The 57,040-nt window shown below is 70.6% G+C and carries 50 protein-coding genes, 1 other RNA gene and 1 pseudogene (1 of these 52 cut by a window edge); 23 read left to right on the top strand and 29 right to left on the bottom strand.

Annotated features, from left to right (window positions below):
* From KGQ19_RS05365 to KGQ19_RS05355, 3 genes are all read left to right on the top strand, one after another.
* A protein-coding gene (locus tag KGQ19_RS05365; protein WP_212007939.1) for an NAD-dependent epimerase/dehydratase family protein crosses the window boundary here: on the top strand, window positions 1-337 show its 3' portion. 470 nt of this gene lie to the left of the window's left edge; the window shows 337 of its 807 coding nt (coding positions 471-807); its start codon lies off the left edge, out of view; it ends in the stop codon at window positions 335-337.
* A gap of 69 nt (window positions 338-406) precedes the next feature.
* Window positions 407-1,216 (top strand): SDR family NAD(P)-dependent oxidoreductase, encoded by an 810-nt coding sequence (locus tag KGQ19_RS05360; RefSeq protein ID WP_212007938.1) that lies wholly within the window; start codon window positions 407-409, stop codon window positions 1,214-1,216.
* A gap of 4 nt (window positions 1,217-1,220) precedes the next feature.
* A complete protein-coding gene (locus tag KGQ19_RS05355) occupies window positions 1,221-2,252 on the top strand; it encodes a mannonate dehydratase (RefSeq protein WP_212007937.1) in 1,032 nt (343 codons plus the stop codon).
* Window positions 2,253-2,380: 128 nt separating this feature from the next.
* Here the strand turns inward: KGQ19_RS05355 and KGQ19_RS05350 are convergent, their stop codons facing one another.
* Complete coding sequence (locus KGQ19_RS05350; protein ID WP_212007936.1) at window positions 2,381-2,929, bottom strand: NUDIX hydrolase; 549 nt, start codon at window positions 2,927-2,929, stop codon at window positions 2,381-2,383.
* A gap of 87 nt (window positions 2,930-3,016) precedes the next feature.
* Here KGQ19_RS05350 and KGQ19_RS05345 point away from each other — a divergent pair, with 87 nt between their 5' ends.
* Entirely contained in the window at window positions 3,017-3,832 is an 816-nt protein-coding gene (locus KGQ19_RS05345) for a rhomboid-like protein (RefSeq protein WP_212007935.1), read from the top strand.
* A gap of 22 nt (window positions 3,833-3,854) precedes the next feature.
* On the opposite strand, the gene KGQ19_RS05340 is transcribed toward KGQ19_RS05345, so the two are convergent.
* On the bottom strand, window positions 3,855-5,108 hold the full coding sequence (locus KGQ19_RS05340; protein ID WP_212007934.1) for a hypothetical protein: 1,254 nt from the start codon (window positions 5,106-5,108) through the stop codon (window positions 3,855-3,857).
* On the bottom strand, window positions 5,102-5,620 hold the full coding sequence (locus tag KGQ19_RS05335; RefSeq protein ID WP_212007933.1) for a SigE family RNA polymerase sigma factor: 519 nt from the start codon (window positions 5,618-5,620) through the stop codon (window positions 5,102-5,104). Before KGQ19_RS05335 ends, KGQ19_RS05340 begins: the two co-directional genes overlap by 7 nt.
* 146 nt (window positions 5,621-5,766) lie before the next feature.
* On the opposite strand from KGQ19_RS05335, the gene KGQ19_RS05330 reads away from it, so the two are divergent.
* Both KGQ19_RS05330 and KGQ19_RS05325 read left to right on the top strand, forming a co-directional pair.
* Window positions 5,767-7,293: an ATP-dependent DNA ligase gene (locus KGQ19_RS05330; RefSeq protein ID WP_212007932.1), complete on the top strand. Its 1,527-nt coding sequence runs from the start codon at window positions 5,767-5,769 to the stop codon at window positions 7,291-7,293.
* Window positions 7,294-7,455: 162 nt separating this feature from the next.
* Window positions 7,456-7,950, top strand: coding sequence for a nuclear transport factor 2 family protein (locus KGQ19_RS05325; RefSeq protein ID WP_212007931.1), 495 nt, complete (start codon window positions 7,456-7,458; stop codon window positions 7,948-7,950).
* A gap of 43 nt (window positions 7,951-7,993) precedes the next feature.
* On the opposite strand, the gene KGQ19_RS05320 is transcribed toward KGQ19_RS05325, so the two are convergent.
* The 4 genes from KGQ19_RS05320 to KGQ19_RS53365 form a co-directional block, all read right to left on the bottom strand.
* A complete protein-coding gene (locus KGQ19_RS05320; RefSeq protein WP_212007930.1) occupies window positions 7,994-9,340 on the bottom strand; it encodes a peptidase inhibitor family I36 protein in 1,347 nt (448 codons plus the stop codon).
* A 363-nt stretch (window positions 9,341-9,703) separates the two neighbouring features.
* A complete protein-coding gene (locus KGQ19_RS05315; protein ID WP_212007929.1) occupies window positions 9,704-10,327 on the bottom strand; it encodes a hypothetical protein in 624 nt (207 codons plus the stop codon).
* Window positions 10,328-10,350: 23 nt separating this feature from the next.
* Window positions 10,351-10,971 (bottom strand): hypothetical protein, encoded by a 621-nt coding sequence (locus KGQ19_RS05310; protein WP_212007928.1) that lies wholly within the window; start codon window positions 10,969-10,971, stop codon window positions 10,351-10,353.
* Window positions 10,972-10,987: 16 nt separating this feature from the next.
* Window positions 10,988-11,137 carry a DUF3024 domain-containing protein gene (locus tag KGQ19_RS53365; RefSeq protein WP_438801859.1) on the bottom strand — a complete coding sequence of 50 codons (150 nt, stop codon included), beginning with the start codon at window positions 11,135-11,137 and terminating at the stop codon, window positions 10,988-10,990.
* On the opposite strand from KGQ19_RS53365, the gene KGQ19_RS05305 reads away from it, so the two are divergent.
* The gene (locus KGQ19_RS05305) at window positions 11,063-11,263 is read left to right on the top strand and encodes a hypothetical protein (RefSeq protein WP_212007927.1); all 201 of its coding nucleotides are present in this window, start codon (window positions 11,063-11,065) and stop codon (window positions 11,261-11,263) included. The two genes, KGQ19_RS53365 and KGQ19_RS05305, sit on opposite strands and share 75 nt — an antisense overlap.
* 46 nt (window positions 11,264-11,309) lie before the next feature.
* Here KGQ19_RS05305 and KGQ19_RS51725 read toward each other — a convergent pair whose 3' ends face one another.
* Window positions 11,310-13,241 carry a helicase-associated domain-containing protein gene (locus KGQ19_RS51725; protein ID WP_212007926.1) on the bottom strand — a complete coding sequence of 644 codons (1,932 nt, stop codon included), beginning with the start codon at window positions 13,239-13,241 and terminating at the stop codon, window positions 11,310-11,312.
* 313 nt (window positions 13,242-13,554) lie between these two features.
* Between KGQ19_RS51725 and KGQ19_RS05295 the strand changes: the two genes are divergently transcribed.
* The 7 genes from KGQ19_RS05295 (at window position 13,555) to KGQ19_RS05270 (ending at window position 23,487) form a co-directional block, all read left to right on the top strand.
* Entirely contained in the window at window positions 13,555-15,171 is a 1,617-nt protein-coding gene (locus tag KGQ19_RS05295; RefSeq protein WP_212007925.1) for a TIGR02677 family protein, read from the top strand.
* The gene (locus tag KGQ19_RS05290; RefSeq protein ID WP_212007924.1) at window positions 15,168-16,433 is read left to right on the top strand and encodes a TIGR02678 family protein; all 1,266 of its coding nucleotides are present in this window, start codon (window positions 15,168-15,170) and stop codon (window positions 16,431-16,433) included. Before KGQ19_RS05295 ends, KGQ19_RS05290 begins: the two co-directional genes overlap by 4 nt.
* Window positions 16,430-20,581 carry a TIGR02680 family protein gene (locus KGQ19_RS05285; protein WP_212007923.1) on the top strand — a complete coding sequence of 1,384 codons (4,152 nt, stop codon included), beginning with the start codon at window positions 16,430-16,432 and terminating at the stop codon, window positions 20,579-20,581. The genes KGQ19_RS05290 and KGQ19_RS05285 overlap by 4 nt, the downstream gene beginning before the upstream one ends.
* A 5-nt stretch (window positions 20,582-20,586) precedes the next feature.
* Entirely contained in the window at window positions 20,587-21,993 is a 1,407-nt protein-coding gene (locus KGQ19_RS05280) for a TIGR02679 family protein (protein ID WP_212007922.1), read from the top strand.
* A 353-nt stretch (window positions 21,994-22,346) separates the two neighbouring features.
* Window positions 22,347-22,829 (top strand): hypothetical protein, encoded by a 483-nt coding sequence (locus tag KGQ19_RS53620; RefSeq protein ID WP_498038946.1) that lies wholly within the window; start codon window positions 22,347-22,349, stop codon window positions 22,827-22,829.
* Window positions 22,830-22,853: 24 nt separating this feature from the next.
* Window positions 22,854-23,087 (top strand): hypothetical protein, encoded by a 234-nt coding sequence (locus tag KGQ19_RS05275; RefSeq protein ID WP_212007921.1) that lies wholly within the window; start codon window positions 22,854-22,856, stop codon window positions 23,085-23,087.
* A 1-nt stretch (window position 23,088) separates the two neighbouring features.
* The gene (locus tag KGQ19_RS05270) at window positions 23,089-23,487 is read left to right on the top strand and encodes a type II toxin-antitoxin system VapC family toxin (RefSeq protein ID WP_212007920.1); all 399 of its coding nucleotides are present in this window, start codon (window positions 23,089-23,091) and stop codon (window positions 23,485-23,487) included.
* Window positions 23,488-23,631: 144 nt separating this feature from the next.
* On the opposite strand, the gene KGQ19_RS05265 is transcribed toward KGQ19_RS05270, so the two are convergent.
* The 8 genes from KGQ19_RS05265 to KGQ19_RS05230 form a co-directional block, all read right to left on the bottom strand.
* Window positions 23,632-23,895: a hypothetical protein gene (locus tag KGQ19_RS05265; RefSeq protein ID WP_212007919.1), complete on the bottom strand. Its 264-nt coding sequence runs from the start codon at window positions 23,893-23,895 to the stop codon at window positions 23,632-23,634.
* Between the two features lie 710 nt (window positions 23,896-24,605).
* Window positions 24,606-24,990: a transfer-messenger RNA gene (gene ssrA, locus KGQ19_RS05260) on the bottom strand.
* Between the two features lie 199 nt (window positions 24,991-25,189).
* Window positions 25,190-25,675, bottom strand: a complete 486-nt coding sequence (gene smpB, locus KGQ19_RS05255; protein ID WP_212007918.1) for an SsrA-binding protein SmpB — start codon at window positions 25,673-25,675, stop codon at window positions 25,190-25,192.
* A 27-nt stretch (window positions 25,676-25,702) separates the two neighbouring features.
* Window positions 25,703-26,635 (bottom strand): permease-like cell division protein FtsX, encoded by a 933-nt coding sequence (gene ftsX / locus KGQ19_RS05250; RefSeq protein WP_212007917.1) that lies wholly within the window; start codon window positions 26,633-26,635, stop codon window positions 25,703-25,705.
* 57 nt (window positions 26,636-26,692) lie between these two features.
* Window positions 26,693-27,382, bottom strand: coding sequence for a cell division ATP-binding protein FtsE (gene ftsE / locus KGQ19_RS05245; RefSeq protein WP_212007916.1), 690 nt, complete (start codon window positions 27,380-27,382; stop codon window positions 26,693-26,695).
* Between the two features lie 468 nt (window positions 27,383-27,850).
* Complete coding sequence (gene prfB, locus KGQ19_RS05240; RefSeq protein ID WP_212007915.1) at window positions 27,851-28,957, bottom strand: peptide chain release factor 2; 1,107 nt, start codon at window positions 28,955-28,957, stop codon at window positions 27,851-27,853.
* A 9-nt stretch (window positions 28,958-28,966) separates the two neighbouring features.
* Window positions 28,967-31,126: a protein kinase domain-containing protein gene (locus tag KGQ19_RS05235; protein ID WP_212007914.1), complete on the bottom strand. Its 2,160-nt coding sequence runs from the start codon at window positions 31,124-31,126 to the stop codon at window positions 28,967-28,969.
* Window positions 31,127-31,320: 194 nt separating this feature from the next.
* Window positions 31,321-33,228: a serine/threonine-protein kinase gene (locus KGQ19_RS05230; RefSeq protein WP_212007913.1), complete on the bottom strand. Its 1,908-nt coding sequence runs from the start codon at window positions 33,226-33,228 to the stop codon at window positions 31,321-31,323.
* Between the two features lie 191 nt (window positions 33,229-33,419).
* Here KGQ19_RS05230 and KGQ19_RS05225 point away from each other — a divergent pair, with 191 nt between their 5' ends.
* The 3 genes from KGQ19_RS05225 to KGQ19_RS05215 all read left to right on the top strand — a co-directional run bounded on the left by KGQ19_RS05225 (window position 33,420) and on the right by KGQ19_RS05215 (window position 38,212).
* Window positions 33,420-36,245, top strand: coding sequence for an FHA domain-containing protein (locus KGQ19_RS05225; protein WP_212007912.1), 2,826 nt, complete (start codon window positions 33,420-33,422; stop codon window positions 36,243-36,245).
* A 13-nt stretch (window positions 36,246-36,258) separates the two neighbouring features.
* Entirely contained in the window at window positions 36,259-37,650 is a 1,392-nt protein-coding gene (locus KGQ19_RS05220; protein WP_212007911.1) for a DUF4241 domain-containing protein, read from the top strand.
* Window positions 37,651-37,753: 103 nt separating this feature from the next.
* Window positions 37,754-38,212, top strand: coding sequence for a DUF2231 domain-containing protein (locus KGQ19_RS05215; RefSeq protein WP_212007910.1), 459 nt, complete (start codon window positions 37,754-37,756; stop codon window positions 38,210-38,212).
* 10 nt (window positions 38,213-38,222) lie between these two features.
* Here KGQ19_RS05215 and KGQ19_RS05210 read toward each other — a convergent pair whose 3' ends face one another.
* The 3 genes from KGQ19_RS05210 to KGQ19_RS05200 are packed head-to-tail and all read right to left on the bottom strand — an operon-like array spanning window position 38,223 to window position 40,300.
* Window positions 38,223-39,332, bottom strand: coding sequence for a ferritin-like domain-containing protein (locus tag KGQ19_RS05210; protein WP_212007909.1), 1,110 nt, complete (start codon window positions 39,330-39,332; stop codon window positions 38,223-38,225).
* Window positions 39,333-39,355: 23 nt separating this feature from the next.
* Window positions 39,356-39,940: a TetR/AcrR family transcriptional regulator gene (locus KGQ19_RS05205; protein ID WP_212007908.1), complete on the bottom strand. Its 585-nt coding sequence runs from the start codon at window positions 39,938-39,940 to the stop codon at window positions 39,356-39,358.
* A 30-nt stretch (window positions 39,941-39,970) separates the two neighbouring features.
* On the bottom strand, window positions 39,971-40,300 hold the full coding sequence (locus KGQ19_RS05200) for a hypothetical protein (protein ID WP_212007907.1): 330 nt from the start codon (window positions 40,298-40,300) through the stop codon (window positions 39,971-39,973).
* Window positions 40,301-40,737: 437 nt separating this feature from the next.
* On the opposite strand from KGQ19_RS05200, the gene hisN reads away from it, so the two are divergent.
* The 3 genes from hisN (at window position 40,738) to KGQ19_RS05185 (ending at window position 42,929) form a co-directional block, all read left to right on the top strand.
* Window positions 40,738-41,541 carry a histidinol-phosphatase gene (gene hisN, locus KGQ19_RS05195; RefSeq protein WP_212007906.1) on the top strand — a complete coding sequence of 268 codons (804 nt, stop codon included), beginning with the start codon at window positions 40,738-40,740 and terminating at the stop codon, window positions 41,539-41,541.
* 129 nt (window positions 41,542-41,670) lie between these two features.
* A complete protein-coding gene (locus KGQ19_RS05190) occupies window positions 41,671-42,081 on the top strand; it encodes a CBS domain-containing protein (RefSeq protein ID WP_212007905.1) in 411 nt (136 codons plus the stop codon).
* A gap of 80 nt (window positions 42,082-42,161) precedes the next feature.
* The gene (locus KGQ19_RS05185) at window positions 42,162-42,929 is read left to right on the top strand and encodes a DedA family protein (protein WP_230418220.1); all 768 of its coding nucleotides are present in this window, start codon (window positions 42,162-42,164) and stop codon (window positions 42,927-42,929) included.
* Here the strand turns inward: KGQ19_RS05185 and KGQ19_RS05180 are convergent.
* The gene (locus KGQ19_RS05180) at window positions 42,887-43,783 is read right to left on the bottom strand and encodes a DMT family transporter (RefSeq protein ID WP_212007904.1); all 897 of its coding nucleotides are present in this window, start codon (window positions 43,781-43,783) and stop codon (window positions 42,887-42,889) included. The two genes, KGQ19_RS05185 and KGQ19_RS05180, sit on opposite strands and share 43 nt — an antisense overlap.
* 392 nt (window positions 43,784-44,175) lie before the next feature.
* Between KGQ19_RS05180 and KGQ19_RS05175 the strand changes: the two genes are divergently transcribed.
* Together KGQ19_RS05175 and KGQ19_RS05170 are read left to right on the top strand one after the other, a co-directional pair.
* Window positions 44,176-44,979, top strand: a complete 804-nt coding sequence (locus KGQ19_RS05175; RefSeq protein ID WP_212007903.1) for a maleylpyruvate isomerase family mycothiol-dependent enzyme — start codon at window positions 44,176-44,178, stop codon at window positions 44,977-44,979.
* A gap of 165 nt (window positions 44,980-45,144) precedes the next feature.
* Window positions 45,145-46,824, top strand: a complete 1,680-nt coding sequence (locus KGQ19_RS05170; protein ID WP_212007902.1) for a DUF885 domain-containing protein — start codon at window positions 45,145-45,147, stop codon at window positions 46,822-46,824.
* A 181-nt stretch (window positions 46,825-47,005) separates the two neighbouring features.
* Here the strand turns inward: KGQ19_RS05170 and KGQ19_RS05165 are convergent.
* From KGQ19_RS05165 to KGQ19_RS05125, 9 genes and pseudogenes are all read right to left on the bottom strand, one after another.
* A pseudogene (locus tag KGQ19_RS05165) lies at window positions 47,006-48,224 on the bottom strand (transposase); the annotation flags it as partial.
* Window positions 48,225-48,320: 96 nt separating this feature from the next.
* Window positions 48,321-49,244, bottom strand: coding sequence for an NADP-dependent oxidoreductase (locus KGQ19_RS05160; protein WP_212007901.1), 924 nt, complete (start codon window positions 49,242-49,244; stop codon window positions 48,321-48,323).
* Window positions 49,245-49,350: 106 nt separating this feature from the next.
* Window positions 49,351-49,746, bottom strand: a complete 396-nt coding sequence (locus KGQ19_RS05155) for a MerR family transcriptional regulator (protein WP_212007900.1) — start codon at window positions 49,744-49,746, stop codon at window positions 49,351-49,353.
* Between the two features lie 446 nt (window positions 49,747-50,192).
* The gene (locus KGQ19_RS05150) at window positions 50,193-51,578 is read right to left on the bottom strand and encodes a penicillin-binding transpeptidase domain-containing protein (protein ID WP_212007899.1); all 1,386 of its coding nucleotides are present in this window, start codon (window positions 51,576-51,578) and stop codon (window positions 50,193-50,195) included.
* Complete coding sequence (locus KGQ19_RS05145; protein WP_230418219.1) at window positions 51,575-52,135, bottom strand: SigE family RNA polymerase sigma factor; 561 nt, start codon at window positions 52,133-52,135, stop codon at window positions 51,575-51,577. The genes KGQ19_RS05150 and KGQ19_RS05145 overlap by 4 nt, the downstream gene beginning before the upstream one ends.
* A 102-nt stretch (window positions 52,136-52,237) precedes the next feature.
* A complete protein-coding gene (locus KGQ19_RS05140; protein ID WP_212007898.1) occupies window positions 52,238-52,948 on the bottom strand; it encodes a peptidylprolyl isomerase in 711 nt (236 codons plus the stop codon).
* Between the two features lie 92 nt (window positions 52,949-53,040).
* A complete protein-coding gene (locus KGQ19_RS05135) occupies window positions 53,041-53,772 on the bottom strand; it encodes a glucose 1-dehydrogenase (RefSeq protein WP_212007897.1) in 732 nt (243 codons plus the stop codon).
* A gap of 72 nt (window positions 53,773-53,844) precedes the next feature.
* Window positions 53,845-54,750, bottom strand: a complete 906-nt coding sequence (locus tag KGQ19_RS05130; protein WP_212007896.1) for an SDR family oxidoreductase — start codon at window positions 54,748-54,750, stop codon at window positions 53,845-53,847.
* A gap of 9 nt (window positions 54,751-54,759) precedes the next feature.
* Window positions 54,760-55,530, bottom strand: a complete 771-nt coding sequence (locus KGQ19_RS05125) for an SDR family oxidoreductase (RefSeq protein ID WP_212007895.1) — start codon at window positions 55,528-55,530, stop codon at window positions 54,760-54,762.
* A gap of 73 nt (window positions 55,531-55,603) precedes the next feature.
* Here KGQ19_RS05125 and KGQ19_RS05120 point away from each other — a divergent pair.
* The coding region (locus tag KGQ19_RS05120) for an AfsR/SARP family transcriptional regulator (RefSeq protein WP_307856346.1) at window positions 55,604-57,040 on the top strand (1,437 nt) is incomplete at its 3' end.

The raw sequence follows: 57,040 nt of genomic DNA, 5'->3' as shown, positions 1-57,040 counted from the left end.
GTTCGGCATCGATGTCAGTTGCCTGCGATACGGCGCGTACCGGGCCGCACCGCACTCGGTCGTCGACCTCGCCGTGTGGATCTCGCACGAGGACGGCGCGCGTCTGGTCCAGGCGTGCCTGAGCACGCCACCGCCGGCCGGGTTCCGGGTGCTGTGGGGCGTCTCGGCCAACACCCGGCGCTGGTTCTCGCTGGCCGAGGGCGAGGCGATCGGCTACCGGCCCCGGGACGACGCCGAGCGCTTCGCAGCCGGCATCCCCGGGATCGGGGACTTCGACTGGTCCGCTCCGGCTCTGCACCGGGTCGGCGGCGGTTTCTGCGCAATGCCGCTTGGTTGATCGGGACATCCGGCGGCCTCTGATGCCCCTCGGCGGTCGCCGCAGGGGTCCTGGAAAGGACGAAAGACTGTGAAAGAGCACGCGGGGCGGGTCGCCCTGGTCACCGGCGGGGCGAGCGGGATCGGCCGGGCCACGGCCGAACTGCTCGCCGCCGCCGGGGCCGCGGTGGCCGTCAACGGGCTGCACGAGGGGGACGCGGCGCAGGCCGTCGAGGCGATCGCCGCGGCCGGCGGGCAGGCGATCCCGGTGATCGCAGACGTCTGTGACGCCTCGGCCGTCGGCGCGGCCGTGGAGGCCACCGTCGCCGCCTTCGGGAAGCTGGACGTGCTCGTCACCTCAGCGGGCATCCAACGGTACGGGACCGTGGCCGACACCGAGGAGAAGACCTGGGACGAGGTGTTCGCGGTCAACGTCAAGGGCGTGTTCCTGGCCGCCCGCGCGGCGCTGCCGCACCTGCGCCGCTCCGGCTCGGGGGCGATCGTGGTGGTCTCCTCGGTGCAGGCGGTGGCGACCCAGGCGAACGTCGCGGCGTACACGGCGGGCAAGGGCGCGCTGGGGGCGCTGGTGCGGGCGATGGCGATCGACGAGGCGCCGTTCGGGGTCCGGGTGAACGCGGTGTGCCCGGGCTCCGTCGACACCCCGATGCTGCGGCACTCGGCGCGGCTGTTCAGCGACGGCACCCCCGAGGGTGTCAATGCCCTGCTGGACCAGTGGGGCCGCGCGCACCCGCTGGGCCGGATAGCGCAACCGTCGGAGGTCGCCGAGGTGGTCACGTTCCTGGCCAGCCCGCGCGCCGGCTTCGTGACCGGCGCGGACCTGCGGGTGGACGGCGGCCTGCTGGCCTCGCTCGCGGTCGCGCTGCCGGACGACGGGGTCTGAGCCGATGCGCGTGGCACTGGGGCACGTCGACGAGTACGACGAGCGGACGGCGGCGTTCGCCCGGCAGTCGGGCCTGGCCGGCGTGCAGCTGCACACCCCGGGCAACCTGGCCGGCACCGACGGGTACTGGTCGGAGGCCGAACTCAAGGCCCTGCGAGAGCGGATCGAGGGCGACGGCCTGCGGCTGGAAGGGCTGGAGAACGTCCCGGCCGCCCACTTCGCGCTGATCCAGCGCGGGGCACCGGGCCGGGACGAACAGATCGAGAACTACCAGCGCACCATCGCCAACATGGCCGCCGCCGGCATCCCGATCCTGGGGCACCACTGGATGCCGACCTACGTGTGGCGGACGTCGATGGACGCGCCGGGACGCGGCGGTGCGCACGTGTCGTCGTTCCACCTGCCCGACACGGCCGCCGGCAACGCGTTGGCGGCGTACAAACTGACGCCGGACGATCCGATCGACCCGCCGCTGACCGCCGAGGACATGTGGAGCAACTACCAGTACTTCCTCGACGCGGTGTTGCCGGTCGCCGAGGAGGTCGGGGTACGACTGAGTCTGCACCCTGACGATCCGCCGGTCACCGAACCGCTGGGCGGCGCCGCGCGGATCTTCACCTCGCCGGCGGCGCTGGTGGAGGCACGGGACCGGGCCCACGGCAGCCGGGCATGGGGACTGACGCTATGCACCGGGAGCGTGTCGGCGATGGCCGGGGCGGCGAACGTCACGGAGGTCATCGACCTGCTCGGACCCGGCGGCCACATCGCTTACGTGCACTTGCGCGACGTCCGGGGCACGGTGCCGACGTTCAGCGAGTGCTTCCTCGGCGAGGGCAACTTCCACCCGCCGAGCATCCTGCGCCGGCTGCACCGGGCCGGGTTCGACGGGTTCGTGATCGACGACCACGTCCCGGCGATGGAGGGGGACGTGGCTACGTGGGGCGACACGTCGTCCGAGGCGTATTGCAGTCGGGGACGTGCACACGAGCTGGGATACATCTCAGGGATCGTGGACGCGCTCGGCATCGGGAGCTGAAGGGTTTCGCAGGAGCTGACGGTTCCGCAGGAGCTGACGGCTTCTCGGGGGTTGAAGGTTCCTCGGGGCTGAGGGTTCCGGACGCCGCTCTCGGGCTGGGCGGCGTCCGGCCGGCAAGGATCAATCGTCTAGGCGTCGCGGTAACCGTCCGGCGCGGGGCTCTCGACAGGGAAGCCGAGCTTTTGTCCGGCGCGGAAGGCCGCCTCGGCCTGCGCCACGCCGTGCTCGCCCCAGCCGAGGAGTTCGGGGGCGCGTTCCAGGCTCACCAGGTAGCGGCGGTTGACGCGGCCGTCGGCGGTGTCGGGGTCGGGGCCGATGGGGTCGTAGCCGATGATCGGGGCGGCGTAGCGGAGCTGGGCGTATGGCCCGGGGCGATACGGATCCTCGGTGATCTCCTGGTAGCCCAGGTAGACAGCGCGGGTCGTGTCCAGATGGATCTGCGACTCCTCCAGTGCCTCGCGCGCGGCGGTCTTCAGCGGATCGCCGTCGTCCTCCGGCTCGGGACGGCCGCCGGGGAGGTTGTAGCGGCGGCAGCCGGGCTCCAGGTCCATGCCGCGGTCTTGGAGGAGAACCCTGCCATCGTCGGGATCGAGGGCCCAGGTGTAGGCCTGCGTCACCGGCATGTCGGGCGGGGGCGGCGTCTCGCGCCAGACGATGTGCGGCTTCTCGCGGTTCATGGGTGGCCGGCTCCGTTCCTCGACTTGATTGTCCGATTCTGGCCGGTGGTCCGCCATCGGCTGAGTGATTTCTGCCAAGCTCGGCTCATGGCGATCGACTCCGGCCGGCACACCGCGCCCCCTACGCGGGCGTCGCGGGCATGGCGGGCGTCGGTGGCGTCGGTGGCGCGCGCCGTGCGCGACTACCCGCGCCGGAACCCGCTGACGTTCGCCTACCTGCTGGTCATCCTGGCCGGGCTGCTGATCATGACGAAGGTCCTGTCCGGGCCCACCGCCGACCACTTCAAGATCGCGATCAGCACCAACCCGCACGACATGGCGCACACCCCGCTCACCGTGTTGCTGGCCAGTCCGGTATTCGCGGCCACCGATAGCGGCGTGTTCTCGCACCTGCTGATCATCGGCGGCGGCGTGGGCGTCTGCATGGCCGCACTTGAGCGCCGGATCGGGGCCCTGCGCACGGCGGCCGTCTTCCTGCTCGCCAACAGCATCGCCACCGCGGTCGCGACCAGCGTCGCCGCCGCCGCGATCCACTCCGGTCGCTATCCCGCGAAGTGGTGGGACGGGTACGACTACGGGATCAGCTACGGCGTGTTGGCGATCGCGGCCAGCGTGACGCCGTTGGTGGCGCGCGCGGTGCCGTCGTCGCCGTTGTCGCGGTCGTTGCCGTGGTCGCGGTCGTTGTCGCGGTCGCCGTGGTCGCTGCCGCCGCGCATCGTCCGGCTGTTCTGGATCGCGGGCGTGTTCGCGTACCCGTTCGTCAGCGCGCAGTGGTTCGGGCTGCTGCCGAACTTCGCGACGATCGGCCACGAGACCGCCGCCGCGTTCGGGCTGGCTGCGGGGTACTACTTGCTGCGGGGTGACGCGGCTGACCGCGCGACCGAGCCCGATCCAGAGCGGTGACCAGGCTCGACCGCATCGTCCATCAGGGCACGAACGCCCCCGGGAACTGTGCCTTCGGCGCCCACGTCGTGGGCCACGTCGAGCAATTCCCGTTCGGGTCGGACGGCAGAACGAACCTCGTCTCCTGCATCACCTTCAGCTCCGGGGACAGCACCCGGTACAGCGGGCTGTGGCCGGGGGCTTTCTGCGACCCGGTGGACCGCGACTCGTCGGTCGCGGTGACGATCTGGTTGTCGCCGGTCCAGCCGTTGTAGGAGCTCATCCAGCCGCCCATGATGCCGATGCGCTTACCGCCGGCGTTGAGGTCGAAGGTCGCGACTTGTCCGTTGTCGAACTCGGCGAGGTAGCGGCCGTCGGGGGAGATCGCGGCCACCTCGGCCGCTTCCGACTGATTCAGCATCGTCGCGGGCAGACCGTCTTCGAATGTCAGGGTTCGGACAGTGGCACCCTGCGCGTTCAGGAAGACCAGCTGTTTGCCGTCGCTGCGCAACAGGGGGAACAGGACACTGTCATGGTCGCCCTGCCACTGCTGCACCGACCACTGCCTGCTCGCCGCCATCGCGAGCACCTGTGGCGGGATGGGGACCGAGGCCAGGCGGCGGCCCGACGCCGGGTCGTAGAAGTCGGCCGTCTTGTTCTTGACCACAATGGCCTGGGACTTACCCGCCGAGTCCCAGGCGAGCTGGGTCACCACTTCCTTGCCGTCGGTGGTCCACAGCATGCCGAAGGCGTCCGCGATCGGGTGCGGCGTCAGCTGCCCGGCCACCGCTGCCGACCAGTCCCCGGCCGCCCATGACTGCGACATCTGCGATAGACCCTTTTGCACCAGCGCCTGTTTCCCGTCCGGCGATGCCTGGAAGGAAGTCGACACGTCACCGGGAACGGCCCGATACTGCCGCGTCGCCGGGTCCCAGACATAGGACAGGGCCAGCTTCGGCCCGTGCCCGTTGAAACACTCCGCCCCGAACTCCGTCAGCGCCGACTGGCCCACCGGATCCGCGGAGGTGTTGGGCACCACGACCGTCGATATCGTCGAACCGCCGCCGGAACCGCCGCCGAGTGCCGCCACGCCGACCGCCGCGGCCACCACGAAGGCCGAGCCGATGGCGATCCCGGGCACCAGCTTCCCGCGCTTGCCCGTCATCGCCCGCCGCCAGTACGTGCCGGTGCCGGCTTCGGCCAGGGCCCGGTCCGACAGCCCCAGCGTGAGCGCGTCCGCTGCCGGGTCCTCGACGACGTCGGCCAACGCCTCCCGCAGGTCCTGCTCCGTCACCATGCCGTCTCCTCCTTCAAGTCGCTGCCCACGGTCACGCGCAACGCCTTCAGCGCCTTGAAGCGCTGGCTGCGCACCGTGCCGGTGGAGATCCCCAGCACCTCGGCGATGTCCTCGTCCGTCCGATCCTCGAAATACCGCAGCACGACCACGGCCCGCTGCCCCGGCGGCAGCTTGCGCAGGGCCGCGATCACGTCCTGGCGCGAGGCGACCAGATCGGCCGGGTCCGACAGATCCGCGGGCGTGTCCGGCACCGTCGCCGTGGTTCGTTCGCGCCGCCACGACAGCCGCCTCGTGCGGTCCACGTGCGCGTGGTAGATCGCCTTGCGCGCGTAGGCCTCGGCGCGCCCCGGCTCGGCCAGCTGGCCCCACCTGCGCGCCAGTCCCGCCAGCGCGCTCTGCACCAGGTCGCGGCTGTGTTCCCAATCGCCGGTCAGCAAGTAGGCGGTCTGTAGCAACGCTTTCGACCGGGCGCCGACGAGCTCCCGGAACCGCCGCTCATCTTCGATGTCCATTGCCCTCCTCGCCCTACTACACGAGGCGGGGCCCCGAAATCACTGCCGCCGACGCAAACACCGGCGGAGCCGAACCCCCGTTCACCGCCGCCACCATGTGGGTGACTCCGCTCGCACCTGTCAGTGCGGTGACGGACCATTTCCTCATGCGCTTGTTCGATCTGGCCACCACCTCCACGGCGGTCGCCCAGACCCCGGCCCGCTCGGCCAAGATCGCCCTGCTGGCCGAGCGGCTGCGGACGGCCGCGCCCGCGGAGATCTCGGTCGCCGTCCACTACCTGTCCGGGGAACTGCCCCAGCGGCAGATCGGCGTCGGCTGGGCCACCCTGCGCGACCTCCCCGCCCCGGCGGCCGGGCCCGGCGAGCTGGAGGTCGCCGAGGTCGACCGGATCCTCGGCGAGGTCGGCACGACCTCCGGCGCCGGATCGCAGGCCCGCCGCCGCGAGTTGCTGACCGCGCTGTTCGCCCGCGCCACGGCCGAGGAGCAAGCCTTCCTGCATCGGCTCCTGACCGGAGAGCTGCGTCAGGGCGCGCTGGACGGCGTCATGGCCGACGCGGTCGCCAAGGCGGCGGAGGTCCCGGCCGCCGAGGTGCGCCGCGCGGCCATGTTCGGCGGCGATCTGGCGGCGGCCGCCCGGACCGCGCTGAGCGACGGCGTCCCGGGGCTGCGCCGGATCGGCCTGGTCGTCGGGCGCCCGATCCAGCCGATGCTGGCCGGGACGGCCGAGAGCGTCGCCGCGGCCCTGGAGAAGACATCCCCGGCGGCGCTGGAGTGGAAGCTCGACGGAATCAGGGTCCAGATCCACCGCGACGGCGACCGGGTCCAGGTCTTCACCCGCGGCCTGGACGACATCACCGACCGGCTGCCGGAGGTCGTCGCGCTGGCGCGGGCGCTCCCGGTGACGTCCGCGGTGCTGGACGGCGAGGCGTTGGCCCTGGCCGCCGACGGCCGACCGCGCCCCTTCCAGGAGACCGCGAGCCGCACCGGAAGCCGTCGCGACGTCACCAAGCTCCGCGAGCAGATCCCGCTGACCGTCTTCCTCTTCGACCTCCTGCACCTCGACGGCCGCGACCTGATCGACCTGCCCTCCCAGGAACGCTCCGCTCTGCTCGCCTCGATCGCGCCGCCCGCGGCGCTCGCCCCGCGCCTGGTCACCGACGACCCCGAGGCCGCGGAGGCGTTCACGGACGACGCGCTGGACCGCGGCCACGAAGGCGTCGTCGTGAAGTCCCTCGCCGCCCCCTACACCGCCGGCCGCCGCGGTTCGGCCTGGCTGAAGGTCAAGCCGGTGCACACCCTCGATCTGGTGGTGATCGCCGCCGAGTGGGGCCACGGCCGGCGCAGCGGCTGGCTGAGCAACCTGCACCTGGCCGCGCGCGACCCCGACAGCGGCGGATTCGTCATGCTGGGCAAGACTTTCAAGGGCATGACCGACGAGCTGCTGGTCTGGCAGACCGAGCGGTTGCGGACGTTGCGGACGTCCGCGGACGACTGGACGGTGCGCGTGCGGCCGGAGTTGGTGGTCGAGGTGGCGTTCGACGGCGTCCAGCGCAGTTCGCGCTATCCGGGTGGGGTGACGCTGCGGTTCGCACGCATCATCCGCTATCGCGACGACAAGCGAGCTCAGGACGCTGACACGATCGACGCGGTGCGACAGTTCGTTCAGAGCTGAGGCTGACATGCGGCTTTCCAACCATCACGATCCACAACCATCACGATCCATGATGGATGCGAGAGCGGACTGCCCATTGGTCGCCGCGATCTATTGCGCTGAACTGGAGATGTGCCGGCGGGGAACCGCCGACGGCCAGTCGGATCAAGGAGAGACAGCGCGATGAACACGACCACGGACACCACACCTACTGCTCCTACAGCGACCGCGGCTACAACGGTTGGCACCGCTACTACAGCTGCCACAGCCGCCACAGCCGCCAGCACGCCGCGGCTGCTCGTCCTCCGCTACTTCGCGGCCCTCGCCGACGGCGACCAGGACACGATCCGCGACTGCTGGGCCGAGGACGGCTCCGTCTGGTACCCCGGCGACCTCCCGATCTCCGGCACCTGGCAGGGCCGCGACCAGGTCATCGACGGCTTCCTGGGCACCGCCTTCGCCCACTTCGACCCCGCCCACGAGGTCGGTCTGCAAGTCACCAACGTCTTCGACCAGGGCGAGCAGGTACTGATCGAGTGGCACTCCTGGGGTGTCGGCAAGACCGGCCGTACCTACGACCAGAAGAACATCGCCGTGTTCGTCGTCCGCGACGAGAAGATCGTGACGATGCGGGAGTACGCCGACACGCAGCACTGGGCGCGTGCGCTGGTCGCGTGACCAGCGCACGCCCCCGGTGCCTCACTACATCTGCCTCACGAAATCAGCATGCTTGGATGTAGTAGACCGGATTGAAGTCGTAGTTCGTGTTTCTGTCACCCGGTGCGGATGCGGTGATGACGTTGTGGTTCTGGTCCTTGGTATCGGCGTCGGTCCCACCGGAGTTGTCGTTGATGTAGGACCCGGCCGCGTCCCAGTTCTGCAGAGCCCAGTCACCGCCGTTGTACTGGCAGTGGTAGAAGGAGAACACGGTGCCGGTGTAGTTCGGGCCGGTGTAGATGCAGAAGTGGCCGCTGTAGCAGTCCGAACCGTCGCCGGCCGCGGCACCGGAGCAGTCGGCGTTGGACGAGGTGGCGCACTGGCCGATGCCGGTGACCGACGGGCCGCTGCCGCCACCGCCGCCGGTCCACAGGTAGGTCACGGTGACCCAGCCGTTGTCGTTCAGGCCGATGTTGTAGAAGGTGCCGTCGGCGAGGTCGATGCCCGCGGGGTTGGAGACGCTGCGGCCGAACTCGTCGTGGCCGCCGTTGTAGCCGTTCTGGTACGCGGCCTGCGCCTCCGGCTCGCCCTGCGGCAGGTCGGTGAACTCGGCCCGGCTGGCGTCCCAGTAGTCGTCGTGCGTGTTCCACGGGCCGACGTCCCAGACCGGCGCCGTCTCACAGGTGCTCGGGCCGCAGACCTGGACCGAGTAGTCGCCACTGCCGTTCGGCGACAGCGCGGTGCCCGAGGGCAGCGCCACGAAGTGGTCGTTCGGCTGGATCACGTGGCCGTTCGCGGTCGTGCCGCCGACCAGGCCCTCACGGGTGGCGTAGACCTGGTAGGACTCCGATGCCGGGGCGAGTTGCGGCACGGCACCGGCGACGTCGGCGGCGTCCAGAGTCAGCTTGCTGATACCCGGCACAGCTCCCTGCGCGCCGTTCCGCAACGTTATGCGCGCCTGCACCTTGGTCACCGACTCCGGCAGCCGGGTCGCCCCGGTCGCCCGCGCGGACGTCCACTGCGTCCACTTCCCGTTCAGCCCGAGGCCGCGGACGTCCACCTGCGCCTCGGAGCCGGCCGGCCGGCTCGCGGTCAGCGTCACCACGACCTGGTTCGCCGGAGAGGCGAGGCTGTGCGCGGGCAGGACGTCCTGGCCGTAGCCGCGGGTGTCCTGCGCCGACGTCGCGTGCACCCGGCTGTCCTTGACCGTCAGCGCCTCGCCGGTCCAGGCGACGTTGAAGTCGGAGGACCGCACCTGGGAAAGGTTCTCGGTCCAGTGGGAGCCGGTCGCCGCGGCCTGCGCCGACCCGGCCATCGCACCGGTGGTGGCGGCCGCCGCCGCGAGCACGGCCACCGCCGCCATGGTCGCCCGCATCCGGCGCCGGGATCTGCTGTACAGGAGGAGGGACATGATTTTTCCCTTCGCGAGGTCGTGGTGCGTGTGGGGTGGGGTGAGGTCACTCCAAGGGTGTGAGGTGACTGACACCGTCAGTAGTGTCGCAGGCGGGCGGCATAATCACAGCACACTGATTACACAGTTGGACGTGCGTGTCATCGGCAGTCACTGCCGTGGATCTGGAGTTCTAGATGATTGATTCCTGGGGGTTCCGGCATACGGAACCGCCGCTGACACGTGAAATTGCGAAACGGCTCAGCAGCAAGCATGGGTGACCCGGACGGCCGCCCTCAGCCTGGTTGGCTTCGGGGGGCCGGCCGGGGCGGCCAGGCGCCGCTGATCAGCCGTTTCGCGCCGGTACCCCCAGGAATCAATCATCTAGCCCGCGGTCGGCGCGATCCGCCGGACCAACTCCGCCACCAGCGCGGTGCCGTTCTTGACCGCCACCATCGGGAACTCGATCCGCAAGGCCCCTCCGGAGCGCAGCCCGATCGCCACCTGCACCGTGTTCATCCCCGCGACCCGCACTTCCACGGGCTCTGACACGCCACTCACCTCGCCCAGCGGGATGTCCATCGCCGCCGTCTTCGGCTTGGCACTGAACAACCCCATCGCGGCCTTCGAGAACACCAGCAGCCGCCCGCTGGTCAGCACCAGCAACCCGTTCTTCGGCAGCTGCCCGTCAGCCCACGTCGCCCGGCCGACGGGCACCTCGCGCCCGGCGTTCAGACCGTTGGCGACGCTACGCCCCACCTTGCTCCCGATCAGCGGCAGCATCTCCGTCCCCTGGCCGCCCCCGCCGAGCGCACCCCCGGCCACGCCCCCAGCCACACTCCCGACCGCACCGCCGATACTCCGATTCATCGTGTCCTGCGACTGCCCGGCGGGCTGAATCGACACCGCGGCCAGCACCTGCTCGTCCAGGCCCCGCTCGGCGAGGTAGTGGCGAGTGCGCTTCGCGTAGAACTCCTTGGCGGGTATGGCCACGCTGTCCTGAGTCATGGGCACATGAAATCAGAAGGTGACTACTCCGCCTCAGACCAGTCCAGCCCCGCGACCGCTTCATCGAACTCTGCGATCATCCGCTCCACATCGAACCCCTCGACGGCCCGCACACTCAGATCGATCGACAGCCAGCGGGGGTCGTTCGGCACCGCGACCACGTATTCGATGCGCTTGGGAGTCGATGACTCGGGTTCCCCGTCTTCCCCGTCCGCCTCGGTGTCAGCGGCCGTGTGATCGATCCGCACCGCGACCGAACCCGCGACGACACCGGTACGGGCACCAGCGGAGCCCTGCGCCACCCGGGCGGCGACCTCGACCGGATCGGGCACGACCGACGTCGGAATCACGACCTCGGCGATCAGTACCGCGGCGCCGGGCAGCGCGGCGCCCCCGGGTTTCGGCGCCGGCACCAGCATCTCGATCCCGCGCCTGGCACGAGCCGCGGCGATCTGCGTCGCGAACCGCACCGAGAGCAGGGTCCTGACTTGCTCGGCCGCATCGGCGGGCAGACCGTCGAACATCACGTCCAGGAAGGCTTTGACGTCAGCCTCGGCGTGCTCATCCAGCCGAATCCGGTACCAATCCTCCCCCAGGCCGAGGCGGTAGGTGATCGGTCCCAGCTCAGGGGCTACGGAGTCCATGAACGACTTTGTACACTCACGCACCGTCGTACGTCGAGGTAACGACGAGCGTGACGGATGCCCCCCGCGTGGTGTGGCCCACGGTGACCTGATGCCGAGCGTGGACGGGAACCCGCTGCTCACACCACGCCGCGACGAGTTCTTGATCAAGCTGCGTGATCGTCATTGCTTCAACCTATGCGGTGCGGCGCAGACGGCGAATCGGCCTGTTCCGGAGATATCCGGAGCAGGACGATTCGCACTGATTGTGGAGCTGATCTCGCGCTACGTGAACACCGCCGACCTGCCGTGATGCCCTCAGTGACAGCAGCGCGTCACGACGATTGCCATAGCGCGGGTCAGAACCGCGGCACAGCCTCGGGCGAAGCTCTGGGCGGGGCGACCGCGGTCACTGTCACCGCGCCGTCCGCTTGGTGGGCAGACGGCAGATATCCGGCGAATCGCAGCACGCTGAGTACTTCCTGCTGGGGCGCGTCCAGGACCAGTACGGTGCCGGCGATGCGGCGCACGCCGAGGCGGACCAGAACAGGGACCATCGCCAGTTCGTCGCCGAGTTTCTCATCGGCGGTCACGATCACGGCCTGGGCGGCGATCACGTCCACCAGGCCGTGGCGCCGGGCGGCGTCGTCGATGAGGTAGCTCAGAGCCTGAGACGGCTCATCCACACAGAATTCCGCCAGACCCGAGCGCAGTTCCTCGGCCGAGCGACCTGAGTCCAGCCATCTGCGAACCGAGCTGTCGGTGATCCGCCAGACCGTCGCGGCGCCGGCGGCTTCGCGCTCGGCGGTGGCGTCGAAGAACGCCGTCAGCCTGGCTGACGGCAACCCGGCCGCCACCACAGTCATGTCGCTCTGCAACCGGACATGGCCAACAGACTTCGGCACCGTCGCGGTCAACGCCGCGGCGATGTCAGCCGCCATGGCCGAGACGTCATCCTGCGATCCGGTGAGAAGTGTGCGAGCGACCGGCGCGAGCGCGCCGAACGCCACGGCGCCGAGGAGGCCGCCTTCGGCGAACACGCTGGCCACGGCAGCGGTGGCCGCTTCCTTTCCCGACAAGCCACCGCCGGCCGGCTGACTGTCACACTCGCCGCAGCCGCAGGCAATCCCTTCGTCTTCCGGGTCCATGAGCAGAGGCATCCGCCACACCAGCGCATCGGCCAAGGATCCGGCCTCCACGACCGCACCGCCGCCACAGGTGGCCATCAGTTCCAGGACGACCGCCCGAACGTAGTGCCCGACGCCGTCGAACGCAGAGTCGGACAACACCGCGGGCGGCTTCCCCGCCGCATCAGTCAAGGCGAACGGGCCGAGCACCGACGTCGGCAGGGTCAGCCACGCCCCGAGTAACGCCGCGTAGCGCTGGCTCGGCTCGGCCGAGATCCACTGGTCGTATTCCGGCGTCGCCCACAGCTTGTCGTCCTGGCACGCCACGAGGCCGGCGCTGTCCGCGATGTACAGCCAGAACCTGATCGCCTCCTCGGCCAGTCCGCTGGCCCGCACGAGCCGTTTGACCTCGCGAACGCCGACCCCGCCGGCCTTGAGTAACGGCACCGCATCGGTTGCGACCTGCCTGAGCAGCCGCTCGGCGCTGTCCAGGGCCGCGATCGCCGCGGCCTGCGCCTCGCCGGCGACGTCCGCGACCGGGAGGCGACGCGCCACCTCCGGCAGCGGCTGCACCAGGTCGAAACCTTCCCACTCCGGTGCCGGTTCGGGCAGGACGTCCATCACGACGTCATGGATCCGGAAAGACCGGCCCCCGGGTTCCGGCCACACCAGGCAGGAATCCGTCAAGCGAACGAGAATCCGGTCGAACTCCGCCATCGCGGCAGGCCTGGCAGCCGCCGTCAGCGACTCACACAGCGCGGCCCGCGCCGAGTGCGGATCCACCTCGACCGCACCCCCGGCCATCGACAGCACTCGAATGACCTCCGTGACTCCGATCCCGCCGGCTCCCCTGCGCGCCAGGTCGGCGAACCCCAGCCCGCCGAACCGGTGACGAAGCCCGCCGTAGTCCCCCTCAGCCGCGTCGACCAATGCCATGAGCACCTGGACCGCGGGCCGGGAGAGCCGCAGCACCGCCTCGGCGGCCCCATCGGGATCCACCAGCGCCTCGGTGATCGACCCGACATCGGCCTGCGCTTCCTGCCCGTCGGGTACATCGCCGAACAGCACCTCGGCGACATCGGGCCGGGCACCCATCAGCGCATCGACCCCATCCTGCGGAAGCGATGCGACATGGTGCGCCAGAGAACTGAAGAGATCGTGCACGATCCCATCCTGCCAACCCCGCGACGCCTCCACGGTCCCATTGCCCATACCGGCGATACGCAACGAAACAAGGCCGGCCGATTTTGGTCCCGGCCTGCCGCGCGCCGACGATGTCTGAACTCACGAGCATGGAGAGCGGCGAGGGCAGCCTGAAACCGGTCCCGGTGGACCTGGAAGATCTCGCTGACGCGCTTGAGGGCGATCCCATGCTGAAACGGGCCGGTTTTCACTACTCGCGGCTACGGCGATCGAGGCGGCAGGCCCAGGCCCCATTCACCCGTTTGGCCCAGACTATGACCACCGAGCTGGCAAAATGTCTGGCGTGACCGACGTACCGACACCGCAGCCGTTCGCCTACCTGGGCACGCCGAACGAGTCGCTCTACGCCGGGGTGCTGGGTGTGTTCGCCCTGGCCAAGCAGCGTTTCACCGTCCATCTTCGTCCCGAGGACGTCCTGGCCGACTGGCCTGGGACCGCGGACGGCGACGACGGCCCCGCCGCGGCGTACCGGCCCGATTCCGACCAGCTCGTCCAGGCCCTGGACAAGCTGGTCGAGTGGGGCAACCTGCGTTCAGACGCCGATACCGGCCGGGTGACCTCGGTCGAGGACTTCAACCGCGCCCGCAAGATCTACCAGCTGACCCGGCACGGGCAGGCGGCTCTGGCCGCGATCGAACACTACGAGCAGGCCCTCGGGCAACGCGGACGGCTGCAGACGGTGGCCTTGGCCGACATCGCCGGGCAGTTGGCCGCGCTCGTGGTCCACGCCGAGTCTTCGGACCCGCCGGACCAGGCAGGAGTCGGGCTGCTGCTGTTCGCGCTCACCGAGCGGTTCACCGGGCTGGCTGACAATGCCGAGGCGTTCATGTCCTCGCTGCGCCGCGCCGTCGACTTCACCGACGGCGACGAGGACGCTTTCCTCGCCTACAAGGACCGCCTGATCGAGTACATCGACAAGTTCATCGCCGATCTGGCCAACCGCGGTGCGCAGATCGCCGGCCTCATCGAGCGGGTCGAAGCCGCCGGCATCGGCCGCGTCCTCGAAGCCGCCGCCCTGCGCGACGCCGTGGACGCCGTACCGGACCCGCACGCGGACACCGACGCCTTCGACATCTACACCGCGGCGGTCGCCACGGCGGCCCGTGACTGGGAGAACCGCTGGCGGGGCCTGCGCGAGTGGTTCGTCAGCATCGGTGCGCGACGGCCGTCACAGGCCCGGCTGCTGCGCAACGCGGCGGTCAGCGGCATCACCAACCTGATCAACGCGGTCGCCGCGCTGAACGAACGGCGCGGCGGACGCTCCGACCGCTCCGCGGACTTCCGCGCCCTGGCCCGCTTCTTCGCCCAGGCTCCCGACGACGCCGCAGCGCATCGGCTGTGGCGCGCGGCGTTCGCCCTGGCGCCGGCCCGGCACCTGAGCCTCGACGCCCAGACCGAGGACGTCTGGGAGCAGGCCGAGTACCCGCCGGGCACCCCTTGGGCGGATGCCGAGCCCCTGCTGATCAGCCCCCGGCTGCGCGAGACCGGCTCGTACGAGCGGCGCGGCGCCCCGAACAAGGCGATCGACCGCGAAGCCGGACGTCGGCTGCTGACCGAGAAAGCCGAGCGCGAGGCGGCCGAGATCTCCCAGGCCCGTCGTCTGCTGACCACTGACGGCCCCGTGCTGCTGTCGGAGCTGGCCGGGCCCGATGGCCTGGACCAGCGTGCGTTCCGGCTGTTCCTCGCCGTCCTCGGCGACGCTCTGGCCGCACGCCGCCCCGGTGCGACAACCACCACCGCGACCAGCGGCGACGGCACGATGGAGATCCGGCTCAAGCTCGTGGACGCGGCGCGGACGGTCACGATCCCGACCGACGACGGCGTCCTGTCCGGCCCCGAGCACGTCATCGAGATCATCGACCTGACCGTTCGGGAAGCCGCGGCCCGATGAGCGTCCCGAGCACCGCGGCACCCGCGATGACCACACCTCACCCGGCTGCATCCCACCCGACGACGTTCCCGACCGGCGACCACGACCACGACCTCGAGCGCCGACGCGCCGCCCGCGCCCTCCTGAGCGCCCCGCTGCTCACCGCCCGCGACGACGACTTCCGCCTGGTCCGCAAGCACGCCGGCGAACTGGCCGGCTGGTTCGCCGAGCAGACCGGCTGGCGGCTGACCGTGGACGCCGAGACCGCCCGGCTGTTCAAGAAGCCCGCCGCTCTGGATGACGCGACGCGCCCGGCCCGCGCCCTGAAGACCAGGGTGCCGTTCACCCGCCGCCGCTACGTCCTGCTCTGCCTGGCCCTGGCCGTGCTGGAGCGCTCGGAGGCGCAGACCACGCTCGGCCGACTCGCCGAGGGCGTGCTGACCGGCGCGGCCGAGCCGGCACTGGCCGATGCCGGGATCACGTTCGCCATGGAACGCCGCGAGGAGCGCGCGGACCTGGTCGCCGTCGTCAGACTGCTGCTGTCCTGGGGCGTGCTCGCACGCGTGCAGGGAGACGAGGACGCGTTCGTCACCGACGGCGGCAACGACGTGCTCTATGACCTGGACCGCCGGGTCACCGGCGGTCTGCTGGCCACCTCGCGCGGCGCCTCGACCATCACCTCGCCGGACTTCGAAGAACGGCTGTCGACGCTGGCCGCCGAGCCCGTCCCGGAGACCGATGAGCTGAGGCTGCGCTCTCTGCGGCACGCGATGACCCGGCGCCTGCTGGACGACCCGGTGGTCTACTACGCCGATCTGACCGAAGCCGAACGCGCCTACCTGGTGAACCAGCGCGTCGCCATCACCCGCCGCATCGCCGACCTGACCGGGCTGGTCCCGGAGATGCGCGCCGAGGGCATCGCCATGGTCGACCCCGACGACGCGCTCAGCGACGTACGCATGCCCGAACAGGGCACCGACGGCCACGTCACCCTGCTGATCGCCACCAGACTCGCCACCGACGGCAAGGCCCCGACGCTGCCCGAGCTGACGCGCTTCGTCCAGGCCCAGGCCAAAGCCCACGCCTCCTACTGGCGCAAGACCGCCACCGAGCCGGCCGCCGCGGCGGACCTCGCTGAACAGGCCGTGGCCAAGCTGGAAGCCTTGAACCTGGTGACCCGCATCCCAGACGACCACGGTGAGACGCGGGTCCATCCCCGCTCGGCCCTGATGCGCTTCACCATGACCGCCCCGACGATCAAGAAGGCCGGAACCCGCTCGTGACTTCCCCGACAGCGACGACCGCGGCGCCGGCGACAGCGCTTCCGACGCCGACCCGCGGCCGCTGGCAGCCGCTGCGCGCGGGCTTGATCGACGTCTTCTACTACGACGCCGAGGAGTTCGCCTTCCACGACGGCCGCCTGCTGCTGCGCGGTAACAACGGCACCGGCAAGTCCAAGGTCCTGGCCCTGACACTGCCGTTCCTGCTCGACGGCGAGCTGACACCGTCCCGCGTCGAGCCCGACGGCGACCGCGCCAAGCGCATGGAATGGAACCTCCTGCTGGGCGGCAAGCACCCGAACGACGAGCGCCTGGGCTACACCTGGCTGGAGTTCGGGCGCCTCGGCGACGACGGCGCACCGCAGTTCCGGACCATCGGGTGCGGGCTCAAGGCGGTCAAGGGCCGCGGCATCGCCGACCATTGGTTCTTCGTCACCGACCGGCGCGTCGGGCCGGACCTGCCGCTGCGCAACGAGCACCGCGTGTCCTACTCGCGCAAGGCGCTGGAGGAGAAGGTCGGCGCGCACGCCGTGTTCACAACCGCCAAGGGCTATCGGCGCGCGGTCGACGAGGCGCTGTTCGGGCTCGGGACCGAACGCTACGAGGCGCTGGTCAATCTTCTGATCCAGCTGCGCCAGCCGCAGCTGTCGAAGAGGCCTGATGAGAGGCTGCTGTCGAAGGCGCTTACGGAGGCGTTGCCGCCGCTGGCCGACGGCCTGGTCGCAGAGATCGCCGAGGCGTTCCGGGGTCTGCAGGACGAGCGGGACGCCCTGGCGGCACTGGTCGAAGCCCAAGGCGCGGCGGTGGCGTTCCTCACGCACTACCGTCGCTACGCCCAGGTCGCTGCCAAGCGCACCGCTGCGGGAGTACGGCAGTCGAACAGCCGCTATGAGCAACTCGGCCGTGATCTGGGCGCGGCCACCGCCGCACGCGAGGCGGCGAACGCCGCTTTCACCGCCGCCGAGACCGAGCAGGCCAGACTCGATGAGCATCAGGCGCTGCTGTCAGCGCAGAAAGACGCGCTGAACCGGGATCCGGCCATGGACACCGCACGGGAGATCGAGCGGCTGGCCAAGAGTGTGCAGGCCCTCGCCGCAGTCGCACGCACCCGCGGCGGCGATCGCCGCCGCGCTGTGCAGGAGTCCGAGTCCTGGACGACGCGTGCCGCGACCGCACACGCTCACGCCGCGTCCGACGCGTCCGCAGTCGAGGAACTGCATCGCGATGCCGACGCCGCCGCTGAGACCGCCGGCATCGACCACACCGCCGTCCGGATCCCGCTGACCGCCGCCCCGGATCCCTCGGCGGCCCGGCAGAGCGCCGAAGCGCTGATCAGGACCCGGCACCAGGCGCTCAGCGGTCTGCGTGCGCTGCACAAGACGTCCGAGGACGCCGCGCGGAGGTTGGGAGCGGCGCGTTCGGCCGCCGACCGGGCCGCGAGCACCGCGACCGCCGCGGCCGAAACCGCCGCCGAAGCCGCCGCAACCGTGACCAGACACGGCAACGCGCTGGTCGGCGCGTGGGAATCCTGGAGCGGCGCCTGCTCCGAACTCGTGCTCGGCGACCGTGAGGCCGCGCTGTCCGAACTCGCCGGCTGGGTCGCCACCCTCGACGGTCCGAACCCGGCGGCCCGACAGGCCGAGGAATCCGGACGAGCGCAATCGGCCCAGCTGAACCGCCGCGTCGCGGACGTGGACGCGGCCCGAGTCCGAGCCGAGGGCGAACTGTCCACCGTCACCGACGAGATCGCCCGTCTGGACCAGGGCCATCACGACGCCCCGCCGATCCCCCACACCCGCGACACGAGCACCCGAACGGACCGTCCCGGTGCACCGCTGTGGAAGGTCGTCGACTTCCACGACGACGTGCCGGATCAGGACCGTGCCGGTCTGGAGGCCGCGCTGGAGGCCTCCGGCCTCTTGGACGCCTGGATGGATCCGGACGGACGGTTCGTCACCGCGGAGGGCGACACGCTCCTGGCCCCCGACGGTCCCGCCCCGGGCCGCACCTTGGCAGCCGCTCTTCGGCCCGCGATCGACGCCGAAGACCCGCAATCCGCGGCCCTGTCAGCGCCGACGGTCGCCACCGCCCTGGCGGCCATCTCGGTCGCGACGGCCGATTCCGAACCGGGCCATCACACCTGGGTCGGCCCCGACGGCCGATACCGGCTCGGCACTCTGCGGGGAGCCTGGCACAAAGAATCAGCCCACTACATCGGTGACGGCGCCCGCGAAGCAGCCCGTCGCACGCGGCTGGCTGAACTCGCCGAGCACGCGGCGCTGCTGGACAGCCGGATCAGCACCCTTCGCGACGAGTCGCAGGCGATCACCCGACGTCTGGACACTGTGGCCGAGGAGCTGCGGTCGCATCCGTCCGACGCCGCGCTCCGCGAGGCCCACACCCGCGCCGCCACCTACGCCGACGCGGCGCGCACCGCCGCCGCGTTCCAAGACGAGTGCTCGGCCGCGGTTCGGACCGCGGCGGACGTCGCCACCGAGGCGGCGGCATCAGTTCTCGCATTCGCCGAGGACACGCGTCTGCCCGCCGATCCGTCCGCCCTGGACGTCGTGGCCGAGGCGCTGGCCGACTACCGGAACGTCCTTTCCGGCCTGTGGCCGGCGTTGACGGCGAGTTCCCGATCCACTGCCGAGGCCGCCGACGCCGAGACCGAACGCCGCCGCGCCGCCGCGCGCCTGGCTGAGTCCGACGAGGCGGAACTGCTGGCCCGTCAGGAGGCCGAGGGCGCCGCCGAGGAACACCGCACCTTGCTCGAAACCTCCGGTGCCGCGGTGGAAGAGCTGCACCGCCGCCTGGCCGGCGTTAACGTGGCGCTCCAGACCACGGCCGCCACATTGACGACCGTCCGTGCGCACCGCGAACAGGCACTCAAGGAACGCGAGCGCGCCGAGGGCCGCCGCCTACAACTCGACGAGGACATCGCGGCAGCCTCAGCCGTCCGCGACGAGGCCGTCGCCGCGCTCCGCCGCTTCGCCGCCACGGGCCTGCTGGCCACCGCGCTGCCGGACCTGCAGCAGCCCGGCACGGCCCAGACCTGGGTCCCGGGCCCGGCTGTCGCGCTGGCTCGAGCCGTCGACGCGGCGCTTTCCGCCCTCGACGACGCCGATGCGGCCTGGGAACGCGTCCAGCAGCGGGTCTCGCGTGAGCAGCAGGCGCTGTCCGGTGCCCTGGCCCGGCACGGTCACCAAGTAGGTATGACCCTGCAGGACGGTCTGATGGTCGTGGACGTCGTGTTCGCCGGCCGTGCCCAGGACGTGCCGACGCTGACCGCCGCCCTGGACGCCGAGGTCGCCCAGCGCACCCGGCTGCTGTCGGCCAAGGAACGCGAACTGCTGGAGAATCACCTGGTCGGCGAAGTCGCCGGCGCGCTGCAGGAACTGATCACCGAGGCCGAGGTGACGGTGCGGGCGATGAACGACGATCTGGCGGCCCGCCCCACATCCACCGGCATGGCGCTGCGGCTGGTCTGGCGCACCGCCAAGGGAGCCCCCGAAGGGCTGGAAGCCGTGCGCACTCGGCTGCTGCGCAAGGTGGTTGACGCGTGGAGCCCGGCCGACCGCGCCGCGGTCGGGGAGTTCCTCCAGCGCCGCATCGCCGACGACCGGGCCGCCAACCCCGCGGACACCTGGCACGACCAGCTCACCCGCGCCTTCGACTACCGCGCCTGGCACGAGTTCGGCATCCAGCGCCGCCAGGACGGGTCCTGGGTGAGCGCCGCCGGCCCGGCGTCCGGAGGCGAACGCGTGCTGGCCGCGTCCGTTCCCCTGTTCGCCGCCGCGTCCTCGCACTACTCTTCCGGCCACCCCCAGGCCCCGCGGCTGATCGCCCTGGACGAGGCGTTCGCGGGCGTCGACGACGATTCCCGCGCCAAGTGCCTGGGCCTGCTGGCCGCGTTCGACCTGGATGTCGTCATGACCTCCGAACGCGAATGGGCCTGCTACCCCACGGTGCCGGGCATCGGCATCGCCCAGCTGGCCCGCTCCGAAGGCGTCGACGCGGTCCTGGTCACGCCCTGGCGTTGGGACGGCCGTGACCGCGTCCGTCTGACCCGGCCAGAGCCCTATCTGCCGCCGCAGCGCAGCCGTGCGACCGCCACGTCCGGCGAGCTCGAACCGACGTTGTTCGACGCCTGATCGGCATGGCAGAGGACGGCACGGCAGCGGACGGCACGGCAGAGGACAGCACGGCCGCGGCCAGCGGCGAACCCGCGTCCATCGACACCGTGCGGCTGCGACGCCTGCTCGGCGCACCGGAGCTGCAATGGCTGGTGGACCGGATCGCCGAACGCATCGCGGCCGGCATGCCGGTCGTCGAGGGCACGGTCGCACTCGCGGACCCCGATCCCGGCCAGCGCCGCGCCGCCGAACGACTGCTCGGACGCGCGCCGGGCCACGGCAGGTCCCTGACAATCCGGCTGCGCGACGTCGACGCCGTCCTGAAGGAATCCGAGATGAGCCCGAACGGGCTTCGCGCGGCCATCCACGTACTACGCGGACCGATCACCGTCCGCCACGAGGCCGAAGCCGCCTCGTCCAGAGCCTGGGAATCCGCGCACGAACCACTGGCCGGCCTCACCGAGCACCGCCCCGACCTGGCACCGTGGCTGGACCGCGTGCGGACGTCCGGCCTCCTCAAACGACAGGCCGACGGCGCCTCCGCAGGCAGCGCACTCGCCGCGCAGGCAGCACGCGTCCTGTCCGTCCTGCCCCACCCCGGCATCGTCCGCCCCGTCCTGGCCGCCCGCACCGCGGGCGACGCCCACGCCCTGGACGACGGCCGCCCACTGACCGCACTCGTCCTCAGCGCCATCCGGGCCCTCGCCGGCCTGTCGGCCACCGACACCGCCGACGCCGAAGGCCGCCGCGCGGCCTGGGCGGCGGTCGGGGTCGCACCCGACGACCTGTCCTCACGTGTCCTGGTCCTCAACGTCCCGCCGCCGCCGGGAGAGGACGGCACCCTTGCCCGGCTGCTGACCGCGGCCGCCAACGCGGGCGAACCACTTGTTCTCACCTTGCGTATGCTCGACAGCTGGTCGGACCCACCCGCCGATGACCCGCCCCACCGCATCGGCGATCTCGCGGGCGTCACCGTCAGCGTGTGCGAGAACCCGGCCGTCGTCGCGGCAGCCGCCACGGAACTCGGCCCCTCCTGCCCTCCCTTGATCTGCCTGGAAGGCACGCCGTCCGTCGCCGCGAACCGGCTGCTCCGCCAAGTCGCCACCCGATGCGCGAACGTGCGCTACCACGGCGACTTCGACTGGGGCGGCGTCCGTATCGCAGCCGGCGTCTTCGACCTGGTGGACCGAACCGGATCCAGCGCCGTCCCCTGGCGCTACGACAGCGTCGCCTACCTCCGCGCAGTGGCACGCGGACTCGGCACGCCCTTGTCATCGTCCAGGGCCAGGGACACACCGTGGGACCCAGAGCTGCGGCGACACCTGCAGGCCCATGCCGTGCGAGTCGAAGAGGAGCAGGTCATCGACGTGCTGCTCGCCGACCTCGCTCACGGCACCGATCACGGCACCGATCCCGCCGGCCTGCCATAACGCCCTACGAAAAGGCAGCGAACCCATCCGACGCGAACCGACCGGTGCGGCCCCTCAACGTCGTCAGTACCGCTTCGGATGGACGACGCAAGTACCTCGAACGACGCGGGACACCGCCGATCGGGGCTGCGGTCCTGCCATGGAGCCCGGGACCGCCGAACAAGCCGGGGCGGGCAGGCGGGCAGGCGGCTGGCGGCGGGGCTGCGGCCCGGGGCGCTGGGGCATGGCGGGATCACGGCGGCGGCCGGGTGTCGGGCCTGTCGCCGGACACGGTCAGCGACGGGATGGGGGGAGCTGACAGACGGTGTGGTGTCTGACGGGCCGCTTATGCGGAACTCTATGGCGCCGTCAGCATTAGCGACGATCAGGCGGCGACTCGCGTGGCACGTGCCTATGGGTTGGAAGTCCACGGGACGCTTTGGATGCTGTGCACGTTCTGTTTGCAGCGGAAGCTGACAGAACACGCAGCCAGCAACGTCATCGACAGCCTGGGTGCCGTCGGGCTCCGCTTACCGTGTACGGGCGCGCAGTTTCCCTCGTGGCACGGCAACGAAAGCTGCTCGTCTAGCCGTAAGCAGCAATCGGCCGATGACACGAGCGGGCGCAGCGGGCCATCTCCACTACGGCGCTGTCTCGGCCTGGCAAACAGCCCCGCTCCGGCATTAAGCAGACTAGGGTCTTCCGAAGGTGCCGGAAGACCCTGGTTTGTTCTTTTTGTGGAGCTGATCTTGCACTACTTGAACACTGCTGACCTGCGGAAATGGTTCACGGGTACGGTGTTCGCCGTACTCGCCACCGCGGAGACCATTGCAGCTGACGACCGCGTTGCGACGTAAGACAATTCGTCTTACGCTTGGGTCATGGCCGACACCATCACCATCCGCCCCGACAGCGAGACCTCCCATGCTCTCGACATACTCACCCTCGATGGCGCGACTCGTTCGGCTGCCATCCGCCAGGCAATCATCGAAGCCGGGATGCGAGCCGAACGCGCCGCAGCGATGAAGCGGGCCATCTTGCGCATGGACCTCGGCGAACCGGACGGGGTCGATGTCGCACAGCTCATCGCCGCCGAACGCGCGGACGAACACTGAGATGGCGGGTTCGATCTATCTGGACTCGGCCGCAGTCGTCAAGCTGGTCCACGCCGAGAACGAGACCCACGCGTTGCGGGAATGGCTTGACGAGCGCATCGACTCGCCGTGGACGAGTTCGGCGCTGCTGGAGGTCGAAGCGTTCCGCGCCTTGGCACGCTACGTACCGGAATCCGCTGCTCGGCTACACCCCGTCCTCGACCTCGTGAACCTCGTCGACCTCGACGTCGGCATCCGCATCCTGGCCCAGACGGTCAGGCCGGTCACCGTACGGTCCCTGGACGCGATCCACCTGGCCGCCGCGTTGCGAATCCGGCCGGAGTTCTTCGTCACCTACGACAAGCGCCTGGCCGACGCGGCGCGGGAAGCGGGACTCGCCGTTGTGATGCCGGGAGTCTGAGCACGCTCGGGACCGTCTGCACCGGTACGACCCAGCGATACACCAGGGCCTTTCGGAAGATCCGAAAGGCCCTGGTTTGTTCCTATTGTGGAGCTGATCTTGCGCCTATCGCCGGCCCCGATCTGGGCTGAGTGAACTCACCCCTTAGCTGGGTGGCCGCAGCGCGCTCCGCCACTCGTCAGCCAGCTTCTTGATCTCGGCTGCCTGGCCGGGGGCGACGCCGTAGCGTGCGAACTCCTCGTCATCGAAGCGGTGCACTGTTCGCAGCATGTCGGCGAAGTACTCCGGATCAAAGCCTGCGTCTCGTTCCGCAGCCACGGTACCGACAGCCAGCCGGACCACAGGGTTGAGCCGTATGTCGAGGACCAGCTCAACCTTGCTCTCGTCGCCAGTGTTCGAATCGGCCACTTGCAGCCGGACGTAGTACTCGGTGCGCTGCTCTACATCGGCCGTCAGGCCGTCGGCGACGTATGCGGCGACAACCGCGTCAGTCGCAGCCTTCCGTAATCGTGCTCGGATGCACCCAGCCCAACCGTGGCCAGTCGCAGGTGGAACTCCTCCACCTACTGCCGCCGTTCCGTGTCCGCAGGGGTCGACTCCCGAAGCGTCGGGAAACGCGACTCCCAGCTGTCGCGCAAGCGGGGTGGAAGAACCAGGGAACGCCATAGTCACCGAAGCACGCTGCCGTTGAGGTACGCCTTCAGGTCGACCGAGGAGGCGGCTTCGCGAAGAACCCGCTCGTAGTAGAGGTGAACGTCTGTATCGACACGCAGACGGTATCTGCGCGGCGGACCCCAATCCAGGCGGTTCGGCAGTTGAATCTCGCCGTCTGTGGGGCCCTTCAGCTGCTCTAGATCGTCGGCGACCGCGCAGGACCTGCCAGGCCGCGTGAACCTGGCTGCGGTGTTCGCTGTCGTCGGGTTCATACCCAATACGTTGCTCGGCCCAGCAAGGCCAACCGAGTTTTGGCACTCCAGCCCCTACAGCCGCACCCTGCCAGCCCGCTATCAGAGGCGGCAGCGGTCTGCCTGAGGCTCGTACGCCTAGCGCCGTCCGAGAAAGATAACGGCGGCACCATCGCAAACGATGGTGCCGCCATAACATCACAAACTAGTACAAAGTGGAGCCGGCGGGAATTGAACCCGCGTCCATCGGCGACTTGTCAGGGCTTCTCCGGGCGCAGCCTGTGTTCGCTTTTCTTGGCCCCGGCAGTCTCACAGGCACGCTGCTGACAGGCCCAGCCACATTGATGTCCCGCCTGGCCCTGTGGCCGTGCCTGGCGGTGGATCCTCCTAATGATGTCTTACCGGGCCGGAGGCGCTCCCGGGTCGACAGAAGTCATAACCTGATTATTGTCAGGCGGCGAGACCGTAAGCGGTCTGCGACTTCAGCTGCGTCTTGTTGGCAGTTATTTTTTTTGCAGCGTGTGGTTAACGAGATCATCGCTGCTTCCTCGGCCCGCTTCCCCTGCCAAAACGTCCAATGTCGAAACCGTTCGGCCCCTTGTTGGACGACTCTGGTCGGAAACGTTTGGTTTTCTGACGCTTGGTCGTCTCTGTTCTGTTGTCAACCTGTCGGCTTCGGTTTCCCGGGGCCGTGATCCAAGGGTAGCGGTTCGGCGGGGCAGACTCCAGCGGGTTCGCCGTGGGCGAACTGGTGGCGGGGAGTGGGCCTGTCTGATTGCGAAGCCGCTGGTCAGGGTCTAGCGGCGGCGGTTGTTCCGCTTGAAGGCGGCGGCCATCGCGCGCTCGGCCTCGCGCTTGTTCTGGCGCTCCATGAGGGTCTGGCGCTTGTCGTAGGTCTTCTTGCCTCGCGCCAGGCCGATCTCGACCTTGACCTTGCCGTCTTTGAAGTACAGCTCCAGCGGGATCAGGGTCAGGCCCGTCTCCTTGGTCTTGCCGATGAGCTTGTTGATCTCGGCTCGGTGCAGCAGGAGCTTGCGGTTGCGGCGGGGGGAGTGGTTGGTCCACGTGCCCTCCGCGTACTCCGCGATGTGCACGCCTTGCAGCCACACCTCGGCGTCTTTGATGACCGCGTAGCCGTCGACCAGGCTCGCGCGGCCTGCGCGCAGGGACTTGACCTCGGTGCCGGTCAGGGAGATGCCCGCTTCGTAGGTGGCCTCGATCTCGTACTCGTGGCGCGCCTTCTTGTTGCGGGCGATGACCTTCTGGCCTTGTTCCTTCGGCATGGGGTTCATTATCCCCGAAGAACGGTGCTAGACCTTCAGGTATTTCCGCAGCGACAGGGCGCTCGCGCCGACCGCCATCAGCAGGCCCACCGGGATCAGGATCAGGACCGTCACCAAGACCTTGTCCCAGCCGATGAAGCTGGTGAAGGTGAAGTTCGGGGCCAGGACCCGGTCGATCAGGAAGAACTTGAAGCTGGCCACGCCCAGGGTCGCCACCGCGACGCCGCCGAGGCCGGCTACCGCGCCTTCCATGAGGAATGGCAATCGGATGTAGAAGTTCGACGCTCCGACCAGGCGCATGATGCCCGTCTCGCGGCGCCTGCTGAATGCCGACAGCCGCACCGTGTTCACGATCAGCATCAGCGCCAGCCCGACCATCACCACCGCGACCGTGGTCGCCGAGACGGTGAGGCCGTTGAACAGCTTGAACAGCGGCTGCAGGATGGTCCGCTGGTCCGACACCGTCTCCACGCCCTGCTGCCCCTGGTAGGAGCTGATCATCGCGTCGATGTTCTCGGTGCTGGGGTTCTTCAGCTTCACCCGCAGCGAGGCCGGGATCTGGTCCGGGGTCACGTACTGGGCCATCGAGGTGCCGCTGGTGCTGCCCGCGGACTGCTGCTGGTAACGCGCGTACGCGTCCGCCTGGCTCTCCGGGAAGACCTGCTGGACCAGCGGGTTGGCGGTCAGGTCGGACTGCAGACTGTTCATCTGGTTCTGCGAGGCCTGCCCGTTGGCGCAGGTGGCCGGGTGCAGGGTCGCGTCGTCCTTGGTGCACATGAACACCGAGACCTCGACCTTGTTGTACCAGTAGTCCTTCATGTGGCTGGTCTGGAACAGCATCAGCAGCGCGACGCCGAGCATGCCGAGGGCCACCGCCGCGGAGACGACGACCGCGACGGTCATCGTGAGGTTGCGGCGTAGGCCGATGAAGATCTCGGACAGGACGAATTGTGCGCGCATAGTGGGTCGGGACTCCTACGTGAGTTCTGCTTCTAGTGCTGCGGGGTCGTGGGCGCTCTAGCGGACGTATCCGTACACGCCGCGCGACTGGTCACGCACCAGGTTGCCGCTGTCCAGTTCCAGCACCCGCTTGCGCATCTGGTTCACGATGGCCTGGTCGTGGGTCACCATCACCACCGTGGTGCCGGCGCGGTTGATCCGGTCCAGCAGCTTCATGATGCCGACCGAGGTCTCCGGGTCCAGGTTTCCGGTGGGCTCGTCGGCGATCAGGACCATCGGACGGTTCACGAACGCCCGGGCGATCGCCACGCGCTGCTGCTCGCCGCCGGAGAGCTCGTTGGGGAACCGGCCGCCCTTGCCGCCCAGGCCCACCAGGTCCAGCACCTCCGGCACGGCCTTGCCGATGGTGGGCCGGGACTTGCCGATGACCTCCAGGGCGAAGGCCACGTTCTGCTCGACCGTCTTGTTCGGCAGCAGGCGGAAGTCCTGGAACACCGTGCCGATCTGGCGGCGCAGCTGCGGGATCTTCCAGTTGGACAGCTTGGCGAGGTCTTTGCCGGCCACGTGCACCCGGCCGGCGCTGGGCCGCTCCTCGCGCAGGATCAGACGCATGAAGGTCGACTTGCCGGACCCCGAGGAACCGATGACGAAAACAAACTCGCCGCGCTCGATCTCCAGCGAAATATTCTGCAGCGCAGGACGGTTCTGGGTGGGGTAGGTCTTGGTGACCTTGTCGAATCTGATCATGCCGGCATCGCCTCCGCGACAAGCGCAGCCCTCAGCGAGCCCAGGCGGGCACTTATGCGTACGCTCGGTCGTAGTGTCACAGTAGAGATGACAGTACACGCCGGAAGTAGGGGTTCATGGCCCCTTCGGCCGGGAAGCACAATCCGCACCGGCTGTCAGCGGGTACGGAACACAGGAGGTGAGGCGGCATGTGCTGTGAGCACCTAGTTTGCGCGAACTGCGCGGGACCGGTGTCCGAGGGCAGGTGCAGCGTCTGCCGTGGCCAGAGGGCGCAAATGCACCGCCAGACCGGGGGCCTGTCCCTGTCGACGGTGACCGTAGTCCTGTTGACCTTGCTCATCGCTGTGGCTTTTCTCACCACGACGATCCATTAAGGATCATCGCTATAAGTGGTGCCCATTAGCGTAGTAAAGAACGAGAAAGCCGCTATATAGAGCGAAGTGCTCTATATAGCGGCTTCTGTCCGTTTTATTCGTTCTCTCGCTGCTTGCGCCACCGGATCCCGGCCTCGATGAACTCATCGATGTCCCCGTCCAGCACGGCGGTGGTGTTGCCGGTCTCGTGGTTCGTACGCAGGTCCTTGACCAGCTGGTACGGGTGCAGGACGTAGCTGCGCATCTGGTTGCCCCACGACCCCGAGGAGTCGTCCTTCAGAGCGTCCATCCTCGCCTGATCCTCCTCGCGCCGCCGCTGGAGCAGCTTGGCCTGGAGCACGGCCATCGCCGAGGCCCGGTTCTGGATCTGCGAGCGCTCGTTCTGGCAGGACACCACGATCCCGGTCGGCAGGTGCGTGATGCGCACCGCGGAGTCGGTGGTGTTGACGCCCTGGCCGCCGGGGCCCGAGGAGCGGTAGACGTCGACGCGCAGCTCGTCCTCGGGGATGTCGACGTGGTCGGTCTGCTCGATCACCGGCACCACCTCGACGGCGGCGAACGAGGTCTGCCGCCGGCCCTGGTTGTCGAACGGCGAGATCCGCACCAGACGGTGCGTCCCCTGCTCCACCGAGAGCGTGCCGTAGGCGTAGGGGGCCTTGACGGTGAAGGTCGCGGACTTGATGCCGGCCTCTTCGGCGTACGACGTGTCGTAGACCTCGGTCGGGTAACCGTGCCGCTCGGCCCAGCGCGTGTACATGCGCAGCAGCATCTCGGCGAAGTCCGCGGCGTCCACGCCGCCGGCCTCGGCGCGCAGCGACACCAGCGCCTCGCGGGCGTCGTACTCGCCGGACAACAGGGTGCGCACCTCCAGCTCGCCGACCGCCTTGGAGACGTCGATGAGCTCGCCCTGCACCTCGGCCAACGTGTCGGCGTCGCCCTCGGCCTGGCCGAGTTCGAAGAGCACCTCGACGTCCTCCAGCCGCCGGTTCAGGGTGGAGAACCGGTTCAACTCGGACTGCAGGCCCGACAGCTTCGAGGTCACCGCCTGCGCCTTGGTCTGGTCGTTCCACAGGTCCGGGGCCGAGGCCTGCTCCTCCAGATCCGCGATCTGCGTGCGCAGCTTGTCGAGGTCGAGCACGGCCTCGATGGAGGCCATGGTCGTGCGGAGGTTCTTGAGCTCTTCGGAAGGATCTGTAGCCACGTGGCAAGCCTAGCCGGAGTAGGACACCCGCAGCTTCGTGGGAGACGCCGCCGTGACCACTGCGACCCGGCCGTCGGGGGTCTGGGTGGCGCCCGGAGGCAGTACCGACTGCAGGTCCCCGGTACCGGCCTGCCCGTTGGCGTTCATCGCCTTGACAGCGCCGCCGCCGGAGCGCACGAAGATATATGACGCACCGTCACCGGTCGTGGCCGCTGTAGGGAGACCCGACAGCGGGGTCTGAACAGGTGTCCCCCACAGCTTGTTCGTATAGGCGATCGCCATGACGCCCCCGTCGGAAGCCCGCGGTACGTACGCGGTGTACCCCGACGGCGCCGAGGTCGGGGCCAACGCGACGCCGGAGGCGAGGTTGCCGGTGCCCGGAACCGCCTGCCAATCGCTCCAGGAGTAGGCACCGGAGGAGCCGCTAGGAGTCCCTGTAGAAGTCATCAGCGTTCTACCGCCATCGACTCCGGCGACCACCACGGAGCCGTCCGGATTGGCCAGCGCGCCCGGGGCACCGTGCAGCTTCGCCGTCCCGACCGGCACCCACTTCGACGACCAGCCGCCGTCCGCATAGCTGCGCTGGTGGACGACTCCGTCGCTCTCCCTTATAGCGAACAGCTCCAGATGCCCCGCGCTAGTGGCTACTACAGCGGGCTCCGCTCCAGCCTTCAGACCGCGCAGCGGCAACCAGGAGTGGCTGGTCTCGCCGGGCAGGTACCAGACCGTGCCGTCGGTACCGGTGACGAAGACGAACAGGGTCGTCGTCCCCGAGGAGTCCTTAAAGACAGCCGTTCGCGGCCCGCCCTGAATAGAGACGGGAAGCTGCGGCAAGTCGCGCGCCGGCTGGAAGCTCAGCCCCACCGCGGTGGACCGTGTGGTGGTTTCGGGAGGGGTGGACACATTAGTGGCCGCTCCTGCGGGCCCCTGCGAGTGCGCCTTATTGTCCTTGCCCGAGTCGTCGCCCCCGGACATGCCCATGGCGATCGCGGCCGCCGCTCCCCCGACCAACAACGCGGCCGCGGTGGCGGCGATCCAGCGCGGTCGCTTGGCGCCGCCCGACGAACCTTCGGCGCGGTCCGCGCGCTCGGACCGCAGCGCGGAGCCGTCGTACGAACCCGTCCCGGAGCGCCGCCGCACCTCGCCCTCGTCCCGCTCGCGGATCGGCCGCATCAGGTTCAGGTGGGTGTCCTCGTCCTCGTCCTTGACCTCCGCGTTGTGCACCAGCGGGACGATGCCGCTGTGCCGCATCGGGATCGGGTCGATGGTCGGGTTGCGGCCGCCGTGCAGGCTGGCGCGCGCCGAGGACCGCACGTCCCAGCCGCCCTCGCGCGGGTCCGGGACGTCCAGGGCCGGCAGGTCCGCCAGCATCGGGGCCAGCTCGCGCAGCCGGGCGGCGAACTCCGAGGCGGTCAGCCGGGCCGCCGGGCCCTTGGCCAGGCAGGAGGCGACCAGCGCGGCCAGCGGGCCGGGGACGCCGGGCAGCGGCGGGATCTTGTCGGTGACGTGCCGGCGCAGTACCGCGCCGGGGTGGCCGCCGCCGAACGGGGTCCAGCCGGCCAGCAGTTCGAACAGCACGGTGCCCAGCGCGTACATGTCCACCGCCGGGCCCGGCTGCAGGCCCTCGATGACCTCGGGGGCCAGGTAGTCCGGGGTGCCGATGATCCGGGTGGCGCGGGTCCGGCGCGGGCCGTCGACCAGGCGCGCGATCCCGAAGTCGGCCAGCCGCGGGACCAGGGAGCCGCTGCCCCGGTCCAGCAGGATGTTCTCCGGCTTCACGTCCCGGTGGATGATGCCCTGGGCGTGCGCGGCGGCCAGGCCCTCGGCGACGCCGGCCACTATCAACACGGCGGTCTGCGGGCGCAGCGCGCGCTCGTCGTCCAGCAGGTGGCGCAGGTCCGAGCCCCGGATCAGGTCCATCACCAGGGCCAGGTCGGTGCCGTCGACCACCAGGTCGCGCACCCCGACCACGTTCGGGTGCTGGAGCGAGGTCAGGACGGTCCGCTCCTGCACGAAGCGCGCGATCAGGGTCTGGTCGGCGGCCAGGTCCTCACGCAGCAGCTTGACGGCGACCGGGCCGTCCGGGCCCTCGCCCTCCCACACGGTGCCGCAGGTTCCGCGGCCCAGCACCGTGGTGATGGTGTATCTGCTGCCGATCTTCCGCGCCACGAGGTCTTCTCGCTCCTGTCCGCTGGCTGTGTCCGCCGCGGGGGAAACGGGGGACACGAAACTTTCCCGCGCCGCACGCCTTTCGGGCAAGCGGGCTCGCCGTAGCGGTCGTCAGGTGGTCGACTCAGGCGGCCAGCGGGTGATCGATAGTCGTCTTCGGTTCCGTCGTCGTCACGGGGTCGTCACAGGGGTCGTCATCCGGTCTTGTCCGAGCCCGGGAAGGAGGAGGGCAGGTCGGAGGGACCCGGGATCTGCGGAACCTTCTTCTTCTCCAGGTCGATCTTCTGCGCGATCTGGTGCCATTCGCGCGAGACCCAGTTGTTCAGGTCGTGATGGATGCCGTTGATCTTGGCCATCGCCCAGTTCACGCCGGTGTAGATGCCGAAGCCGATGAGGGCCAGGATCGCCAGCTTGATCAAGCAGCCCATCGGCAGGCCGCGGCGCCGCTTGACGACCGTCTTCTGCGCCGCCGGACGGGGCTGTTCGCGCTCGCGTTCGCGCTCCCGTTCCCGCTCACGCGGCGGGGGCTGCTGGCGCGGCGGGGCGGCCGGGGCCTGCCTGGGCGCCTGCGCGACCGGTCGCGGCGGGGCGGCGGCGCTGCCCTGGAACTGCGTGGGCTGGTAGCTCGGTTGCTGCGCCTGGTACGGCTGCCCCGGCGCCGGGTGCTGGTAGCCCTGGGGACCGGGCTGCTGGTAGCCCTGCGGGGCGAACTGCGGCTGCGGCGGGTAGGAGGCGAGGCGCTGCTGGTGGGCGGCCGCGGCCGAGTCGGGCTGGTGCTCCTTGTGGAGCTGCTCCAACTGGCGCTGCATCTGCGGCGGCATCGGCGGGGGCGGGCCGCCCGCACGCCGGGAGACGCCGGCGCCGATCGCGTCCGGGTCCGACGGGGCGTCCCAGCCGGGGACCTTGCCGGGCTCGGCGGGGCGGCGGGACACACCGGCGCCGATGGCGTCCGGCTCCGAGGGCGCGTCCCAGCCGGCGATCTTGCCGTCGACCCGGGCCTGGCGCTGCGGGAGCGGGCCGGAGGCGGCCGACGCGGGCCGGACCACGGGGATGGTCGGCTCGATGGCGGACGCCGCGGCGGAGGCCGCTTTGGCGGCGGCCGCGGCGGCTGCCGGGGACACCGCGGGCAGGGCGGTGGTCGGGGCGCCGGCCGAGGCCGGGCCCTGGCCGGGCATCGAGACGTCGCCGCCGGCGGCCGCGGCGACGCCTCCGGCCATCGGGGGCAGGCGCAGCGTGCCGTACCGCTCCTCCACCGGCAGGTGGTAGGTGGGCTCGCCGTCGGCGCCCTCCGGGGTTCGGCCGATGGCGGCCCGCAGCTGGGCGGCCAGCACGGTCGCCGAGGGCCGCGCCTCCGGCTCCTTGACCAGGGCCGCGGCGATGACCGGCCACAGCCGCTGCGGGATCTCCGCGGGCCGCTCCGGCACGGTGTTCATGTGCTGGCGGAAGACGCTGACCGCGTCCGGGCCGCGGAAGACCGGGTGGCCGGTGATCAGCTCGTAGAGCATCACGCCGGCGGCGTACACGTCGGCGGCCGGCGTGGCCTTCTTCCCGGCCACCACCTCCGGCGCCAGGTAGTACGGCGTGCCGACGACCTGGTGGGTGCGGGTCACCGAGGGGGCGTCGGCGATCCGGGCGATGCCGAAGTCGGTCAGCAGCGGCCGCAGCCCGCCGTCGGCCTGCTCCAGCAGCACGTTGGCGGGCTTGATGTCGCGGTGCACGATGCCGGCCGAGTGCGCCACGGCCATGCCCTCGGCGACCTCGGCGACCAGCAGCCCGGCCTCGTCCGGCTCCAGACGGCCGCGCCCGGCCAGGTACTTCTTCAGGTCCGGGCCCTCGACCAGCTGCATCACCAGCGCCAGGATGTCGCCCTCGACCACCAGGTCGCGCAGCCGCACCAGGGAGCGGTGGTTCAGGCCGACCAGGGCCGCGCGCTCGCGCAGGAACCGGGTCACCACGTCGGCGTCGGCTGCGAACTCCTCAAGGAGCACCTTGATGGCGACGGCCTCGCCGGTGGCCCGGACCCGGCCGCGCCAGACCGCGCCGAAGGCTCCGCGGCCGATCTCGTCGTCGAGCTCGTACCTGCTTCCGATCGCCCTGCCCACGCTGCTCCTCATCCCCCCAAGTACCAAGGACCACTGCTGTTAACCCGCGCACTCCACACACACTCGGCGCGACACGGAGAACCCTCTCTATAGACGCCTGGGCAGCTTAAGAAGAACCCTCCAGGGCAAAGACTATGGCTTGAGAGGCCATCCGTGTCGCGTAGCTGTCACCTCATGCGAGGATGCACCCCATGCAGATCCGGCTCACCGTCACCCGAACCCAAGGATCCCGACAGACTTCCGCTGACGTTCTAGTGACCGCCGAGCCGGGCGCCACTCTTTCTTCTGTAGCGCAGCAGTTGCGCACCGCTGCGGGGGTCAGCGCGCCGGGACGCCTGTTCGCCGGGTTGGACCCGCTGGAGGACGAGGCGCCGCTGGGCCGGCCGCTGCTCGTGGACGGTGCGCGGCTGTGGCTGGACGTGCCCGGCACGCCCGCGACCTTAATCGGCAATCTCGCGCTATATGTGGTGTCCGGGCCGGACGCAGGAGGCGTTCACCTTCTCACTCCTAAGGATGACGGCTACGGAGGGGAACTCCCGATCCGGGTCGGGCGCGGGGCGGACGCCGACATCAGGGTGGATGATCCCGATATCTCCCGGATCCACGCCGAGCTCCTGGTGCGCCACGAACACGAGTACACGCGGGTCTACGTCCGCGACCTCGGGTCGACCAACGGGATGACGCTGGACGGCGCGCAAGTAGGGGGCGCTCCGGTAGAGATGCGCCCGGGCTCTCTATTGCGTATGGGCGAATCCTCTATAGCTCTCTCCGTTGAGGCTGGCGGCGTTCCGGACCTCCCTGTGCACCCCGACGGAAGCGGCCACGTGTCGGTCGGCCGGGTCGGCTGGGGACGCGGTCCGGCCGATCCGCCCCAAGTACGCATCGACCTCCCGCCCCGCCCTACTGACAAGGGACGCCCCGCGTCACGCCGTACCGCGATGGAACAGTACGAGCGGGAACGCGCGGACGCGGACCGCCGCATCGCCGGCGCACTCACCGCCGAGGCCCGCATCCGGCGCGAGGCGGCCCCGGACCCGGCGACCCTGCTGGTGTCCGCGGTACGGCCCGACGCGCGCCTCTGGGAACGCCGTCCCGGGGAGCCGGACTTCCTGCGGCTGCGGCTCGGAACCGGGGCGCTGCCGTCGAACGTGACCGTGGTCGGCGGCAAGGCAGTGCAGCCGCGCGTGCCGACTGTGCCGGTGACCGTGGACCTGGCGCAGTGCGGGGTGGTCGGCTTAGTGGGGCCGCGTCCGGAACTGGCGCGGCTGGCGCGCTACGCGCTCGCGCAGGTGGCCGGGGCGCACAGCCCGAAGTACGTGGAGATCGTGATGATCGCCCCGGAGAGCGCCGCCGGGAACGGCGCCACGGCCGGCGAGGAGAACTGGCGCTGGACCAGGTGGCTGCCGCACCTGATCCCCGAGGACGACCAGGACTGCTCGCGGCTGTTGGGCTTGGGCCCGGAGCAGGCGCGGGCCCGATTGACGGAGCTGGTCGACCGGATCCGGCAGCGGACCGGGCGCACGCCCCCTCCCGGGCCGGGCGAGACCTCTACCCCGGATTCCGGCCGCGCGGTGGTGCTGGTCGTCGATCCGATCCGGGCGCTGACGGGCTCCCCGGAGCTGAACGAGGTGCTGACCGAGGGGCCGGCGGCCGGGGTGTTCACCCTGTGCCTGGCCGAGCGTCCCGGCGATCTGCCGGCGCAGACCGGTGCGATGGTCACACTGGGCGGTGAGGTGAACTCCCGGCTGCGCGTCGACGCCCCGCACTTCGCGCCGGTCGAGGGCGCGGTGGCCGACATGGTGTCGGTGGCGTGGGCGGACCGCTTCGCGCGGGCGCTGGCGCCGCTGCGGGACCGTACCGACGTCCCGACGTCCCCGGACGAGCAGACCCGCATCGACCGGGTCTCCCCCACGTCGCATCTGCCGGAACAGGTGCGGCTGCTGGAACTGCTCGGCCTGGAGCTGCTGACCCCGGCCAAGCTGTCCGCGCGCTGGGACGCGCACCCGGCGACGCCGCGGATCGCGCTGGGCCGGGTGGCCGACGGCCCGCTGGCCGCCGAGCCGGCGCACGTGCTGATCGGCGGCGACGCCGGTTCGGGCGTGTCGGAGATGGTGCGGGCGGTGGTGGCCGGGCAGGCCGCGACCAACCACCCGGACACCCTGGACATCGCGCTGGTGTCGGCGGGCCCCGGCAAGCCGCTGGCGTCCTGCGAGGACCTGCCGCACGTGTTCGAGTACGTGGACGCCTCCGCGGTCGGCGAGGAGGCGTTGGAGCGGCTGGTGCGGCGGCTGGAGTACGAACTGGACCAGCGGGAGTGGCCGCCGGAGCACGAGGATTCGGGCGCCGGCTTCGGCGGGACGCCGGGGAGTCCTTCGGTGCAGCCGATGCCGTCCTTGTCTTCATCGCAAGGCGGTCGGTCGACCGCCCTGGTCCCGGTCGGTGTGAGCGCGGGGCGCAGGATGCCGCCGCGGATACTGCTGGCCGTCGACAACCTGACCGCGCTGGCCGCCGAGCACCCGGCGTTCGTGGAGGCGCTGGCCGGGCTGGCCGACCGGGGGCGGCGGTTCGGGCTGCGGATAGTGCTGGGCGCCTCCGTCATCGAGACCGCCGGTTACGGCGCCCCGGGGAACGCCACCGGGGAGCGGGCCTTCCTGGCCGCGCTCAACGCGCCGGTGTGCCTGGCCGCGGATCTGCGGGTGGCGATGCAGACGTCGAACCCGGAGGCGTCGCGGCTGGTGCTGGGCGCCGGGGCGGCCACCGCGGCGCCGGGCGGGCCGTATCTGCCCGGGCGTGCGCAGGCGAAGCTGCCGTCGGGGGCGGTAGTGCCGTTCCAGGCAGCGGGTATCGGGGTTCCGATGGCGTCCTCGGCTTCGCTGTCGAATCGGCCTATGGTGCGCATTCAGGACTGGCACGAACTGGGGGACCCAGTGCGCGCGGTGCGCGCCCGGCGGGACGCGGACAGCGGACCGACCGATCTGACGCTGCTGATCGGGGCGTTGAAGAAGGCTGTGGAATAGGGGAAGGCTGGGGATGGAGGCGACGCGCGTCGAGGTCGCGTACTGCGAGGGCTGGGATGCCGCGGCCCATGCGATGTTCCGGCCGCTCAAGGAAGAGACCGCACGGGAACGGCACTCCGCGGGGCGGCGCTATGCGGTGTTGCTCAGTATCGATGCGGAGCCGCGGGCGCTGGTCCAGGTGGACACCGGGGCCGGGTATGTCGGCGTGTTCGCGTTCGACTTGGCGGGCCGGCGCTCGCTGAAGTTCTCCTACCGGGACCTCGACGACCACCTGATGCTGCGCGAGCTCAAGGCGTGGCGGCATGTGGACGACGAAGAGCCGGAATTCGGCGCGGACCTGCGGATCACGTTCCGGTTCTGGCCGGACGAGCCGGTGCGGGCCACGCTGGACGACGCGCGGCGGGGACAGTTCACGAGCTACGTGAAGCTGCCGGGTCCGCTGCACCGGATCCCGCTGCTGGAGTTCGGCCGGTGGCCGGTGGACGGGTGGCTGCTCGGCGCCTTCGAGCCGCTGGAGTTCGGCACGGCGCCGGATCCGGAGACGGAGGCCACCGGGGCGTTCTGGGCGCCGTGGAGCGCCCCTGAGGGGGCGAAGCCGACGGCGTTGGAGGCGCTGTTCGTCGCGGGGGCGCGGATCCGGAACGGGCAGGGCGACGTGTTCGAGGTGCGCGAGCCCGGGGCCGTCGGGCGGCTGCGGCTGACGACCGGGCGGGTCGTGGCGGCGGATCCGGCGACGGTGGAGTTGCAGGGGGAACAGGCGGCGGCGCCTTATACGGTCACCCTCGCTCCGGGTGAGTACGCGATGGAGACCGCGCGGATCCGGGGTGCGGGGCGGCAGGTGGACGTGGTCGCGGCGGCCCGGGTGGTGGTGAGCGGGGCGGCGACGGAGACGTGGGAGTTGGCGTTGCGGCCGGGGCAGGATGAGCGGCTGTTGGGGGCGTCGGAGTTCTTCGGGTTCGTGGTGGACTCGGGGACTGCCGCGTTCATGGACGCTTCCGCGGTGCCGGCGCTGGCGGCGTATCAGGATGCGGACGATGCCGAGGCCGCGGAAGCGACGATCCCCGGGGATGGGATCGGGGAGCTGCTGACGTTCCCCAGCGGGAAGGGGGACGGGTCGTATCCGGTGTGGATCGGGCGGGACGCGGCGGGTGCTGTGACGTGTCTGGTGGCCGATATGCGGTTGTTGGGGCGCGGGGTGGAGGTGGAGGCTCCGGGCTCTGCAGAAGGCGCTCCGCGCTCTACAGGGAACGCTATAGAGCCGGCGCGACAGGTGCCCGGGGAGGCGGTGCTGGAGGCGCGGGACGTCACGGGCGTGGAGACGTTCTCCTCGCAGGGCATCCTCGAGTTCTTCAATGACACCGCAGACGCCCAGGCCGAATTCTGGGCCCGGCGCATGGGCCGCTGAAACAGCCGGCCGCGCCGCACACCATAAACAGCTGGCCTCCGCATTGAACCCGTAGACAGGTGCCGTACGTTAGCTCCAGCACACGCATCACACGGAGGCATCGGTGACCTACAAGATCTTCGACCTGCCCAGCCACATCCTGGTGATCCATCTGGTGGTCGTGGGCATCCCGGTGGCCGGGCTGGCCACGGTCGGCATGGCGGTCCGCCCGCAGTGGCGCTCCGGGAAGGCCGGGCTGGCGATCATCATCGTCGACGCCCTGGCCGTGGTCGGCACCTACATCGCCCGCATCACCGGTGAGCAGTTCTTCAACAACCAGCCGGGCCTGCGCACCCTGAAGCAGGTCATCGACCACAAGAACCTCGGCATGACGCTGATCTGGTACGTCCTGGGCCTGCTGGTCGCCGCCATCTTGCTGGTGCTGGCGGAGAAGTACGAGCGGCCGCCGCTGACCACGGTCTTCGCGATCATCGCGACGGTGGCCGCGGTCGCGGCGGTGGTGCAGACGGTGCGGGTCGGGGACGCCGGGGCTCGGGCTACGTGGTCGGGGTATATCAGATAGGGGTCGCGCCCTATTCCTGCGCACCCGTGGCGATGGTCGTCTCGACGTCCACGGCCCGCGTGGCCTCCTCGGCCTTGAACCGCTTCTCCCGATCCAGCCGCTCGGCCAGGTCCTCGTCGGCCTTCATCAGGTCCTCGACGTTGGCCGCGGCGTGGCTCAGCACCCCCATGTCCTCGTACGCCTTCTGGACCCGCGGGCCCCACAGCCCGATGTCCTTCACCGTCGGCACGATCCGGGTGAAGAGCAGGTTGCGGAAGGCCGTGTAGTACTCGGAGTGCTCGTTGAGTTCCATGCAGCGGTCGACCGGCAGGCCCAGGTGTTCGTAGACCTCGCGGCCGTTGATGCGGTCGCGCATCAGGTAGCAGCCTTCGACGACGAACTCCTCGCGCTCGTCGCGTTCGGCCTGCGTCAGCTCCTTGTAGTAGTCGCGCAGCGCCAGGCGGCCGAACGCGACGTGGCGGGCCTCGTCCTGCATGACGTAGGCCAGGATCTGCTTCGGGAGCGGCATGTCGGTCAGGTCGCGCATGACGCCGAAGGCGGCCAGGGCCAGGCCCTCGATGAGGACCTGCATGCCGAGGTAGGGCATGTCCCAGCGGGAGTCGGACAGCGTGTCGTCCAGGAGCGCCTTGAGCTGGTCGTTGATCGGGTAGAAGAGGCCGACCTTCTCCTTGAGGAAGCGGCTGTATATCTCCGCGTGGCGGGCCTCGTCCATGGTCTGGGTCGCGGCGTAGAACTTGGCGTCGAGGTCGGGGACGGACTCGACGATGCGCGCGGAGCAGATCATGGCGCCCTGCTCACCGTGCAGGAAGTTCGAGAACTGCCAGGCGATCTGGTGGCGGCCCAGCTCGTTGTGCTCCTCGGGGGTCATCCGGTCCCAGATCTCGGAGCCGAACAGCGGGGAGGTCTCGTGCGGGAAGCCCAGGATGTCGTCGGGGTCGACCTCGATGTCCCAGTCGATCCGGGTGACTTGGTCCCACTGCTTGTCCTTGCCCTTTTGATACAGGCGCAGGAGCCGGTCCCGGCCGTCGTCGTACTCCCAGTTGAAGCGGGAGTAGCCGGTGTTGGCGACGTTCCAGGTCTCGTGGTCGGCCGGGAGGGTGTACAGGTCGTGAGTGGACACGTCGGGCTCCTGTCGTTACTCGGTCACTCGTCCGTCTTGAGGTTCCTCATCAGGCGGCGGACCACTTCGGCGATGTGCTCGCTGGTGGTCTCCACGGGTTCGGTGGCGATGATCAGATGGCTGATCACCAGGCGGAAGGCGGTCTCGCTGATCCAGCCCACCTCGGCGCGGACCTCGGGGCGGCCGGCCAGCTCCGGCCAGCGCTCGGTGAAGATCGCGATGGAGTCCTCGCGGAAGACGTCCATGATCGCCTCGGACCGGGTGGTCAGATACGGCAGCAGGCCCGAGGTGTCGTCGGTGAGGGTGGCCTTGATCAGCGGGTTGTCGCGGGCCGCGGTCAGGGCGGCGGCGACCGAGGCCGCGGTGGCCGCGCCGACGTCGTCACCGGGGGCCTCGCGGGCGGCGCGCCCGGTCAGCTCGCGGAACCGCTCGGCCTCGCGCAGCGCCAGGGCGGCGGCGAGCTGGTCGCGGTTGCCGAACTCGTTGTACAGGGTCTGGCGCGAGACGCCGGCGCGCGCCGCCAGGTCCGCCATGCGGGCGCTGGACCAGTCACCGGCGACGATGGCCTCGTAGGCGGCGTCGAGCAGTGCTTCACGTGCGGAACCCATGAAGCTAGCTTGACAGGGCCGGGCGTGCTGTCAAGCTTCGGCGTTCGCCAGCACCGCGCGGGCCAGCCGGGCCCGCCATTTCGGCATCGTGGGGTCGGGGTCCGGCCCCTCGTTGGCCCAGGTCTCCAGGACCGCGTACGCCTGGGAGTACGCACGCTGGCCTTCCAGCAGCTGCGTCGCCCGGCGGTAGTTCCACGCGGTCGCGAGCCCGGCGCAGATCATGTGCACGGCCTGCGCCAGCTCGGCCTCGACCTGCGGCGGGAAGCGCTCTTCCAGCTCGGTGCCGGCGTAGGTCCAGCCGTCGATGGTGAAACGCGGCTCGACGACCGGCTCCAGCAGGTCCGGGGGCAGCCGCTCCACGCGCTCCTTGCCCCGGCGCGCACCCGCGAACGGCACCGGCGACGCGGGACGGGAAGCGGTCCGGGAACCAGACGGCGAACTCGAACCCGAACCCGAACTCGAACTCGAACCCGAACTCGGCGTCGGCGTCGGCGTCGCGGCCGAGCCTGAAGCCCCGGCCGGGCTTGAGGTTGTGGCTGAGGCTGAAGTCTCGGGCGGGCTCGAGGCCGAGGAGGTCAGCTCCAACATGGCCGGACGCCCGTCCGCGCCGGTGGTCGCGTCCTCGCCGAAACCCAGCCAGGAACGAAGGCGCCGCGGCGACGGGATCGGTGTCCGTCGTGACGGCGTCGGGCCTGGGGGTGATGTTCGTCGGAAGATACGGCCAGCCTAGTGAGCATGGCGCGCGGATCCTGGGAGGCCGGCGCGGCGAGTCGCGGATTCGCCCTATCGTGTGACCCATGACCGCCTTCGACGACGACCTCCGGCTGGGCCACGTCCTCGCGGACTCCGCCGACGCCATCACCATGGGCCGGTACAAGGCCCGCGACTTGAGGGTGGAGTCCAAGCCCGACATGACCCCGGTCTCCGACGCCGACAAGGCGGCCGAGGAGGCGATCCGCTCGGCGCTGTCCCGGGCCCGCCCGCGCGACGCCATGCTGGGCGAGGAGTTCGGCGAGACCGCGGCCGGCGCCACCGGGCGCAAGTGGATCATCGATCCCATCGACGGCACCAAGAACTACGTACGCGGGGTCCCGGTCTGGGCCACCCTCATCGGCCTGATGGAGGGCGAGGAGGTGGTGGCCGGTGTGGTGTCGGCCCCGGCGCTGGGCCGGCGCTGGTGGGCGGCCAAGGGCGGCGGCGCGTTCACCGGCCGTTCGCTGGCCTCGGCGGCCCGCTGCCACGTCTCCAAGGTCACGGCGATAGCCGACGCCTCGTTGGCCTACAGCTCCACGGTCTCCTGGGAGGAGTACGGCAAGCTCGACGCCTTCCTGGACCTGTCCCGCGCCTGCTGGCGGACCCGCGCCTACGGCGACTTCTGGTCGCACATGCTGGTCGCCGAGGGGGCCTGCGACCTGGCGGCCGAGCCGGAGCTGTCGCTGTGGGACATGGCGGCGCTGGCGGTGATCGTCACCGAGGCCGGCGGCACGTTCACCTCGGTGGACGGGGCGCCCGGGGTGCTCGGCGGTTCGGCCGCCAGCTCCAACGGGATCCTGCACGAGGAATTGCTCTATTACGTGGGCGGCCAGCAGCTGGAAGGGTGACGCTGAAAGATCTCCCCCGTTTCGCCTTGCCAACGCCTTCCTCGCATGTGAATTTGTGAAGAGAGGGCCCGTCGGCCACCGGGACCCACCACCTCCCCCCACCCCGAGGCGAATCATCAGGGAGCGACCATGTCCGCCATCCCCAACCGCCACGACCACGTCCGCGAAGCCATGTCCACCGAGATCCTCATGATCGGCCCGCGCCACACCCTGCGGCAGGCCGCCCTGCGGATGACCCAGCGCGGCGTCGGCAGCGCCGTGATGCACAACCCCGAGACCGCGGGGATCGGGATCATCACCGAGCGGGACATCCTGCACGCGCTCGGCGCCGGGCTGGACGCCGACACCGAGGCCGTGGAGGCGCACCTGACCTCCGACGTCGTCTTCGCCACCCCGCGCTGGACCCTGGACCAGGCCGCCGAGGCGATGACCCGGGGCGGCTTCCGGCACCTGATCGTGGTGGACGGCGACGAGGTGGTCGGCATGATCTCGGTCCGGGACATCGTCAAGGCGTGGACCCGGGTGCCCTCGCCCGCGTGAAAGGTCATCCTCAGGGATGATCCCGACCGGCGACCTTCGCACGTCCCGCCCAGAATTCCGAGCGCCTAAGCTTGACCGTTATGGGAGCCCTACTGACCTGGATCGCGGACACGCTGCAGAAGATGCCCGGCCCGGCCGCGCTGGTGTTGGTCTTCCTGCTGCCCGCCCTGGAGGCCTCGGTCTTCCTGGGCTTCCTGATCCCCGGCGAGATCGCCGTGGTGATCGGCGGCTTCCTGGCCTTCAGCGGGAAGGTCAACCTGGGCGTGGCGCTGGCCGCGGCGATCCTGGGCGCGGTGATCGGCGACAGCGTCGGCTACGAGGTCGGCAAGAAGTGGGGCGACAGCCTGCTGACCAGGCTGCCGGCCCGGTTCGTCAAGCCCGAGCACATCGAGCAGGGCAAGCAGCTGATCAACCGGCTCGGCGGCAAGGCGGTGTTCACCGGCCGGTTCGCGGCGGCACTGCGGGCGCTGGTGCCGGGGCTGTGCGGGGTGTCGCGGATCCCCTACCGGAAGTTCCTGTTCTGGAACGCGCTCGGCGGCATCGTCTGGGCCACCGGATTCACTCTTCTGGGCTATGCCGCGGGCAACGCCTGGCACAAGGTCGAGCACTACGCCTCGCTGGTCAGCTACGTGCTGTTGGGCCTGATCGTGGTGGCCGGGGTGGCGCTGTTCGTGCTCAAGCGCCGCAAGGGCTCGGCGCGGCCCGCCGAGTCGGCGGAGGTCCAGTCAGTGCGGGGCGAGTCGGTGCACGGCGAGTCAGTGCAGAGCGAGCCGGTGCACGGCGAGCCGCAGCAGCGGGTCGGCCTTCACTTGGTCGCCGACGACTCGGAGACCGCCCCCACGTCCTGACCGTCGCCGGGGCCCGACTGATGCGGTTCGGCCTCCCCGAACCGCGACAACGCCACCGCGCCGCCGACCGCGCACAGGAACCCGACCACGGCCACCGGCACGAACCCGTGCCGCGTGTGGTCGTGGAACAGCGTGAACCCGAGCAGCGCCGGCAGCCCGGTCTCCCCGACCACCAGCGTCGCCGTGGCCATCGTCACCGAACCGCGCTGGAGCGCCGTGGTGAAGAACAGGAACCCGGTGATCGAGGCGATCACCCCGGCGTAGGCCGCGGGGTCGGTCAGCAGCGCCACCGGATGCAGGTCCGGCAGGATCCGCACACAGATCGCGAACGCCCCGAACAGCGACCCGGCGAACGCCGCGAGCACCACCGGGTTCCCGCCGAGCTTCCAGATCGCGAAGAACGACCCGGCGATCAGGACCACGACGGCGACCAGCAGACCCCAGTGCACGTCCCGGCCCACGTGCACCGGAGACTCGGCGCCGGCCGAGATCCCGACCAGGATCAGGCCGAGCACCACCGTGCCGACCGCGATCCAGTCCCTCCGGCTCAGCTTGGCCTTCAGCAGCGGCACCGCGAGCAGCGCGGTGACCGCCAGCGAGCAGTTCATGATGGCCTGCACCGCGAACAGCGGCAGCTTCTCCAGCGCCACCAGGTCCGCGACCAGTCCCACGGTGTCCATGCCGACGCCGGCCAGGAACGGCAGCTGGGACAGGGCCCTGATCAACACCCGCGGGTCCACGCCGGCCCCGGCGGTGTCCTTGGTGCGCGCGGCGCCGATCGCCTGGAACACCGTCGCCGCCCCGTAGGCGAGCGCGCAGACGACCGCCGCAGCCAAGCCCCATGCCAGTCCCACGCGAGCGCCTCCCGATCGTCCGGAGCCCGCACCGTGGTCGGTGAGGCCCGGTTCCTTTGCCCGATTGTTACGCACCGGCGCTACCCGGCGGAAACCGTACGCGCCGGACGTCCCCTGACTCGCGCCGCAGTCGGACCTGCGTTGCAGGTGTGGGGGCGGTCCCGGCGGGGAAGATGGTCGGGAACCGCGCGGACGCAAGAGACGATGATCACACGTCCGGGGGTGGCGGCCCGCCCCGCGGTGGTCCAATGTTCCTCCTGGGCGCACCGACGTCCACGACCAATTCCATATCCGTTCACCACCGATGACTCGTCCCCTCACGCCGTCGTCCCGGACGCGACTCCCGCCCGGTACCCAGGCGGCGCCCGAGACCACCGATGGAAGGCAAGCCGATGATGAGCGAGACGGCCAACCCGCACCTCGTCCACACGGACCGATTCACCGCTGAGGCGGAGCGCGCGGCGGCGCTGCTCGACGGCCTCGGCGCCGACGACTGGGGCCAGCCGACCCCCTCCTGCCCGGGCTGGACCGTGCGCAAGGTCGCGCGGCACATCGGCACCGCGCACCGCTGGGCGGCCGCGATCGTGCGCTCGCCGGACGGCGAGGCGGTCAACCCGCGCAGCCTGGACCTGGGCTTCCCCGACTCCTACGGCGGCTACGGCGCCTGGATCCGCGAGGGCGCCGAGGACCTGGCGCGCGCCGTCCGCGAAGCCGGTCCGGACAAGCCGGTGTGGTCCTGGGGCCCGGACCAGCACGCCCGGTTCTGGGCCCGGCGGATGCTGCACGAGACCGCCGTGCACCGCGGGGACATGGAGCTGGCGCTGGGCCGCGCTCCGGAGTACGACCCGGCGGTGGCGGCCGACGGCATCGACGAGTTCCTGACCGTCCTGCCCGCGGCGGCGGCGTTCGCCCCGAAGGTCAGGACCCTGACCGGGGACGGCGAGACGGTGCACCTGCACGCCACCGACGGCGACCCGGCGGCGTCCGCCGAGGAGCGCGCCGAGTGGCTGATCACCTTGGAGCCGAACGGCTTCCGCTGGCGCCGCGCGCACGCCAAGGGCGCGGCGGCGGTGCGCGGACCGGTCGGCGAGCTGTACCTGTTCGTCTGGGGACGGCGCGCGCCGGGGGCCACGCAGATCGAGGCGCTGGGCGACCACACGCTGTTGGACCACTGGGTGACGAACGCTTCGTTCTAGCTTCGTTCCAGCGCCGTTCCAGCGCCGACAACCGATGGCGTGGCACGAAGGTCCGGGCCGGTCCGGGCCGGTGTCACGCCATCGGTATCGGTCCGGGCCGAAGTCCAGGGTCGGTCAAGGGGGACCTGCACGCCGCCGGCGCTCTTGGGGCGCTACGGTCGGCCCATGACGACTGAGGACTCCCAGAACCCGGTGGCGTCGGCGGTCGCCGAGGCGGTGGGCTGGTACCTGAACGCGTATCCGGTCTCGGCCACGGTGATGGGTTCCGGCGACCCGGACCACACGACCACCCTCGGCGACCACTCGGCCGAGGGTTTCGAACGCCGGGCCCGCGAGGCGGCCGAACAGCTGGCGAAGCTGGACGCGTTGGCCGGGGCCGACGGCGCTGCCGGGGCCGCCGGGGCCGTGTCCGAGAGCGTCGGCGACTTCGAGGACGGCATCGACCGCGACCTGGTCCGGGCCCAACTGCGCAAGCACGGCATCATGGCCGAACGCCAGATGTGGCGCCGGGATCCGGCCGAATCCGTGTCCCCCACCTTGTACGGCCTCTACCTCCCGTTGCAGCAGAAGACCCGGCCCGAGGCGCGCCTGGTCGAGGAGTCGCTGGCCAAGCTGAAGCAGGTGCCGGAGGCGCTGGCGGCCTGCCGTCGCAATCTGGATCCGGGCGTGGCGCCGAAGCTGTTGGTGGAGCGGGCGTTGGGTCAGGCGCGCACCGGTCGCGGGTTCGTGACCGAGTCGCTGCCGGCGATGGTCGAAGACCCGGCGCTGCGGGCCGAACTGGCCGAGGCCGCCGAGCCGGCCGCCGTCGCGTTCGACGAACTGGCGACGTTCCTGGCCGACTTCGCAGAACGCTGCGAAGGTGACTGGCGGCTCGGCGAGGCGACGTACTCGCGGCTGCTGCAAGAGGTCGAGATGCTCGGCTACGACACCGCGGAGCTGCACCGGCGCGGCCAGGCGGCGTACGAAGGGCTGAACGCCGAGATGCGGGAGCTGGCCGCGCGGATCCCCGGCGGGTCCCGGGACTGGCGGGCGACGATGGAAGCACTCTGCGAAGACACCGCGCCGACCGAGGAGGCGATGCTCGCGGAGTACCGGGCCGAGACGGCCAGGGCCCGGCAGTTCACCGCGGACCACGACCTGGTGACGTTCGCGCAGGGCGAGGAATGCCTGGTGCAGCCGGGCCCGGAGTTCCTGCGCGCGGTGCTGTCGGTGGCGTCCTACAGCCGGCCGCCGGCGCTGACACCGTCCCGCACCGGCGTGTTCAACGTGCCGTTCACGCCGGCGGGCTCCTCGCCGGAGGCGGTCCTGGGCCGGCTGAAGACCAACGCCCGCGTGACGATGCCGACGATCGCCGTCCACGAGGCGTACCCGGGGCACCACTGGCACCTGTCGTGGCTGGCCGAGCAGGGGCGGCTGGTGCGCAGCACGTTCACCACGTCCTACTTCATGGAGGGCTGGGGCCTCTACATCGAGACCGCCATGCGCGAGCAGGGCTACTTCGCCGACCCGCGGCACGAGCTGGGGCACCTGGACGCGCGCATCTTCCGCGCGGCGCGGATCGTGGCCGACACCGCGCTGCACACCGGGGAGATGAGCATCGAGGAGGCCGAGAAGTTCATGGCCTCGAAGGCGACGCTGACGCCGGAGACGGCCAAGGGCGAGGTGAACCGCTACTGCGCGTGGCCGACGCAGGCGGCGTCGTACCTGACGGGGTGCCTGGAGATCGAGGCGATCCGCGCGGAGTATCTGAAGCAGGGCAAGGGGACGCTGAAGCAGTTCCACGACACGATCGCGGGCTCCGGCGGGCTGCCGCTGGGGTTGGCGCGGCGGGTGGCGCTGCGCTGAGACGTCGCCAGAGGATTGATTCCTGGGGGTTCCGGCTAGGAGCGTGGGTCAGTAGCGGACAAGCCGTCGAGGGTTCGTGACGACTGGGTCGGGGCTGGTGACGATGTCGAGGAGGGCCCCGGGCGTTTGTCTCTGGGTCTGGTGTGTTGTCGAGTCAGCCTGGCGGGGTGCCGCCGGGCTGTCAGGCCCGGGCGGCGGCCAGCCCGGCGCATCCGGTGTGGCGGAAGATCTTGCGCAGGTTGTGGCAGGCGGCGAGCGGCCGCCATTCCCCACGAGCTCCGGCCTCGCCTCGCAGCAGGGGTTCGCGGCCGTTCTGGCAGATCATGATCTGACCGAATACGGTTTCGACGATGGCTTTGCGGCGGGAGTAGGCGGCGCGTCCGGGCTTGGTGCGCAGCTTGCGGGCCATGCGCTCGCGCAGCGTGGCGTCTTTGCGGATGCGTCCACGCGGGGCGGCCGGGACCTCCTCATCGTGGGCCAGCCGTCCTGTGGCCATGAAGGTGTCGGTGCCGTGCTCGGCGGTGCGCTCGGCTGCGGCGGCGAGGTTCGCCTCGGAGCAGTAGCCTGCGTCGACCAACACCTGACGTGCGTGGATGCCGGTGTTGCGGCGGACTGGTCGAGCATCCGGGTGTAGTTCAGCGCGTCGGCCGGGTTGGTTGTGACGTCGGCGGCGGTGATGATCTGGTGCGCGTCATCCACGACGGCCTGGGCGTTGTAGGCATGGATGTAGGCGCCGTCGTTGTTCTTCATGATCAGCGATTCCGGGCCGGTGAAGTTGGCCTGCGCCTTGTTCTTCGGTCTGGCGGATGCGGCGGCCTTGTCGCTGGCGGCTTCAACGGCCGCGAGGTCGTCGCCGCAGGATCGCTGCCGGCGTCGGCGCTCCTTGTCTTCGGCGTGTATGCGCGCCTGCTCGGCGGCCTCGGCTTCGATCTGCGCGCGGGCGGCCTGCAACCGGGCCAGGCGCTTCTCCCTGCGGTCCGGCTCGGCGGGCAGGTCGGTGTCCTTGCTGTTCGCTTCGAACTTGGCGTCCTCGGCGGCGTCGGTCGCGGCGGCGTCGGCCAGCAGCGCGGCCGCGGCGGCTTCCAGCTCCGCGATCTCCGCCTCGACCTGCTCCTCCTTGTCTACCAGCCGGGCGTAGCTCATCGCCTTGTGTTTGGAGGCGTTTGCCTCAAGCTTTGTGCCGTCCAGCGCGCCGCGAGGTAGCGGAACGCCACATCGTCCACGCACTTGCGCGCGATCGTCCGCGAGGACCGCACCCCGGTGGTGTAGCCGTAGATCAGCAGCCGCATCATCAGCCGCGGGTCATACGGCGGGAACCCGCGGCTCTCGGTGTAGGACGCCAGGATCGGGGACAGGTCCAACACCCCGTCGACCAACTCGGCAACGAACCCCGCCAGATGAGAACAAGCCATCCCCACCAGGCATACCGAGATCTTCCCATATGAAAGATCACGAATAGCTGATGGGTGTCGGCGTACGCCTGGGCCGGGAACTTCTCATGCCACCTTGATGACAACCTTGCCCGCAGTGTGACCGTTCTCGACGGTGGCGAGGGCGGCTGGGGCGTCGGAGAGTGGATGGACCGCGGTGATCACGGGCGCGAGGACTCCGTCGAGGGTCAGCTGGGCGGACCGTTCCAGGTTCTCGCGGTCGAGGCGACGCTCGACGAAACGCCCACCGAGATCGGGTACGGACATATCACCCACCGCGATGACGTTGCGGGGCTCCCGAGCCAGCGGGGCGACCGTCCGCAGCGAGGTGCCTCCGGCCAGGTCGACGATCCCGTCGAAGCCGTCCGGAACCAGCTCGCGTGCCGCGGCGACGACGTCCTCGGCGGTGTAGTCGATGAACCGCACCCCGATGGCCTCGGCGTGCTCGCGCTTGGCGGTACTCCCGGTGCCGATCACACGCAGCTCGCGCCCGATGGCCAGCCGGGCGACGGCCAGGCCGACCCCACCCCCGACCCCGTTGACCAGGACCGTGGCACCAGCGGGCAGGCCGAGCTGGTCGAGCGCGTCCACCGCGGTCGTCCCGGCTACCGGCAGCGTTGCCGCCACGGTCGCGGACAGGCCCGCCGGAATGCGCGCGGTGTTGGGCGCGGACAGCACCGTCGTCTCGGCATAGGTGCCGCCACCGGTAAGCGCGAAGCCGAAGACCGCGTCACCCACCTCGAGCCCGTCGACGTCCTCGCCCCGGGCGAGAACGGTTCCCGCTGCCTCCATGCCCAGCACGCGGGGAAACGGACGCCCGCCGTCGAGTCCGGGAACCAGACCCGAGCGCAGCAGGTGGTCCAGGGGGTTCACGCCGGCGACGTCAACCCGGATCAACACCTCGCCACGACCGGGGACGGGATCGGGACGGTCGAAGAACTCCTGCACCTCGGGCCCGCCATACTTTCCGAAACCCCACGCCTGTCCCATACCGTGCCGCCTTCCGGATGACCGACCCGGTTATTCCGGGCGCTGTCGACATCCTCACCCCTGACATCGATGTCAAAGGCAAGCGACTGAGACGCAGGTCACAGCATCAGGGGCGACCGTGCGTCGGTTCCGGCGTCATGGACAGCTCCGCCCGGTGTCGACTATTGCCCTTGATCAGCACGTCGAGCGCATCCCGGGTCTCGATCAGGTGCGCGATATCGGCGTCGATCCGCTCGCGCTCGCGCATCATCGCCGTGAACGTCTCCTCGGCGATACCCAGGTCACCGGGGACGTCCACACACGGCAGCACAGACGCGATCACCCGGCTGGACATACCCGCGTCGAACAGCCGTCGGATGAGCGACACGCGCTGGACCTCGGCATCGGAATAGTGACGCTGCCCCGCATCGGAGCGTGAGCTGGCCAGCAAGCCTTGCTCTTCGTAGTACCGCAGTGAGCGCGGACTCACGCCCGTGCGCTTTGACAGCTCGCCGATCCGCATTCCTGAGAGCCTACGCCCGCGCGCTCCAGGTCCAGACCGCCAGCGAGTCATGAACACCAGCGGGCACCGCCACGGTCGGCAGGGCCGTCTCCAAGGCCCCACGACTGAGCACATTCATCTATACGCTGAGCACTTTTCTCAACACCCCGACAGCAGGTTGGTGTTACTGACCCACGCTCCTAGCAGGACCGCCAGCTGACAAGCAGTCTTGCGAAACGGCTCAGCAGCAAGCATGGGCGTCACGGACGGCCGCCCTCAGCCTGGTTGGCTTCGGGTGGCCGGCCGGGGCGGCCAGGCGCCGCTACTGAGCCCTTGGCAGCCAGAGGCTGCGAGCCGTTTCGCGCCGGTACCCCCAGGAATCAATCGTCTAGTCGCGGAGGATGAGAACCCGGATCCGCCGGGCGGTGCTCAGGCCGCCCGGCGGATCCGCCGTTCACGGCAAGGGATCAGTCGCGGGTCGGCAGCCTCCCCATCACATCGGCCCAGATCGACCCGGCGTACTCACTACCGATATCGACGCCGCCATGGTGATCGTCGCCCATCGGCCTGAGCGGGCCGGCGGAGGTCTTCGAGAACGCCCCCACCGAGACCACGTAGTGCGCATCACCCCCCGTGAGCCAGGCCGCCTCCTCCGAGCTCGGGGCTCCGGCGGCGGCCCACAACCCGGAGCGGTCCGCGGCCGCGATGGAATTCACGCCGATGACGGTGGGACCGTTGAAGAGTTGCGCGTGCAGGACGGCGGTGACCTGGTCCGCAGTGCTCTGCGACAGGACCCGGGCGGAGGTGTCGGGCGGCATCCACACGTTCCCCCCGTTCGCGGCGAGCAGTTGCCCGACCATCCTGGGGTCGTGCCGGATACCGCCGTTGTCGAAGGTCGCGTAGACGCTCGCCATCGTCAACGGGGTCTCCTGCGCCATCCCCAGTACCAGCGCCGGCACGGGAAAGAATTCCGGGCTGCTCTTCGGCATCCCCATGCGCATGGCGAGTTGGTAGACCGCGGACGGCCCCACGTCGGCCGCGAGTTCCAGCTGCGCGAACGGTTCGTTGGCGCCCGACTCGGCGGCCTGGGTCAGCGTGACGTCGATGTCGTGGATCGTGGTGCTGGGTGATTCCGGCGGCCAGTTGAACTGTTGGTTTCCCGACATGAAGGTCAGGGGGTTCTTCTCGCTCCCGGTGGGCCAGTACACCGGGTGGTTCTGAGCGTCCAGCGGCTCCTTGGAATCGGGGGTGTAGTGCCCGGTCTGGAACGCCGCCGCCAGCACGATCGGCTTCATGAGGTCGGCGACGGGCAGCGGCGTGTCCCAGGCTCCGCCGAGCCCCAGCACGGCGCCGGTCCGCGGGTCGACGACCGCGACGCCGCTGTCGCCGGGTGAGACGTTCGCGGCGGCCTGGGCGCCCTGGTCGAAGGTGGTCACCACGGTGAGCCCGCTCAGGTCGCCGTGGTAGTTCGCCCGCAGCCAGGCCAGCGCGGCCTGCTGCAACGGCCCGGCCGGGATCTCGGTGCGGCCGTCGGCGTACAGGTACTTCGCGGGGGCGCCGGACGCCGGGGTCGTGGTCGTCGGTGCCACCGCGGCCTGATGCCGCCCCGGCACCGCGGCCCACACCCCGATCCCGACCGCCGCCACCGCGAACGCGACGCCGGCGCTGCCGAGCCGCAGCCGGCGCTTGCGGCGGGCCGCGGCGATCCGCTGACGCACCGACGCGTACGGCGCCGTCGCCATCCGCACCGTCTCGGAGCGTTCGGCGAACATGGCGCGGAACTCGTTCTCCAGGACTTCGTCGCCGGGGTCGCTCGCCGGCTTGTCGGCGCGCATCGGCTTGTCGGCACTCATCGGAAACTCCCCTCGGCTTGCAGGTCGTTGCGCAGCTTCGTCAGCCCGCGCGAGATCTGGCTCTTCACCGTGCCGACCGCGCAGCCCATCGCCGTGGCCACCTCGGCCTCGGTCAGGTCCTCGAAATAGCGCAGCACGAAGGCGGTGCGCATGCGCGGCGACATCGCGCAGACCGCGCGCCACAGTTCGTCGCGGACCGCGTACGTGTTCTGATGATCCCCCGCCCCGGCCGCCGGCTCCGGCGGCTCGGCCACCACGTGCACGACCGCCTTGCGGCGCCGCCACGCCGAGATGTTGACGTTGACCATCACCCGGCGGACGTAGGCCTCGGGGGCCTCGTAGTCCTCGATCCGGCCCCAGTGCCGGTAGGTGCGCATGAGCGCGGTCTGCACCAGGTCCTCGGCAGCGCCGTGGTCGCCGGTCAGCAGGTACGCGGTGCGCAGCAGGCGGTGCCAGGAGCCTTCGACGAACTCGCGGAACGACTCCTCTTGCGCGGCCTTCACCGCCGCTCCCCCGCCTCGCATCCGCAATCGCCGTTCGGCGATCGTCCCTTCCATTCCCCGCCCCTCATCGGTCGGTGGCCAGTTCATCACTGGACACACCGGCCGACGGGATTCCGGGTTACATCGCCGCGCGTTTCACATCGCCGCGCGCTCCGGTCAGCTCGCGGTGACCGAGACCGACTTGAGCTCGACCGGGATGGTCGGGCGGCCGGTGCCGTCCTGGCCCGGGTCGCTGATGCCGCCGGAGGCGACGTGGGCCAGGACGCCCATGCCGTCGGTGATGGTGCCGAAGGGGGTGTAGGCCGGCTGGAGCTGGCTGTCGCCGAAGACCAGGAAGAACTGCGAGCCGTTGGTGTTCGGTCCGGCGTTGGCCATCGCCACGGTCCCGGCCGGGTACGTGGCACCGGTCAGGTTCTCGTCCTGGAACTGGTAGCCCGGACCGTTCTGACCGTCGGTGGCCTTCGGGGTGGCGCCGGCCGTCGGGTCGCCGCACTGCAGCATCTGCAGGCCGGCCGAGGTGGACAGCCGGTGGCAGTAGCTGCCGTCGAAGAAGTGCTGCGCGGCCAGGAAGTTGAAGGAGTTCACCGCGTGCGGGGCCTTGGCGGCGTCCATGGCGATCGTGATGTCGCCCTGCGAGGTGTGCAGGACCATCGTGTACTTCTTGCCCGGGTCGATGGTCATCGCCGGTTCCTTGGACCAGCTCTTGGCCCCCGAAGCGGCGCTGGACGACGAGCCGGCCGCGGACGTGCCGCCGGACCCGCTGGCCGTGGACCCCTTCGAGCTGCCGGACGAGCCGCAGCCCGCCAGCGCCAGCACGCCGACCGCCGCCAGCACCGCCCATCGACCGTGCCGCAGTGACACCCGCATCTTCGCCGCTCCGTTCGGATCATCCAGGTCATCGCAGATCGTCCGGACCTCTTGGACGCTCCGACAGGCGAGGCTATCCCATGACAGGGGCGTCACATGGTGGTGAAACCGCCATCGGCGACGAACTCCGCACCGGTGACGTATGAGGCCTCCTCGGAGGCCAGGAACAGCACCAGGGTGGCGACCTCCTCGGGCCGGCCCTGCCTGCGCAGCGGCTGGATCGCGGCGATCTGCTCGGTGCCGGTCCCGACGGTCATCTCGGTCTCGATGAAGCCCGGGTGCACCGAGTTGACCCGGATCCGCTCCGGTCCGAGTTCCTGCGCGGCCGCCTTGGTCAGCCCGCGCACGGCCCACTTGCTGGCCACGTAGCCGGGGATGTTGGTGAAGGCGATGATGCCGCCGATCGAGGAGATGTTGACGATCGAGCCGCCGCCGGCCGCCCGCATCAGCGGGATCGCGGCCTTGATGCCGAGGAAGACGCCGACCTCGTTGACGTCGATCACCTTGCGGAAGTCGGCCTCCGAGGTGTTCTCGATCGACGCCTCCTTCACGATGCCGGCGTTGTTGACCAGCACGTTCACCGGCGCGCCGAACACCGTGGCGGCCTGGGCGAGCACCGCCTGCCACCGGGCGAAGTCGGTGACGTCGAGCTCGGCGAACCGCACGTCCGGCCCCAGCTCGGCGGCCAGCTTCGCGCCCTCGGCCACCAGCACGTCGGTGACCAGCACCTTCGCGCCCTCGGCGGCCAGCGCGCGGACCTGTGCCGCGCCCAGTCCCCGCGCACCGCCGGTGACGACCGCGACCTTGCCCGTGACCCTGCCCATGGTTTGCTCCACTTCGTAGTATTTCTAATAGGCATACTACGCTCGGGCAGGCGGAGCTCGGGCAGGCAGGCCTCAACCCCCGTAAACCGGCCCCGGCACCGGCGCCTGTCCGATCAGCCCGGCGACCACCGCGTCCAGCTCGGCCGGCTCCCAGCGCGCGCCCTTGTCCACGGTCGGCCCGTGCTGCCAGCCGTCGGCGACGCCGATGCGGCCGCCCTCGACCTCGAAGACCCGGCCGCTGACCGCCCGGGAGCGGTCCGAGCCGAGCCAGACCACCAGCGGCGAGACGTTCTCCGGCGCCATGGCGTCGAAGCCGTCGTCCGGCGCGGCCATCATCGTGCTGAACGGCCCCTCGGTCATCCGGGTGCGGGCGGCCGGGGCGATCGCGTTGACGGTGACGCCGTAACGCCCGAGTTCGGCGGCGGCCTGGATGGTCAGCGCCGCGATGCCGGCCTTGGCCGCCGCGTAGTTGCCCTGGCCGACCGAGCCGAGCAGGCCCGCGCCGGAGCTGGTGTTGATGACGCGCGCGTCGTTGAGGTTGCCGAGCTTGTACTGGTCGCGCCAGTGCGCGCCGGCATGCCGCAGGGTCAGGAAGTGCCCCTTGAGGTGGACCCGGACGACGTCGTCCCAGTCCTGCTCGGAGAGGTTGACCAGCATCCGGTCGCGCAGGAACCCGGCGTTGTTGACCAGGACGTCGAGCTTGCCGAACGCCTCCAGGGCGGTCTGCACCAGGGCCGCGGCGCCGTCCCAGGAGGCGATGTCGTGGTGGTCGGCGACCGCCTCGCCCCCGGCCTTCACGATCTCGGTGACGACCTCCTGCGCCGGAGCGTCGCTGCCGTCCCGGCCGTCCGGGCCCACGCCGAGGTCGTTGACCACGACCTTGGCACCCTGTCTGGCGAACTCCAGGGCGTGCGCGCGGCCCAGACCGCGGCCGGCTCCGGTGACGACGGCCACGCGGCCTTCGCAGATCCCTGCCATGACTGCTCCTCACAAGTGTTCGGCGTTGGCGGCGTCGAGGAACGCCGGGCGGGTACCGCCGCCATCCAGGAGTATGGCGCTGCCGTTGACGTAGGAAGCGAACGGCGATGCCAGCAGGACACACAGATCGCCGACGTCGTCGGGCTCCGCCAGTCGGCCCAGGGCGATGGTGCGCGCGACGGCGGCGACCCCGGCCTCATCGCCGTAGTGCAGGTGCGACTGCTCGGTGCGCACCGGCCCGACCGTGATGGCGTTGACCCGCACCTTCGGGGCCCACTCGACCGCGAGCGTGCGCGTCAGGTTCTCCAGCCCGGCCTTGGCGGCGCCATATACGGCGGTGCCGGGGCTGGCCCGCCGAGCGCTTTCGCTGGAGATGTTGATGATGTGGCCGCCGTCGATCTGCCGCTGCATAACCCCGTTTGCTTCCTGCGCGACCGTCAACGGGGCCAACAGGTTCAGGCCGACGATCGCCGCCGAGAAGCGCGGGCTCGCTTCGGCGGCCAGGGCGTAGGGCGCGCCGCCGGCGTTGTTGACGACGAGGTCCAGTCGGCCGTGGTCGGCGGCGATGCCCTCGATCAGCTCCCGAACTTGCTCGGGGGCGCGGACGTCGGCGGTCCGGTGCTCCGCGCCGGCGGGCAGCGGTGTCTCCGGTGCGGTCCGCCCGCAGCTGACGACGGTCGCCCCGGCGGCCAGCAGCCGGGCCGTGACGCCGCGGCCGACGCCCCGGGCGCCGCCGGTGACCAGGGCGACGCGGCCGGTCAGGTCGAGGGAGAGGGGCACGGGGCGGAGCGTACCAAGCAAGTGTTAGGTTGGGAAGCCGACCCGGGCCCCGCCCGCGTGCCAGACTGGGACGGTGCCGCTGACCGTATCGATCCTGGGCCCACTGGAGATCCGCGTGGACGGCGCGCCGGTGACCGTGGGCGGCGTGCGTCTGCGCACCCTGATGTCCCGGCTCGCGCTGGACCCCGGGCGGGCCGTCACCGTCGCGGCGCTCGTCGACGCGCTGTGGGGCGACGAGCCGCCCGAGGGGGCCGCGAACGCGTTGCAGTCGTTGATCTCCCGGGTGCGCAAGGTGCTCGGCGATCCAGCGCTGCTCGCCGCGGCACCGGGCGGGTACCGGCTGGCGATCGCGCCGGAGTCGGTGGACGCGGTGCGGTTCGAGTCGTTGTCGCGCTCGGGGCGCGAGGCGTTGCGGGCCGACGATCCCTCGGCGGCGCGGGCGACGTTGCGCGCGGCGTTGGCGTTGTGGCGCGGTCCGGCGTTGGCGGACGTGGCCGACGCGGCGTTCGCGGTGGCACCGGCCGCGCGGCTGGACGAGTTGCGGCTGGCCGCGTTGATCGACCGGCTGGACGCCGAGCTGCGGTTGGGCCAGGCCGCCGAGGCGCTGGCCGAGCTCGAAGCGCTCAGCGCCGAGCACCCGCTGCGGGAGAACGTCGCCGCGCTCCATGTCAGGGCCCTGTATGCGGTGGGGCGGCAGGCCGACGCGCTGGCCGGCTACGAGCAGGTTCGGCGGGCGCTGGCCGACCAGCTCGGCATCGACCCGTCGAAGGAGTTGGCCGAGGTCCATCTCGCGGTGCTGCGCAGCGATCCGGCGTTGGCGCCGCCGACCGCCGAGCACGCGCCGCGCACCAACCTCAAGGCCCGGCTGACCAGCTTCGTCGGCCGGGAGGAGGAAGTCGCGCGGATCGGCAAGATGCTCGACGCCTCGCGGCTGGTGACGCTGGTCGGTCCGGGCGGGGCGGGCAAGACCCGGCTGGCCGGCGAGGCGGCGCAGCGGGTGCTGGAACGCTTCCCGGACGGCGCCTGGCTCGCCGAGCTCGCCCCGGTCACCGATCCCGGCGAGGTGCCGCAGGCGGTGCTCTCGGCGCTCGGTCCGCGCGAGACGAAGCTGATGAGCGCCGGCGGTTCGCCCGCGGCCGCCGCCGCGATGCTGCGCAGCGCGATCGACCACCTGGTCGAGGCGCTGGCCGAGAAGCGGATCCTGCTGATCCTGGACAACTGCGAGCATCTGATCGGCGCCGCCGCCGATCTGGCCGAGACCCTGCTCGGCCGGGCGCCGGGGCTGCGGGTGCTGGCCACCAGCCGCGAGCCGCTGACCATCGACGGCGAGAGCCTGTTCCCGGTGCCGCCGCTGGCGATGCCGGAACAGGACGCCATCGATGGCCCGGCAACGGAAATTCGGCCTGTCTCGAGCTCTACAGCCGACTCCGCGCCGCGCGCTGGCACTGGCTCCGGCGGCGGCACCGGAACCGGAGCCGGCGGCGCCCAACGCCCCGCCCCGGTCGCCCAC

The sequence above is a fragment of the Catenulispora pinistramenti genome (genome assembly GCF_018274385.1).
In the GTDB taxonomy this organism is placed as follows: domain Bacteria; phylum Actinomycetota; class Actinomycetes; order Streptomycetales; family Catenulisporaceae; genus Catenulispora; species Catenulispora pinistramenti.
Note: the sequence above shows the minus strand (reverse complement) of the source record. Positions and strands in the feature narration are given on the sequence as shown.

Bases quoted from the DNA above. Each gene is read 5' to 3' on its own strand.
- KGQ19_RS05355 (WP_212007937.1), top strand. From the start codon at position 1,221: ATGCGCGTGGCACTGGGGCACGTCGACGAGTACGACGAGCGGACGGCG.
- KGQ19_RS05350 (WP_212007936.1), bottom strand. From the start codon at position 2,929: ATGAACCGCGAGAAGCCGCACATCGTCTGGCGCGAGACGCCGCCCCCG.
- KGQ19_RS05345 (WP_212007935.1), top strand. From the start codon at position 3,017: ATGGCGATCGACTCCGGCCGGCACACCGCGCCCCCTACGCGGGCGTCG.
- KGQ19_RS05340 (WP_212007934.1), bottom strand. From the start codon at position 5,108: ATGGTGACGGAGCAGGACCTGCGGGAGGCGTTGGCCGACGTCGTCGAG.
- KGQ19_RS05335 (WP_212007933.1), bottom strand. From the start codon at position 5,620: ATGGACATCGAAGATGAGCGGCGGTTCCGGGAGCTCGTCGGCGCCCGG.
- KGQ19_RS05330 (WP_212007932.1), top strand. From the start codon at position 5,767: ATGCGCTTGTTCGATCTGGCCACCACCTCCACGGCGGTCGCCCAGACC.
- KGQ19_RS05325 (WP_212007931.1), top strand. From the start codon at position 7,456: ATGAACACGACCACGGACACCACACCTACTGCTCCTACAGCGACCGCG.
- KGQ19_RS05320 (WP_212007930.1), bottom strand. From the start codon at position 9,340: ATGTCCCTCCTCCTGTACAGCAGATCCCGGCGCCGGATGCGGGCGACC.
- KGQ19_RS05315 (WP_212007929.1), bottom strand. From the start codon at position 10,327: ATGACTCAGGACAGCGTGGCCATACCCGCCAAGGAGTTCTACGCGAAG.
- KGQ19_RS05310 (WP_212007928.1), bottom strand. From the start codon at position 10,971: ATGGACTCCGTAGCCCCTGAGCTGGGACCGATCACCTACCGCCTCGGC.
- KGQ19_RS05305 (WP_212007927.1), top strand. From the start codon at position 11,063: ATGCCGAGCGTGGACGGGAACCCGCTGCTCACACCACGCCGCGACGAG.
- KGQ19_RS53365 (WP_438801859.1), bottom strand. From the start codon at position 11,137: ATGACGATCACGCAGCTTGATCAAGAACTCGTCGCGGCGTGGTGTGAG.
- KGQ19_RS05295 (WP_212007925.1), top strand. From the start codon at position 13,555: ATGTCTGGCGTGACCGACGTACCGACACCGCAGCCGTTCGCCTACCTG.
- KGQ19_RS05290 (WP_212007924.1), top strand. From the start codon at position 15,168: ATGAGCGTCCCGAGCACCGCGGCACCCGCGATGACCACACCTCACCCG.
- KGQ19_RS05280 (WP_212007922.1), top strand. From the start codon at position 20,587: ATGGCAGAGGACGGCACGGCAGCGGACGGCACGGCAGAGGACAGCACG.
- KGQ19_RS05275 (WP_212007921.1), top strand. From the start codon at position 22,854: ATGGCCGACACCATCACCATCCGCCCCGACAGCGAGACCTCCCATGCT.
- KGQ19_RS05270 (WP_212007920.1), top strand. From the start codon at position 23,089: ATGGCGGGTTCGATCTATCTGGACTCGGCCGCAGTCGTCAAGCTGGTC.
- smpB (WP_212007918.1), bottom strand. From the start codon at position 25,675: ATGCCGAAGGAACAAGGCCAGAAGGTCATCGCCCGCAACAAGAAGGCG.
- ftsX (WP_212007917.1), bottom strand. From the start codon at position 26,635: ATGCGCGCACAATTCGTCCTGTCCGAGATCTTCATCGGCCTACGCCGC.
- ftsE (WP_212007916.1), bottom strand. From the start codon at position 27,382: ATGATCAGATTCGACAAGGTCACCAAGACCTACCCCACCCAGAACCGT.
- KGQ19_RS05225 (WP_212007912.1), top strand. From the start codon at position 33,420: ATGCAGATCCGGCTCACCGTCACCCGAACCCAAGGATCCCGACAGACT.
- KGQ19_RS05220 (WP_212007911.1), top strand. From the start codon at position 36,259: ATGGAGGCGACGCGCGTCGAGGTCGCGTACTGCGAGGGCTGGGATGCC.
- KGQ19_RS05205 (WP_212007908.1), bottom strand. From the start codon at position 39,940: ATGGGTTCCGCACGTGAAGCACTGCTCGACGCCGCCTACGAGGCCATC.
- hisN (WP_212007906.1), top strand. From the start codon at position 40,738: ATGACCGCCTTCGACGACGACCTCCGGCTGGGCCACGTCCTCGCGGAC.
- KGQ19_RS05190 (WP_212007905.1), top strand. From the start codon at position 41,671: ATGTCCGCCATCCCCAACCGCCACGACCACGTCCGCGAAGCCATGTCC.
- KGQ19_RS05185 (WP_230418220.1), top strand. From the start codon at position 42,162: ATGGGAGCCCTACTGACCTGGATCGCGGACACGCTGCAGAAGATGCCC.
- KGQ19_RS05175 (WP_212007903.1), top strand. From the start codon at position 44,176: ATGATGAGCGAGACGGCCAACCCGCACCTCGTCCACACGGACCGATTC.
- KGQ19_RS05170 (WP_212007902.1), top strand. From the start codon at position 45,145: ATGACGACTGAGGACTCCCAGAACCCGGTGGCGTCGGCGGTCGCCGAG.
- KGQ19_RS05160 (WP_212007901.1), bottom strand. From the start codon at position 49,244: ATGGGACAGGCGTGGGGTTTCGGAAAGTATGGCGGGCCCGAGGTGCAG.
- KGQ19_RS05155 (WP_212007900.1), bottom strand. From the start codon at position 49,746: ATGCGGATCGGCGAGCTGTCAAAGCGCACGGGCGTGAGTCCGCGCTCA.
- KGQ19_RS05150 (WP_212007899.1), bottom strand. From the start codon at position 51,578: ATGAGTGCCGACAAGCCGATGCGCGCCGACAAGCCGGCGAGCGACCCC.
- KGQ19_RS05145 (WP_230418219.1), bottom strand. From the start codon at position 52,135: ATGGAAGGGACGATCGCCGAACGGCGATTGCGGATGCGAGGCGGGGGA.
- KGQ19_RS05140 (WP_212007898.1), bottom strand. From the start codon at position 52,948: ATGCGGGTGTCACTGCGGCACGGTCGATGGGCGGTGCTGGCGGCGGTC.
- KGQ19_RS05135 (WP_212007897.1), bottom strand. From the start codon at position 53,772: ATGGGCAGGGTCACGGGCAAGGTCGCGGTCGTCACCGGCGGTGCGCGG.
- KGQ19_RS05130 (WP_212007896.1), bottom strand. From the start codon at position 54,750: ATGGCAGGGATCTGCGAAGGCCGCGTGGCCGTCGTCACCGGAGCCGGC.